The following is a 57,671-nucleotide window of genomic DNA, read 5'->3' as shown; positions in this document are numbered from 1 at the left end:
GCTCGGCGTGTCGGTGGGGCGCGTGACGAAGCTGCCCTTGCCGTTGACCTTTTCGATCAGCCCGGCATTGTGCAGGCCAGACAAGGCCTGGCGCACAGTGATCCGGCTCACGGCGAATTCCGTCATCAGCTCGGCCTCGGACGGCAGCTTGGCGCCCGGACCCAGCTGGTTGCGGACGATCCGCTCCCGGATCTCGTTCTCGATTTCCTTGAATTTTGGCAGCGCCACGTTGTGTTCCGCCTGGCGGCGGCTCCAATGGGGGGAATCAGGGATTATACCTATCATGACAGGTCAGGTCGCAAACCCGGTTGACCTGTTATAACAGGTCATGGCAGTATCGCATCGCCAGCGCATGCCAGCGCCCCGGTTTTCTCGAACCGATCACGGCCGCCCGTACCGCACGGGAGCACGCACACCTAACAAGCCACCCAAGGAGACAACCCATGCCAGCCACCGCCCTGACCCTCAGCCCGGAGGCCTTCCGCGCGCAAGACCCGGCCTCCTGGCCGTTCACCGTGCGCCGCTGCACGCCCACCATTGGCGCCGAAGTCGAAGGCATCGATTTCCGCGAAACCCTGGATGAAGGCACCTACCTGGCGCTGCGCGCCGCGCTGCTGACGCACAAGGTGCTGTTCTTCCGCAAGCAGGCGATCACGCCGGCGCAGCACGTGGCCGTCGCGCGCCGCTTTGGCGAACTCGAAGTGCATCCGATGTTCACCAACCATCCCGAGCATCCCGAGCTGGTGGTGTTCGGCCGCGATGGTGAAAAGCGCGGTCGCGAGAACCTGTACCACTCCGATGTGTCCTGGCGCGAGATTCCCTCGATGGGCTCGATGCTGCGCTGCATTACCTGCCCCGAGGTGGGCGGCGACACCATCTGGATCAACATGGCCGCGGCTTATGAAAAACTGCCCGAGGACGTGAAGGCGCGCATTGCCAACCTGAAGGCGGTCCATGACGCGATGCCCGCCTTTGGCGCCGCGCTGTCCGACGAAAAGTATGAAGAAATGCGCGCCAAGTACCCGCCGATGGTGCACCCGGTGGTGCGCACCCATCCGGAAACCGGCGAGAAGATTCTCTTCGTCAACGAGGCCTTCACCACGCATTTCGCCAACTTCGTCAAGGAACAGTCCTACCGCATCGGCTCGGACTATCGCCCGGCCGAACTGGACCTGCTGCAATACCTGTACCGCCAGGCGGCGGCGCCCGAATACCAGGTGCGCCTGCGCTGGCAGCCCGACACCATCGCCCTGTGGGACAACCGCTCCACGCAGCACTACGCGGTGCAGGACTACTTCCCTGCCGTGCGCCACATGAACCGCGCCACCATCATCGGCGAGCGTCCGGTATGAGCGGCCCTTCCCCATCGATTTCTCCATCGATCTGCGAGGCAAACCCGATGAAACTCGTCGACAAGTTCTACATCAACGGCCAGTGGGTGCAACCCGCCGCGGGCGCGGCCCAGGCCGATCTCATCGATCCGGCCACCGAGTCGGTGGCGGGCAAGGTCGCCATGGGCACGGCTGCGGACGTGGACCATGCGGTAGCCGCCGCGCGCGCAGCCTTTCCGGCGTGGTCGGCGTCCACCCGCGAGGACCGCATCGCCCTGCTCGAACGCATCATGGCCGCATACAAGGCACGTCTGGGCGACCTGGCGCAGGCGGTGCGGCAGGAGATCGGCGCGCCGATCACCGTTGCCACCAACCTGCAGGCCGCGATCGGCCTGGCGCAATTGCAGGCCACGGTGCAGGCGCTGCGCGAGTTCGAATTCGAAAGCCAGCGCGGCAAGAGCTATCTCCTGCGCGAAGCCATCGGCGTGGCGGCGCTGATCACGCCCTGGAACTGGCCGCTGAACCAGATCGCCGCCAAGGTGGCCCCGGCGCTGGCGGCGGGCTGCACCGTGGTGCTCAAGCCATCGGAAATCGCGCCGCTCGACGCAAGGATCTTTGCCGAGATCATGGATGCCGCCGGCACGCCGCCGGGTGTATTCAACATGGTCTTCGGCGAAGGCCGCGTGGTCGGCACGGCGCTGTCGTCGCACCGCGATGTCGACATGGTCTCGATCACCGGCTCGACCCGCGCCGGCGTCGAGGTGGCGGTCAGCGCCGCGCCGACGGTCAAGCGCGTGACGCAGGAACTTGGCGGCAAGTCGCCGCTGGTGATCCTGGATGACGCCGACCTGCAGGCCGCCGTGACCAGCGGCGTCGCCCAGGTGATGCTGAACTCCGGGCAGACCTGCATCGCACCGACCCGCATGCTGGTGCCGCGCGCGCAGTATGAACAGGCGGTGCGGATCGCCGCCGCGGCGGCCAACGCGGTCACGGTCGGCGACCCCGCCGATGCGCAGACCAGGATGGGGCCGATCTCGAACCGCGCGCAGTACGAGAAGGTGCAGCGGCTGATCGGCATCGGCATCGAGGAAGGGGCGCGCGTGGCCGCCGGCGGCCCGGGCCGTCCCGACGGGATCGCGCAAGGTTTCTATGCCCGTCCGACCATCTTTGCCGACGTGCGCAACGACATGACCATTGCGCGCGAGGAGATCTTCGGGCCGGTCCTCTGCATACTGCCTTACGACACGGAAGACGACGCCGTGGCCATCGCCAACGATACGGAATTCGGCCTGGCTGCGTATATCGCGTCGTCCAACCCCGAGCGGACCCGCAAGCTGGCCGCGCGTCTGCGCGCCGGCAGCGTGCGTATCAATGGCGCATCCATGGACATCTCGGTGCCGTTCGGCGGCTACAAGGCCTCGGGCAACGGTCGCGAGTTCGGCCCGGAAGGCATCGCCGAGTATCTCGAAACCAAGACCGTCACCGGCTGACCGCCGTTAAAGCCCGGCCAGGTGCGCTCAGGCGGCCTTGCCGGGCGGGGGATGGACGTCCTGCCGCCATTGTCTGACACCAGCAGTCGGCGACGTCCGACAGCCACGCGCCACGGGCCAGCTATCTTTCATAGACAGCGCCAGGCCTTTTGCCGAAGGCGCCTGGATATGGCGACCGTTCCCGACCCCGCTCCCTCCCCGATCCCGCATGCCGAGCCGCCCGCCCCTGCCGAAGTAGACGGGCCGGCAGCGCCGGCCGACGCCCCGATGGTGGCAGTCGCGCCCGCCACAGTGTCCGCGGCGCTGCAGCGTGCCAGCACGGCGCTGGTCGTGCTGGCAGTGCTGTTCTCGCTCTATGCCGTGCATCTCGCCCGCGATTTCCTGGTGCCGGTGGTGATTGCAGTCGTGCTCGCCTACCTGCTCGACCCGGTGGTGTCCGCGCTGCAGCGGCTGGGCGTACCGCGCGTGGCGGCCGGCACTGTAGTGCTGCTGGCGCTGCTGTGCGCGCTGCTCATCGGCGCGTACCTGTTGCAAGGCCAGGTGGAGTCCATCGTCAACAGCCTGCCCGAGGTTGCCAGCAAGCTGTCGCGCTCGGTCGGCGCCCTGCTGAGCGGCGACGATTCGATGTGGCAGAAGGTCCGGCGCGCCGCCACCATGCTCAGCGGCGCCGGGCAGCCGCCGGTGCGCGTACCGCACGTGGTGGTCGACCACTCGGGGGACCAGATCAACAGCATGCTGCTGGCCGGTTCAGTGAGCATCTTCACCATGGCCGGCCAGGCAGTAGTAGTGGTGTTCCTGCTGTACTTCCTGCTGCTGGCGGGCGACACCTTCAAGCGCAAATTCATCAAGATGGTCGGCAATACCATCTCCGAAAAGAAAATCAGCGTGCACATGCTGGACGAGGTCAACCGCTCGATCCAGCGTTACATGGGCATGCTCCTGGCGACCAATGCGGCGCTGGGGGTCTGTACCTGGCTGCTGCTGAAATGGCTGGGAGTCAATAATGCGGGCAGTTGGTCGATCGCCGCGGCGGCGCTGCACCTGGTGCCCTACTTTGGCGCGATGGCGATCGCGGTGTGCCTGGGCATGGTGACGTTCATGCAGTTCGGCACGCTGGGGATGGCTGCGGCAGCCGCGGGCGGTTCGCTGCTGATCGCCACGCTGATCGGCTCGCTCGTCACCACCTGGATGACCGGGCGCATGGCCAGGATGAATGCCGTCGCGGTGTTCGTCGCGCTGCTGCTCTTCACTTGGCTGTGGGGCGTGTGGGGCATGCTGCTGGCGATCCCGTTGATCACCATCGCCAAGGTCGTGGCAGATCATATCGAAGGCCTGGAAGTGGTGGCGGAGTTCCTTGGCGAATAGTCGGTTCGCTTGCCCACGCGCCGGCGCAACGCCGGCCCGGACCCGCGCCCCGTCCGCGCAGCTATACTCGATCCACGGATGCTGCACCACAGCATTTTCCTGGCGGAATTCGTGCTGGAGGAACCAACATGCCTTTGTGCGACCTTTGCCTGTCGCAGCTGGACCGGCCGGGCCATTTCCCGCCCCATGCGGGCCTGCTGAAGTCTGCGACGCTGCGCACCGCCAGCGGCCAGAACGCCTTCGTGTACCGCTGTAGCGATTGCGGCGAAAGCCTGCTGCTGGCCTCTGCCGACGGCGAGGCACCGGACCGGTGGACACGGCTGGACGCCGATGGCTGGCGCTGAGGCTGGAACTGGCGCAATCGGCAAGTCAGCGCTGCGCTTCGGCCCGCCTTGATCCTGGGCAAATCTGCATTGCATGGGGAGCCGGATAATCTGGCTCAAGCGGGCCATTTCCCCCGCCAACCACGCCATGGCCAAGAAATTTCCATTGCACCCAAGCCATCCCGAGCGCGTCTGCTGGGGTTGCGACAAATATTGCCCGACCGACGCCATGGGATGCGGCAACGGCTCCAGCCGGACGCAGCATCCCATCGAACTGCTTGGCGACGACTGGCTCGACTACGGCGACTGGGGCATTGAAGCCCCAGACGCCTCCGCGCACGGACCCGCCCCGGCCTGACCGGCCTGAGCGGCCCCCATCCCCCCCTTCACGCACCCGTCCTGCTTCTCGCGGGACGCCTGGTGCATGCCGGGTCTTTCTCAGGCATCGCGCGATGGCCGGCACGCGCGGCAGGCTCCATACGGCTTTCACGCGTTCACGCGTTCACGCGGCGGCTGCGAGAACCACGACGCGGGCGGGATTACAATCGCCTTCAGGGGCTATACAGCCCTTCCCCTACCGCCCCCACAGCCTCCCTCCGGAACCATCATGCTGAACCTCCAGGATTCCTCGCTGCTGCGGCAGCAGTGCTATATTGACGGCCGCTGGATCGACGGCGAACGCCGCATTGATGTCACCAACCCCGCCACCGGCGAACGCGTCGCCCAGGTGCCGCAACTGGGCGCCGACGAGGCCCGTCAGGCCATCGAAGCCGCCAACCGCGCGCTGCCCGCCTGGCGCGCGCGCACCGCCAAGGAGCGCTCGGCGCTGCTGCGCAAGTGGTTCGAGCTGATCCTCGCCAGCCAGGAGGACCTTGCGCGCATCATGACCGCCGAACAGGGCAAGCCCATCGCCGAGGCACGCGGCGAGATCGCCTATGCGGCCTCGTTTATCGAATGGTTCGCCGAAGAAGGCAAGCGGGTCTATGGCGACACCATTCCCGCACCGGCCACCAACCAGCGCATCGTCGTCACCAAGGAGCCCGTTGGCGTGTGCGCGGCGATCACGCCGTGGAACTTCCCCGCGGCGATGATCACGCGCAAGGCCGGCCCTGCGCTGGCGGTCGGCTGCACCATGGTGCTCAAGCCCGCCTCGCAGACGCCGCTGACTGCGCTGGCGCTGGTTGCGCTGGCCGAGCGTGCCGGCATCCCGGCCGGCGTGCTGTCGGTGGTGACGGGGTCGGCCAGCGCCATCGGCGGCGAGATGAGCAGCAACCCGCTGGTGCGCAAGCTGACCTTCACCGGCTCGACCGAGGTGGGCCGCGTGCTGATGGCGCAGACCGCATCGACCATCAAGAAGGTGTCGATGGAACTGGGCGGCAACGCGCCCTTCATCGTCTTCGACGATGCCGACCTCGACGCCGCGGTGGAAGGCGCGATCGTGTCGAAGTACCGCAACGCCGGCCAGACCTGCGTCTGCGCCAACCGCATCTATGTGCAGTCGGGCGTGTATGACGCCTTTGCGCAGAAGCTGGTGGCCGCGGTGGCCGCGCTCAAGGTCGGCAACGGCATGGACGACGGCGTGCGCATCGGCCCGCTGATCGACGACAAGGCCGTGGCCAAGGTGGAGGAGCATATCGCTGACGCGCTCGGCAAGGGCGCGCGCGTGCTGCACGGCGGCCAGCGCCACGCGCTCGGCCATTCGTTCTTCCAGCCGACCGTGCTGGCCGATGTCGCGCCCGGCATGCAGGTCGCGCGCGAGGAAACCTTCGGGCCGCTGGCGCCGCTGTTCCGCTTCGACACCGAGGACGAGGTCGTGGCGATGGCCAACGATACCGAGTTCGGCCTGGCCAGCTACTTCTATGCGCGCGATCTGGGCCGCGTCTGGCGCGTGTCCGAACGGCTGGAGTACGGCATGGTGGGCGTCAATACCGGGCTGATCTCGAACGAGGTGGCGCCGTTCGGCGGCGTCAAGCAGTCGGGCGTCGGCCGCGAGGGGTCGCACTACGGCATCGAGGACTACCTGGTGATCAAGTACACCTGCATGGCCGGGATCTGAAGCCGCGGCGGCGCGACCAGCGCGAACACAGGGGGGGTTATTCCAGCGAGCAGGCCGAGCGGAAGCGCTCGATCTGGTCGCGGAAGCGCTGCATCTGCTCGAGCTGGTAGCGCGCATGGTCGGCCCCGTACGGCTTGCCTAGCTCATGCAGCGCACCGTCGGCGGCCCGCGACAGCCCTTCGAGCGCCTGCGCCAGCGCCCGCCCTTCCACGCTGCGATGCCGGCGCAGGCGCCACGACAGCGCTTCCTGGCCCTGGCCTAACAGGCTCTGGTCGAGATGGCCGAGCCGGTCGGCAGTGGCCTGCGCGTCATGGAGCGCAGCCAGATAGGCGCACACCGCCGACAGCCGCTGGTTCATCTCGCCACCGCGGCACAGCAGGTCGCCAGCGCACCTGCGCAAGCGCTCCGCCGCGCCGTGCTCGCCCGCCGGCGGGCAGTCGGGCACATAGGTGCCGAGCGGTCGCACCGACAGCGTCAGCCCCGGTGGCAGTACGCTGGTGCACAGGCTGGCCAGCTGGCGCTGCAATGCGCCATCGAGCTCGCAGCAGGCCACCACGTCGGCCTCGACGTAGAAGTCCAGCGACGCCTGCCGGCCCTGCCCGCTGCACACCACCGTGCGCACCGGCTGGTGCCCCGCCTGCACCAGCACGCGAAGCGCCGCTTCGATGCAGCGCTGCGCGATGCCGTCGCCCGACAGCGCACGGACCAGGGCATGCGCGTGCGGCATGCCGGTGATTTCAGTTCGGGTCGGCAGGAACGCGCCCGGCTGGCCCGGGTTGCCGGACAGTCTCAGGCTGGTCTCGACATAGCTCGGGGCTGTACCCGTCATCAATGACTCCGTGTTTTGGTTGCTATGGCCTTGCGGCCGGTGGCGGGGCGCAAAAAGAGGAAGGGCTGGCATCAGCGCGTCCCGCCAGCGGGCTGCGAGGCCATCACGATCGCCGCATGCATGCCGCCCAGCGGGTGCCGCGCCTCGGCTGCCGTCAGCGATGCCAGCACCTTGCAGTCGTCCAGCCGGAAGCGGCACAGCAGCAGGTTCGAGCGTGCCAGGGCCACCATTTGCGCCGGTGATAATTCGGCCAGCGCGCGCCCCAGCTCCTGCCGCATGCCAAGCCGGAACAGCGCCTCGGCTTCGTGCTGGCGCAGCAGGCGCTGCGCCAGCATCAGGTATGACAGGTTCAGCTGCTGGACGTCGCGCAGGATGTCAGCCCCGGCATTGTTGCGGTCCGCCGCGACGGGCGCCGTGCCCGCGCCCGCGTCCGTGACGTCGGCGTGCTCTGGTTTGCGCTTCATTGGATGGATGCTGTGGTCCCCGCGGCAAGGTCCGCGGCAGTGGCCGGCACGTTGTGCGCCGAGATCGTCGGGCGTTCGGCGATGGCGCGCAGCGCGGGCTTGTCGAGCAGCTCGACGCTACGGTGCCGTACGCGGATCAGCCCGATCTCGGCCAGCCGCGAGAACTGGCGGCTGACCGTCTCCAGCGTCAGGCCCACATAGCTGCCGATTTCCTCGCGGCTCATGCGCAAGACGAAGGCCGACGATGAAAAGCCGCGCGCCGCGAAGCCGTCGGCCATCCACAGCAGGAACGTCACCAGCCGCTCCTCGGCGGTCATGAGTGCCAGCATGGTCTGCATCGCCCGCGCGCGCCGCGCCTGGTAGTCGAGCGCCAGGAACAGCTGGCTGGCCAAGGCAGGCGCTGCGGCTGTGGCGGCACTGCCCGGGTCGAGCGCGATCACGCACAGCCTGGTGTCTTCCAGCGCCGTGGCATACGACACGTAGCAACTGCGCGCGAGGCTGTCGAGCCCGACCAGCTCGCCCGGAAAATGGAAGCCAACCACCTGCGTGCGCCCGTCTTCGGTGGTGACATGGGTCTTGACCGTGCCGAAGCGGATCGCATAGAGCGCGGTGACCGGATCGCCGATCAGGTACAGCGGCTGGCCCTTGCGCAGCCGGATGCTGCGCAGCGGCTGCGGACCCGCCGCGGGATGCGCACGCAGTACCAGGCCGGCCGCGTGGCAGCCACGCGCCTGGGGGCAACTGTCGCAGCAAGGCAGGGCGTCAGGCGGCGCGGACTGGCCTTTGGTCGGTGGCAATTGCATCGTTCCGTGACAAAGATTGACGGCGTAGAAAAGCTGTGACCATTCTATGAATTGCACACCGCGTAACAATCTGTACATTCCGAATCACCATCGCGAAGCTTCCGACCGCTCAGGCGCCGCGGCTCGCCTGCTTCGGCGCGGGGCGCGGTATGCTTACGTAACGCGCAGCGCCGCGGCGCGTGCTTTACGGACAGCGCCGGCAAGCCGGCAGCAGCGAACCCAGATTTCGCCATGAAGAAAGCCCCCGCCGGTGCCGACGGCCCGGCCGCACACGCGTCACCCCGCGAAGCGCAAGCCAACACGGCCAGCGACGCGCCCTACCGGACGCTGGTCGAGTCCGTGCAGGACTATGCCATCTTCACGCTCGACGTGACCGGGCACGTGTCGAGCTGGAACAAGGGCGCGGCGCGCATCAAGGGCTATACCCGCGAAGAGATCCTGGGCAAGCACTTCTCGACCTTCTACACGCCCGACGCCGTGGCACGACGCTGGCCGGATGCCGAACTCAAAGCCGCCGCCGAGTTCGGGCGCTTCGAGGACGAAGGCTGGCGCGTGCGCAAGGATGGCAGCCGCTTCTGGGCCAATGTGGTGATCACGGCGCTCAAGGAGCCCGACGGCAAGCTGATCGGCTTCGGCAAGGTGACGCGCGACATGACCGCGCAGCGCCGCACCGCCGAAGCGCTGCGCCAGAGCGAGGAAACGCTGCGGCTGCTGGTGGAAGGCGTGAAGGACTACGCGGTCTTCATGCTCGATCCCGCCGGCAATATCGTCAGCTGGAATTCCGGCGCCTCATACATCAAGGGCTACCGCCGCGACGAGATCCTGGGCCGGCATTTCTCGGTGTTCTACTCCCCCGACGACATTGCCGCCGGCAAGCCGGCGCGGCTGCTCGAACAGGCCCGGCGCGCCGGCCGCGTCGAGGACCAGGGCTGGCGCGTGCGCAAGAACGGTTCGCTGTTCTGGGCCCACGTCATGCTGACCGCCGTCTATGACGAATCGCGCGCGCTGCGGGGCTTTGCCAAGGTCACCCGCGACATGAGCGAGCGCCGTCGCCACGAGGAGCTGGAGCGCTCCAGCCAGCGCATGAGCGAATTCCTGGCCACGCTGTCGCACGAGTTGCGCAATCCGCTGGCGCCGGTGCACAGTGCGCTGGCGGCGATACGGCTGGCGCCCGGCGACGCGGCGCTGGCCGACAGGAGCCTGAGCCTGATCGAACGCCAGGTCACGCACCTGAGCCGGCTGGTCGATGACCTGCTCGACATCGGCCGCATCAACTCCGGGCGCATCGAGCTGCGCACCGGGCCGCTGGAGTTCAACGAAGTGATCGCGCTCGCCGCCGAGGCCGCACGGCCGTCGCTCGACGCCAAGTCGCAGCACGTCGCGGTGCAGACCCACGCCGCGTCGATCCCGATGCACGCCGACAAGACCCGGCTGGTGCAGGTGATGCAGAACCTGATCCTGAATGCGTCGAAATTCTCGCCGGCGCGGACGACCGTCAGCATCGTCACCGCCGTACAAAAACGTACCCTTCTGGTACAGGTGATCGACCAGGGCCGCGGCATCGCGCCGCAATCGCTGGAAGACATCTTCAACATGTTCGTGCAGGAAAGCCGCCCCGGCACCGATGCGCATGGCGGGCTCGGCATCGGCCTGTCGCTGTGCCGCGCGCTGGTGGAGCTGCATGGCGGCACCATTGCCGCGGACAGCGGCGGGCCGGGCATGGGCAGCACCTTCACGCTGCGCCTGCCGCTGCCGGTCGCGCAGGAGACCGCCACGATGCAGCCCCCGGGGCACGCCGCGGCCGGCGGCCATGCCACCATCGTGCAACAGGCAAAGCGCATCCTGCTGGTCGACGACAACCGCGACGCCGCCGACAGCCTGGCGATGCTGCTGGAAATGTGCGGCCACGACGTGACCATAGCCTACGATGGCGTCGAAGCGCTGCACGTGGCGCCGCGCTGCCGCCCGCATATCGCGCTGATCGACCTGGCCATGCCGGGCATGGACGGCTTCGAGGTGGTGCGCGCCATGCGCGGCGTGGCCGGCACCGGACAGACCCACTACGTCGCGCTGACCGGCTTCGGCCAGCCCGCCGACCGCGAGCAGAGCGAGCGCGCGGGGTTCGATGCGCACCTGGTCAAGCCGGTGGAACTGGAAACGCTGTTCGGCACCATCGCCCGACTGCAGCAGTCCGAATAACTTGCGCCGCGAGCGCCCGCTGCACGCCGTGCGCGCGGCGGAAGGCCACCTTCGCCAAAGCCAAACCCGCGCCCGCTTGCGCTGCGACACACTGAGGCCCGTTCCATCGCCAGAAAACACATGGAGGAGACAGCGATGCAGGGTTGGATCAGGCGTGCAGCCAGCGGGCTGCTGTTGGCATTCGCCGCCACGGCGGCAGGCACGGCAATGGCGGACTACCCGGACAAGCCGGTCCGGCTGGTGGTTCCCTTCCCGCCCGGCGGCGCAACCGACCTGCTGGCGCGCGAGATCGGCAATGCCCTGTCGGCGCGCCTGCAACAGCCGGTGGTGATCGACAACCGTCCCGGCGCCGGCGGCAACCTGGCTGCCGTCGCCGTGGCGCGGGCACCGGCCGACGGCTACACCCTGCTGTTCGGCACCTTCGGCTCCCTGGCAGTCAACAAGAGCCTGTACGCCAGGCCCGGCTACGACCCGCTCAAGGATTTCGCCCCGGTAGCATCCGTGGCCTACCTGCCCAATGTGCTGGTGGTCCATCCGTCGGTGCCGGCGCGCACCGTTCAGGAACTGCTGGCGCTGGCGCGCAAGGAGCCGGGCAAGCTGACCTACGGCTCGTTTGGCAACGGCTCGTCGTCGCACCTGGCGGGTGAGCTGTTCACGCACCTCGCCGGTGTCAATATCGCGCACATTCCGTACAAGGGCAGCGCCGCATCGATGACCGACCTGATCGGCGGCCGCATCACGATGATGTTCGACAGCGTCTCCACCGCCCTGCCGTATATCCGCGACAATCGCGTGCGCGCGCTGGCGGTGACCACGCAGAAGCCCTCGGAACAGCTGCCGGGCGTGCCAACGCTGGCTGCCGCGGGCGTGCCCAACTATGAACTGACGGCGTGGTTCGGCGTGGCGGCGCCTGCCGGCACGCCCAAGGCCGTGATCGACAGGCTGAACGGCGAGATCGTTGCCGCACTGAAGCAGCCGGAGCTGTCGGCAAAGCTGGCGGGCCAGGGCACGGTGCCGTTCCCGGCCACGCCCGCGCAGTTCGGCAGCTATATTCGTGCGCAGTACGAGAAGTGGGACGGCCTGATCAAGTCCGCCAATATCCGGCTGGACCAGTAACCGGCCGGGTCAGCCGGCGGCGCCGGGCAGCGCGCCAAAGCGCCAGGACAGCCGCCGCGCCGCCTGCCGCACCAGCGCGGCGGGCGCGCCTTGCGTGCCGCTGTCGAAGCTGCCGCTCGACCCCATCACCGCGATCACCAGTGCCAGGCTGCCGGTATGGTCGAACACCGGCGCCGCCAGCGTATCGATGCCCGGCACCGGGTGGCTCAGCGCGTTGTCGATCTGCGCCGCGCGCACCTGTGCCAGGCGGGCGGCGTAGTCGGCCGTAAGCTTTCCGTCTTCCCCCAGCACCTGCCCGACGGCAGCGCCGGCCATGCGCAGGTAATCGGTTTGCAGCAGCCCGGCCAGCACGTTGCCGGGCAGGTGCGCGGCCACGGTGCGGCCGATCGCGGTATTGACCAGCGACAGCACCGTGCCGACGCGCAAGCTGACATGCTGCGGCCGCGCCGATTCCTCCAGCCTCACCACGGTTGGACCCATCGGGCCCAGCACGGCCATGGCCACGCTCAGGCCGGTGGTGCCGGCGAGCTCGATCACTTCGGGCTCGGCCTCGCGCGTCGGCGACAGCCGCTGCAGCGCGACCAGGCCGAGCTCCAGGCCCAGAGGGCCGCACCGGTAGTTGCCCGCGGCATCGCGCGCGAGCAACCCGGTCTTCTGCAGGCTGACCAGGTGCGGGAATGCCTTGGCGGCGGGCATGCCGGCAGCCAGCGCCAGGTCGCGCAAGGCCAGCGGACGGCCCGCGGCGACCAGCGCGCCCAGCAGCTGGCCGGTGCTGTCGAGGGACTGGATACCGCGCTGCGGCTTGCCGCCTTCGGCGTCGGCTTCCGGGCTGGTGATGGCGTCCTGGTCGGGTATGCGGGTCGGGGTCATGCCGGGCTTTCCTCTTCCGTACCTTCCCCACCTTCCGCGCGCAGGGTCGCGGCGATATCGGCCGCCGCCGCCAGCAGCGCCCGTGCGGCGGTGCCATTCCAGTCGACGTCGATGGCGCCGGTCGAGCCAACCAGCGTGAGCACCAGCCGCAGCGCCCCGGCAGCGTCCAGCACCGGCACGCTGAGACTGCTGACCGCGGGGCTGGGCGTGTCGATGCTGCGCTCGATGCCGCGTTCGCGGATGGCCTGCAGCGTGGCGCCGAAGTCAGCCAACTGCGCCACCAACTGCGCGTCCGTGGCTTCCGGCTGCTGCGCGCGCCACAGCGGTTGCCACTGCGCCGGCGGCCGGAACGCGCAGTAGACGCGGCCGGTAGCGGTGGCCGCCAGTGCCATCACCGTGCCCACGTGCAGGTTCACATGCAGCGGCGCGCTGGCGGGCACGTAGCGCACGATCGTCGGCCCCTGCGGCGCCGCGATGCTGATGGCCACGCTGAAGCCCGACGACTGCGCGAGCGCGTCGACGCGCGGCAGCGCGGCGCGGTAGGCCGGATCCTGCTCCAGGCGCAGCATGCCGAGCTGCAGCGATAGCGGTCCGGGCTCGTAGCGGCCGGAGACATGGTCGCGCTTGAGCAGGCCCAGGCGCGTCAGGCTGACGAGGTAGGCGTGCGCCTGCGCGGGCGCCAGCTGCGCCGCCTCGGCCAGTGCGGCCAGCGGCATCGGTACGCGTGCCGCCGCCAGCGCGGCCAGCAGCCGGCCTCCGACTTCCACGCTCTGGATGCCGCGCTGGGCCTTGTCCGCCTTTTCCGGCTTGCCTTCCATTTCAGCGTTGCCGGCCGCGCCGGTTGCCTTGCCCCTGGCCATCGCCACCTTGTGTGATCGGAAACCCCGGATATTAATCGAACGCCATCCACGCGCCCTCCAACCAGGGTAAACCCGCAATCGATCGGCACCTGATCTGGTGATCCAGATGGCCGCAAATAAATTTGCCATAGGCTAATGCTTTAGCTATTGATTAATTAAACGACGTTTCCTAAGATTGCACTACCCCGTCGCAACACGCAGGCACCACCGCGTGGAAGACCCATAGAAACGGGGCGAGACAGCCCGTGCCGCCAGCCCAGTCTGCGGCACCAGCGCCGTGCGCACGTGCCGTCTTGCCTCCCACACAAAGGAAAGACGCCATGTCCAAGGCATTCGCATCCCAGGCCGACCTCGAAGCCAAGCAAGTCACCTTTACCCAGCTGTCCGAGAACACCTGGGCCTACACCGCCGAGGGCGATCCCAATTCCGGCGTGGTGATCGGCGACGACGGCGTGCTGATCGTCGACACCACCGCCACCCCGGCGATGGCGCAGGACCTGATCGCGCGCATCCGCACCATCACCGACAAGCCCATCAAGTACGTGGTGCTGTCGCACTACCACGCGGTGCGCGTGCTGGGCGCATCGGCCTACTTCGCCGAAGGCGCGCAGCAGATCATCGCCAGCCGCGGCACGTGGGAAATGATCGTCGAGCGCGGCGAGGCCGACATGAAGTCCGAGATCGAGCGCTTCCCTCGCCTGTTCGCCGGCGTCGAAACCGTGCCCGGCCTGACCTGGCCGACGCTGGTGTTCGACAAGGAAATCACGCTGTTCCTCGGCAAGCTGGAAGTCCGCATCGCCCACTTGGGCTCGGGCCACACGAAGGGCGACACCGTGGTCTGGCTGCCGCAGCAGAAGGTGCTGTTCTCCGGTGACCTGGTCGAGTACGACGCCGCCTGCTATTGCGGCGACGCCCAGCTGGAAGAATGGCCCGCCACGCTCGATGCGCTGCAGGCGCTCAACCCCGAAAAGCTGGTTCCCGGCCGCGGTCCCGCGCTGACCACGCCGGACGAGGTGAAGAAGGGCCTTGCCTACACCAAGGACTTCGTCACCACGCTGTTCCAGTCGGGCAAGGAAGCCGTGGCCGAGAAGCTCGACCTGAAGGCCGCGATGGCGCATACGCGCCAGGCCATGGATCCCAAGTTCGGCCATGTCTTCATCTACGAGCACTGCCTGCCGTTCGATGTCTCGCGCGCTTATGACGAAGCCAGCGGCATCCGCCACCCGCGCATCTGGACCGCGCAGCGCGACAAGGAAATGTGGGCCGCGCTGCAGGACTGAGCGACAGAAGAACCCACGACAAGTCGGGCAACGAAGCATCAAGAGTTGGATGGAGAGACAGGCAATGAGCAACATCGACTACCAGCGGTTGTCGTTTGAGTACCAGCCCTGCGCGGAACAGCGCGGCGCGCAGGCGGATGGCCCGGTCCATCCTGTCGTGGTGGTGGGCGCCGGCCCGATCGGACTGGCTACCGCCATCGACCTGGCCCAGCGCGGCGTGCGCGTGGTGCTGGTCGACGACGACTGCACGCTGTCCACCGGTTCGCGCGCCATCTGCTTCGCCAAGCGCACGCTGGACATTTTCGACCGGCTGGGCTGTGGCGAGCGCATGGTGGACAAGGGCGTGAGCTGGAACGTCGGCAAGGTGTTCCTGCGCGACCAGCAGGTCTACAGCTTCGACCTGCTGCCGGAAAGCGGCCACCGTCGCCCGGCCTTTATCAACCTGCAGCAGTACTACGTCGAAGGCTTCCTGCTGGAGCGCGCGCAGGCGCTGGCCAATATCGAGATCCGCTGGCACAACAAGGTGGTCGGGCTGGAGCAGCGCGTGGATGGCGCGGTGCTGACCATCGAGACGCCCGAAGGCTGCTATCCGCTGGCCGCGCGCTACGTGGTGGCCGCCGATGGCTCGCGCAGCCCGATGCGCAGGCTGCTCGGCCTGGACAGCAAGGGCCGCACCTTCCGCGACCGCTTCCTGATCGCCGACGTGAAGATGGAGGCCGACTTCCCCAGCGAGCGCTGGTTCTGGTTCGACCCGCCCTTCCACCCCAACCAGTCGGTGCTGCTGCACCGCCAGCCGGACAGTGTCTGGCGCATCGACTTCCAGCTCGGCTGGGATGCCGATCCGGTGCTGGAAAAAACGCCCGAGCGCGTGATCCCGCGCGTGCAGGCGCTGCTCGGCAAGGACGTGAAGTTCGAGCTGGAATGGGTCAGCGTGTACACCTTCTCGTGCCTGCGCATGGACAGCTTCCGCCACGGCAATATCCTGTTCGCCGGCGACTCGGCGCACGGCGTGTCGCCGTTCGGGGCGCGCGGCGCCAACAGCGGCGTGCAGGATGCCGAGAACCTGGCATGGAAGCTGGCCTACGTGCTGCAGGGCCACGCCGCCGACAGCCTGCTCGACACCTATGCCAGCGAGCGCGAATACGCCGCCGACGAGAACCTGCTGAACTCGACCCGCGCCACCGATTTCATCACGCCCAAGAGCGCCGTCAGCCGCGTGTTCCGCGACGCGGTGCTGACCTTGTCGAAGCGGCACGCCTTTGCCCGCGGCCTGGTCAACAGCGGCCGCCTGTCGGTGCCGGCCGTGCTGCACGGCTCGCCGCTGAACACCGCCGACGCCGATGAAGGCTATGCCGGCGGCATGGTGCCGGGAGCGGTCTGCGCCGACGCGCCGGTGTCCGGGCCGCAAGGTGCCGGCTGGCTGCTGTCGCACCTGGGGCAGGATTTCACCGTGCTGCTGTTCGGCAATCACGATGCCATCGACGCCGCCACGCTGGCGGACCTGTCCGCGCTCAGGCAAGGCACCGTACCGCTGCGGCTGGTCTACGTCACGGACGCGGCGCAGCCGGCGATGACCTGTTCCAGCGCCACGGTGCTGCGCGACGACCAGGGCCTGGCCGCGGCCCGCTACGGCGCCGCGCCCGGCACCTGCTACCTGGTGCGCCCCGACCAGCATGTGTGCGCGCGCTGGCGCCGCGCCGACCCCGCCGCGATCCGCGCCGCGCTGGCGCGCGCCACCGGAGCCGGCCTGGCCGCGCCGGCCCCGGACCGGATCGCCGCCTGAATCACGCCGGACAGCACGCCGGACAGCACGAAAACAGGAGACGACAACATGCCCGCCACCCTCAACACCCAACCCAACCTGGCCCGGCCCGACGATTTCTACGAAGCGTTGATCGAGATGCACCGCGACCTCGACGACGCCCAGAGCCAGGCCGCCAACGCGCAGCTGATCCTGCTGCTGGCCAACCATATCGGCGACCACGACGTGTTGCTGGCCGCACTGCAGGCGGCTCGCGAAGGCGTGGCCGACATGCCGGGCGCGGCAGCGCCGGCAGCCTGACCCGGCACGGGCGCGGCCAGGCCGCGCCCCACACCGCTCTTTCGCTGGCCCGACCCAGGTCCGCCAGCTAGCGCGCAGCAGACGCGCCCGGCAGCGCCATCCCTGGCTGCAACCACCCCGCCGCAACCCGCGCAGCCACCACCGCAGCTACCAACAATATGGAGACAAACACCATGAGCCATCCGGTCTCAGGGGATCTTGCGTCCCTGCACCTGACGCCCACCACTTCCACCACTGCCCCGCCCACGCTGGCGGCGTACGAGGAAGACGCGCTCTACCGCAAGGTATGGCTGCGCATCATCCCCTTCCTGTTCGTCTGCTACGTGGTCTCGTTCCTGGACCGCATCAACATCGGTTTCGCCCAGTTGCAGATGAAGCAGGACCTCGGCTTCAGCGACGCCATGTACGGGCTGGGCGCCGCGATCTTCTACGTCGGCTACGTGCTGTGCGAGGTGCCCAGCAACATGCTGCTGGCGCGCTTCGGCGCGCGCCGCACCTTCACGCGCATCATGGTGCTGTGGGGCCTGGCATCGGTGGGCATGATGGCCGTGTCGACGCCGGCGCAGTTCTACACGCTGCGCTTCCTGCTGGGCGTGTTCGAGGCTGGTTTTTTCCCCGGCATCGTGCTCTACCTGACCTACTGGTTCCCCGCGCGGCGCCGCGCCGCGGTCATGGCCATCTTCTTTGCCGGCGTGGCGGTGGCGGGCGTGCTCGGCGGCCTGGTCTCCGGCTGGATCATGCGCGACATGGCCGGCGTGCTTGGCCTGCAGGGCTGGAAATGGATGTTCGCGATCGAAGGCGCGCCCGCGGTCTTCCTGGGGTTGATTGCCGCACGCTGCCTGGTGGACGGTCCGGAACACGCCCGCTGGCTCAGCGCCGGCGAGCGCGCTTACCTGATCCGCGCCGCGGCCGGCGAGGCGGCCAACGCCGCCGATGCAGGCAAAGGCGGCCATTCGCTGCAGGCGCTGCGCCAGGTGCTGCGCAGCCCGCGCGTGTACCTGTTCGCCTTTATCTATTTTTCGCTGACGTGCGGCTCGCTCGCGCTGAGCTTCTGGATGCCGCTGATCATCCGCGACTTCGGCATCACCGATGTGATGTCGGTCAGCCTGTATTCGGTGGTGCCCAATGCCGTCGGCGCGGTCGGGCTGATCCTGATCGCGCGCCACTCCGACCGCACCGGCGAGCGCCACCGGCACTTCCTGCTGTGCACCGCCGGCGGCGCGCTGGCGCTGGCCGCGCTCACGCTGCATCCGACCAGCCTGGCCATGATGCTGGCGATCCTCTCGGTTGCCGCCGTGCTGATCTTTGCCGCGCTGCCGGTGTTCTGGTCGCTGCCGCCCAGCTACCTGCCGGGCGCAGGGGCAGCGGCCGGCATTGCGATGATCAGCAGCGTCGGCATCACCAGCGGCATCGTCAGCCCATGGGTGATCGGGCAGATCAAGACCCGCACCGGCAGCCTCGACCATGCGCTGTTGCTGCTGGCCGCGCTGTTGCTCGCCAGCGGGCTCGCGATGTGGCTGGGCGTACCGCGCCAGGCCACGCAAGGATCCCGCCAGGCCCGGCAGGATTGACCTGCAGGAAAGGCCTGCAACGGGTTTCGTCAAACCGGAATGTCCGCACCCGCGCGGGTGCGGCGTTCAGTGGGACCGGCCGCAGGGAATGACCTGCGCGATCTCCTCGCGCATCACCTCGACCACATCATCGATCTCCAGCCCTTCGGCCGTCACCAGCACGTCCTGTCCGCGGCCGATCGCGTAGACCACGCCGCGCCAGCGGCCGGGCTCGACGGCCTCGCACAGGCGGATATTGAACTCGGTGTCCTGGTCCTGGCTGTACACCGTCACCAGGTCACCAATCTGGGGTGCCCGGACCGATTCTCCGTCGAACGCCCGGGCCACCACGGTCACCGGCGACTGCGTCAGTCCCCTGGCAAATCTTGCACGCATGGTCCGCTCCTCTAATGCGATCCAAGTCCAGCTTACAAGAGGGGCGCCAAATAACCAGAAATTTCAACGAGAAAGTCGGGCTTGCTGCCCTCCGCGCGCACTCTGGGCTGTCAGACAGCGCCGGATAGACAGCCGCCGTACATTGCCCACAATAAAGGCATCGACAGTCAAGGAGACAGCAAAATGGGCACCAGCATACACGTCGTGCCGCATCGGGATGGCTGGGATGTCATCCATGAAGGCGCTCGCTACGCCGAATCCCACCACGCCACCCAGGAAGAAGCCATCGCCGTCGCGACCACGCAGGCGCAACGCGAGCATGTTGAACTGCTGGTCCACGGCCGCGATGGCCAGATCCGCTCGCGCAACAGCTTCGGCCACGATCCGCGCACCATACCGGGCTAAACCGCGTCTCGCCGGATAACGCTTCCGGCGTCCAACCCTGCGCAGGCACATCGATGCCAACGCACCGGGACGACCACAATGACCTGAAGTCAGCTGCCGCCATCGCAGCCGCGGCCGTGCCGCTGCCTCGGGTCGACGACCCGCGCAGAGCCCCTTCTCCTCCCCCTTCGCCAATGCACTCGCGGTGCAGGCCGAAGCGCTTGCCACGCACCGGGTGGTACTGCTGGGCGAAAGCACGCACGGTACCGCGGAGTTCTACCATGCACCCGGCCCGACAGCTACGAACACCTGTTCCGCCAGGCCGCACGCGCAATGCTGGCTCGACTTGCGGGGCGCGCGCGGCGGCGCGCTCGACGACGCCCGCAACGCGTTGCGGCCGCCGCGGCAGGAGCGCTTCATCGGGGTCATCTACCGGCCCGAAACGGAATTGCCGAGCCACTAGGCGCGCGCGACACTGCCGCGGCAGTTCGACGCGCTGCTGTGGTTCGACCGCTCGCGTGCGGTCCCGGCGTTTCCGGCCAGTCCGGCTCCGGGCGCGCCGGAAACGTGGCCGACCGGACTATAGAGCAGAGGCTATTTGCGGGATTTTGGAGCCTTCGGCTCCGACGCCGGATAGTCATACCGCTGCGCAGACTGCGGCCCCTCGTTCACCGCTGGCGACGCCGGCATGGCGGGCGTGGCCGGTGTTGCGCGGCCGCCGCTGGTGGAAGGCGAAGCAGGGGAAGCAGGCGTAGCCGGCGTGGCGCGGCGCGTATCGCCCTGCCCCGGAATGACATCGGACGCAGCCATCCCCGGCGCACGGGTGTCGGCGCCCGGCCGCGTGGTCTGCGCCCAGGCCGGAACACTCAGCAGCACGGCCAGTGCAAAGCTTGCAAGGTGCTTCATGGCAGTAACTCCTTGTTTCTCCTTGTTGCCGTGGATAGCCGGCCAACACCTTGGCAGCCGGCCGCGAAGCCTTGGCCGATGCGAAAGTCGTGCCATGCGGCGCTCCCCTGCGCCTCACCCGCCGGTACGGTCCGGCGCCACGCTGACGTGGTTGACGACCTCTCGCGCGCCGCCGGCCGCGCGGATGCACGCCTCGATCGCCGCACGAGCCGCCTGCGTGCCGACCGCGCCTTCGATGGTGACGCGCCCGTCTGTGACGTTCAGCGCGATCTCGCTGACATCGAGGCCGCTGTCCCACAGCCGCGCGCACAGCGCGGCCTGCAGTTCGACGTCAGCGGCGGTGACAGCAGTGCCGCGCGGATTGGCTGGCGGCGTATTGGAAGAATCCTGCATGCGTGGCCCCCGGCGTCAGTACATGCGCATGCCATGGCCCGGATGCGCAGCCGTAGTCTCGCCCCGCGCCACGCGCAGGTGGTTCACCACCTCCGTGACGCCGTAGATCTCGTCCGCGATATCTTCGATCCGGTACTTCTGCTGGCGATGGGGCACGCAGCCCTCCAGCGTGACCACGCCTTGCTCCACCCGCACCTCGACGTCTTCCACCTCAAGCCGGGCGTTGCGCGCGAGCTGCTCGCACAGGTCCTCGAGGATGCGCGCATCGCTGCGCTGGTAGTTGCGCGGACCTACCGGACGTACCGGGCGCGGGCCGCCGCGATACAGGTCCATGCGCTCGTTGTAGCCGGTGAATTGGCGGTAAGGATCACGCCCGCGCGGCGCTTGCCCGGCGCGTGCGTCTGACGCGCTGCCGGGCTGCCGGCCGTGCGTGCCGCCGAATTCGCCGGGCTTCACCGGCTTGTCATAGTCATAGACGCCATAGGCGCCTACGTAATGGCTGCGCATGTCGGTTTCGGGCACGGCGCTTTCGTGCCACGGTTGTCCGCGCCAGTTGTCTCTACGGTCCATTGTCGTCTCCGCTTGCGGTGCCGGTATCTGCAGCGCCGCTATCTGCAGTAGCGCTGTCTGCCGTACTGCTATCTCCCGTACCGCTATTTCTGCCGCGGCGGCACCAGGCCGCGGTCGGGCTGGCTGAGCTTGCCGGCGCGCAACTGCCGCACCGCGCATGCCAGCGCACGCGCCACGTTATCCACCTCGCCAAGCACGCCTTCATCCTCGTCCAATTCCACATGGCTGGTGGCATATGGCTTGTAGTAGCCGATAAACCGATCCAGCCGCGCCTGCGGGCCGGCATCGACCAGGCCCATCCAGTCGAGCCAGTCGGACAGCGCGCGGCGCACGCCTTCGATGCCGGCCACGTCGCCGTGGACCACCAGCCCATAGGTACGGCCTGCCAGATGCTTGGGATAGTCCCACCCCGCCAGTTCGATCGACTTGGCTCGCACCACGTCCTTGCCCTGCGTGCTGGTCGGATCCGGGTTGCCGCCATCGGCACAGACCAGCCTGTCCATCATCAGCTTCAGCGGGCTGCTGGCCTGGTACCAGTAGACCGGCGTGACGATCAGCACGCCATGGCAGCCGGCCCAGCGCGGATAGATGTCGTTCATCCAGTCGTTGATCTGGCCGAGCGCATGGTTGGGGTAGCAGCTGCAGGGCCAGTGGCATAGCGGCATCGACGTCGAGACGCAGCCCTTGCACGGATGGATGCGCAAGTCGGCATCGGACGCAAGCAGGCTCAGGTCGAGCATATCGGCTTCCATGCCCTCCGCTTCCAGCGTTGCACGCGCACGCTGCGAGAGTCGCCAGGACTTGGACATCTCGCCGGGGCAGGTGTAGTCGTTGCGCGCCGCGGCACAGACCAGCAGCACCCGCGAGGGTGTGGCAGGGTCGGCCTGCCGCTGCTGCGCCACGCGCACCGCCTCGCTGGCCGCGCGCCATTCGTCGGACAGCTCATAGTCCGGATCGGCGTAGCCGGGCCCGGCCCTGTGCTTGAGCGGCGCCTTGCGGCCCTCCTGGTAGGCCTCCCACGCAATGCGCTCGAGCCGCGCCAGGGCTTCATCCTCGTCACGGTAGGCAGGGTCGGTGAAGCGCGCCATGAAGCGCCGCCGGAAGGTTTCGCGCGGCAGCGGCACGCTCACCTGTCCCTTGCGAACATCGGCGGGATCGCCGGGATAGCGCGGCTTGCGGGGTGCATCCGGCGCCGGCTGGTTCGGCTTGTGCGTCGGGTCTGGCATAGGTATCTCCATGCGACTCTTGACTCTGGTGTGGGTGCCGATGCAGGACATGCAAGATAAACGCCACCATCCGCCCGCCAAGTGCAGCGGGTGCGGCCACGCAGCTTTTACAAGGCCGCCGCCGGCGCTGCATGTACATTTTTCCTCGCTTGAGGCGCCTGCGCGACGCTGCGACGACCGCTGGCCGGCGCGGCGCCGGTGCGGCGGCACTGGCACGGAAACTGCCGCCGCTGCCATCAATTCCACTCCGGATGCCGTCATGGATGTGATGGAAATTCTGGTCGATGTGATGCGCGAGGACGACGCGCTGAAGAAGAATCCCGCCGTACCGTGCCGGAGTGCCCGGCAATGACCCAACGCGACGCAAGCGCCGGCTCGGGCGATAACCGCAGCATCGCCCGCTACCTCAGGCGCCACGGCATCCAGGTGGTGACTGCGGAATCGTGTACCGCTGGCCTCATTGCATCGCGCATCGCCGAAGTGCCGGGCTGCGGCGACGTCCTGTATTGCTCGATCGTCGCGTATTCGCCATCGGCGAAGGAGCAGTTGCTGCGCGTGCCGTCGGAAACCATCCGCCGGTACGGGCTGACCAGCGAAGAAGTGTCGCTGGCGATGGCACTGGGCGCGATGCAGCTCACCGGCGCCGACCTGGCGCTGGCGAACACCGGCGTGGCCGACGACGGCGGCGACGGTGACACCCCGGCCGGCACGCAATGCTTTGCCTGGGTCTTCCGCCGACCCGGCCATGCCGGCCATGTGGACGGCGAAGTGCTGGCCGCGCCGGCGGGCGTGGCGGTGTTCACGGAAACCCGGCGCTTCCCCGGCGAACGCAATGCCGTGCGGGAAGCCGCGGCGGACTGGGCGCTGGCCCGGATCTGCCATTACCACGAACTGGCGCGCCGCGGCGAAGGCACCCGCACCGCGGCGCGCGGCTGAATTGCCGGACACGCCCTCGGGCGAAACGGCATAACCCAGGGCCCTGGGCCCGACCGACGTAGTCTTGCAATGGAGACCATCATGAAACGCACCCTCGCTACCACGGCACTGGTCGTCGGCACCGCGCTCTGCCTGCCGGCCTTCGCCCAACAGGCGCCGGCCTCGCCTACCGCGCCGAATCCAAGCGCGCCACCGATCGAAGGCGCCGGCGCCTCGCGCAACCAGCCGGCCGCCACCGACATGACCACGGCGCCGACCGACACGACCAAGGACACCGCCAAGAAGTCCAAGTCGACCGGCAAGCAGGCCAACACCGCCCGCAGCAAGAAGCCTCGTGAGCAGGGCGCGCCGGCCGCACCGACCGCCGATGCGCCGAGCGGCCCGAAGGGCGACTCGCCGGACCCGGCGACCAAGCAGTAGCGCATTGCCGTTGCGCATGCGTTGAGCGCAATCGTAGCGGGGCTTCTGCGGACGGGCTCCCGCCCGATGGGCGCTGCTCAGGTATCCCCGCGCAGCGCCCGGGTCGCCTGCGCCAGCGCGGCTTCCCGCTCGCGCTTGCGCCAGCGGTGGCAGCGCCACAGTTCTTCCAGGTATGGCAGTCCGGCGAGCAAGGCGACTGCGATAAGCAGTCCGCCCAGATAGCCTGGCGGCAGCGGCGTGGGCTTCCACACCAGCGCCAGGCGCGCCGGTTCGCTGCCCGCGCCGAACAGCGCCAGGAACTGGCCCCAGTGCATCACCATCACGTATGAGGCCGCAGCCATCGGCAGGACTTCGAGCAGGCTGTGCATATGCTGCTCGACCGGTGCGATATGGCGGCGCTTGCTCGCGTACTGCACGTCCCACCACGCCGTGGCCTCGTGGAGCACCAGCGCCGCCAGCACGACGGCGATCACCAGCGCATTGACTTCCAGGAACAGCACCATCAGCAGCGGCAGGCCGACCTCGGCCAGCATCAGCATGTGCAGCAACGATTCGCGCACGCCGGCGTTGCGCTCGATGTGCGTAAGCCGGTGGCACAGCCAGTCCCCTGCGCCGGCGAGCAGCCACAGCGGCACGAGGCCGTACATCAACACCAGGCGCGCGGCGTGTTCGAAAGCTTGCAGGTCGGCAGAAGCTGCAGTGGGCATGGTGGGGGGATCCCGACAGTGTCCCGATAGCGTCCCGGCAGTAACCGGCTACGGACGCGCCGGCTGCGAACGGTATTGTTCGCGCAGCACCCGGAACAGCTCATGGTTGACCTGCACGCCGCGATACTGGCGCCGCACTACCGCCCGCACGCGCGAGCCCAATGCGAGCGCCCGCAGCGCGCGCGCATAGCGCCGCTGCACCGCCAGCTCGCCCTTGCTGACCGCATGCAGGATGGCGCGGTCCGAGCGGTGCTTGCCAGCACCGCCCCGGCATGCTTCGGCCGGCATCGCCTCTGGCAACTGCCCGAGCTCCAGCAGGCACGCCTGCAGTTCCTGCGCAGCCAGCGCAAAGGCATTGGCGCGGCTGGTCAGCAGCGACTTGAGATGCGGATTGGCGGCGGCGCGAGCCGCGCGCCGGCAATCGTGCTCGCCCTCGCGCGAGACCGCGATCAGCGCGTTGAGCACCAGGATCTTCTTCTTTGCCATCGCACACCTGCCTGGTCCGCGGTCGGACCCGTGAAGTCATCGATCGGGGCCGGCCGAGGCCGGCGGTTGCTGGCGGGCGCCCTGGACATGGCGCATGTCGGCGCGGGACAAGGATAGTGGCTCGGCGTCTGCGCTGCCAGTGCTGTCGCGGGCCGTGCCAAAGGCCCGGCGCGATGCCGCTTGCCAGGCCACGCGTGTTTCGCGCATGCCGCGCAGGTTCATACCGATCAGCGCCAGCTGCAGCACGATCAGCGCATAGGCATCGCCGTGCCACCCCCACGCGATCCATAGCACGTTGCTGGCCAGGAACACCCAGAACCCGGCGCGGCGCCGTCCGATGGAGCGCGATCCAACCAGCCATGTGGCCAGCACCGTCACCACCATCGCCGGCCATTGCGCAGCCTCCAGCCACCAGTCCATGCGCGCTCCCCGTTTTGTCCCTCGTGACATAGGTGACAGAGGGCAAGAAGCGTACCGGGCATTGTGAGTGCGCGCCGCGTGCCAGGCCCGCGGCCGCTTCTTGCCATGGGGCATGGCGTACCCGGTACTTTTTACAAGCGATAGCGTTTGACGCACATTGCCTTTCGCCGGAAATCCTTTGGCACGACGGGGCTCCGCCGCATATCTTCTATCGAGCGGGCGCGCTGGCACGCACTTCGCATGAATGTGCCATCCCCGCCGGCTGGCCATGTGGCGCCGGGGGTCTTTGTTGCACCGCCGGAGCCAAACAGCGGGAGGATTTTGTGCGGATCTGCCAGATCGACCTGACCGGAACCCCGGACGCCGACGAACACGCCTTGCAACGCGTGGCGGCACTGGGCTTCGACCACGTACTGATCGGCGGCTGGCCGCACCTGGCGGGGGCTGACACGCTGGCGGCGTGCGCCCGGCACGGGCTGGCGCCGCTGCTCGACATCTCACTGGACCGCTACAGCGCCGATGGGGAGCGCGCTGCCGATCCCGGCTGGATAGACGCCGCCGCCCCCGCCTTCGCCCCCCACGAAACCGACAACCATATTCCCGGCGCACGCCTGCGCTGGCATGACCAGCAGGTGGCCGTGGCATTGGTGCAATGGTGGGCCGCGCGGCTGCGCCGGGCATGGGGCTCGGGCGTGGCCGGCTTCTGCTGCCGCGCGCCGGCACGCGTGCCCGGCCGGCATTGGGCGGCGCTGGCAGAAGCGCTGCGCAACGACGCCGCGCCCCCCGAGGCGCGCGGCACGCCGCGCCTGCTGGCGTGGACGCCCGGCCTGACCCCCGCACAGCTGGACGACCTTGCCCCTGCCGGCTTTGATGGCGCCTTCTGCTCGCTGCCGTGGTGGGACTTCCGCAGCGCCTGGCTGACCGAAGAAATCGCACGGCTGCGCCGCTTCGGCCACGTGCTGGCGGCCCCGGCGCTGACGCCTGCCAGCCAGGATGCGGTGAGCGCACGCCGCGCGCTGTGGACCGCTGCCGCGATCGGCGACGGCATCCTGGTGCCGGCCGGCTTCGAGACCGGCGGGGCGCTGGCGCGCGACCCGCTCGCACCGGCTGGCGCAGGCCAGGAAGGGGCACCTTACGACATCACGCACGAACTGCTCGAGGCGACCACGTGGCTCGCCTCGCGCGACCCCGCGCCGGCGCTGGAGGTGCGGCTGCTGAGCGGGCCGGGGGCACCGCTGACGGCGCTGGCGCGCCTGCCCGCACCGAACAGCCTGTGCGCGGATCCCGCCGCAGGCAACGGCTTTGCCGAGCCCGATGGCGCCCCGGCGTTGACGGTGGTGGTCAATCCCGACCCGATGGCGCCCGGCACGCTCGGTGCCGACCGTGTGCTGAGCGCGCTGCCGCATGCCAGCGCCCATCTCGAAGCCACGCCGGGCGGACCCGGCGGCACGCTCGACGCCTACCACCGGCTCGACGCGTTGGGCTCGATCACGCTGGCACCCGCCGACATCCGCCTGTTTGAAGCGCCGCCGGTGCCGCTGACCCGGCCCGGCATGCCGCGCGCCGATGCCAGCGCGCCGCACGGACACGAAACCCTTTCCGCGACCGGGCTGGGCAGCGTGGTCGCCGCCATGGAAGCCCCGCGCATCGCCATCGAGCGGGTCGAGCCCGCCTGCGACGACGGCCGCTTCGCGGTGCGGCGCGTGGTGGGCGAACGCGTGGAAGTCAGCGCCGATATCTGGATGGACGGGCACGACAAGCTTGCCGCCGCGGTGCTGTGGCGCGCCCCCGGCGAGACCGACTGGCACGAAGCGCCGCTGCGCCCCGTGGTCAACGACCGCTGGCAAGGCAGCTTCCCGCTGGTGGCGCTGGGTCGGCATGAGTTCACGGTCGAAGCGTGGCGCGATGCCTATGCCAGCTGGCTCGACGAAATCGGCAAGAAGCGCGCCGCCGGCCTCAACGTCAGCCTCGAAATCGAGGAAGGCGCCCGGCTGATTGCCGACGCCCTGCTGCCGCCCGCCGCCAGGCATGGCAACAACGCAAGGAAAGGCAATGGCAGGAAAAGCGTCCATGAGCCCGCCTCGGACAGCGAACTGTCGGCCATCGTCGATGAACTGACCGCTGCCGCGCGCGACGACGAGCAACGCCTGGAGATCCTGCTGTCGCCACGCACCGCCGCCGCCATGCAGGCCCACATGGCCACGCCGGCCGGCCGCCAGTTCGTCTCGCGCCACCCGGTGGCGCTGCCGGTGGAAGCCGACCGCCTCGCCGCCCGCTACGCCAGCTGGTACGAGCTGTTCCCGCGCTCGCAAAGCAACGACGAGCAGCGCCACGGCACCTTCGACGATGTCATCGCGCGGCTGCCTGCCATCCGCGCGATGGGCTTCGACGTGCTCTACTTCACGCCTATCCACCCGATCGGCCGCACCCACCGCAAGGGCCGCAACAACAGCCTGCGCGCCGAGCCCGGCGAACCGGGCAGCCCCTATGCCATCGGCGGCGAGGAAGGCGGGCACGATGCCTTGCACCCCGAGCTGGGCACGTTCGACGACTTCCGCCGGCTGTGCGGCGCCGCGGCCGCGCACGGGCTCGAGATCGCGCTCGACTTCGCGATCCAGTGTTCGCCCGACCACCCGTGGCTGAAAGACCATCCCGAATGGTTCGCGCACCGCCCCGACGGCTCGCTGCGCTACGCCGAGAACCCGCCGAAGAAGTACGAGGACATCGTCAACGTCGACTTCTACGCCGTGCCACCCGCCGGCGCCGCGCTGTGGCAGGCCCTGCGCGACGTAGTGATGTTCTGGGCGGATCACGGCGTGCGCATCTTCCGCGTCGACAACCCGCATACCAAGCCGCTGCCGTTCTGGGAATGGATGATCGCCGACGTGCGCGCGCGCCACCCGGACACCATCTTCCTGGCCGAGGCCTTCACGCGGCCGAAGATGATGGCACGGCTCGCCAAGCTGGGATTCAGCCAGTCATACACCTACTTCACCTGGCGCAATACCAAGTGGGAGCTGACCGAGTACCTGACCGAGCTGACGCAGGGCCCGCTGCGCGAATTCTTCCGCCCGCACTTCTTCGTCAATACGCCGGACATCAACCCCTACTTCCTGCACCACGGCGGCCGCCCCGCATTCCTGATCCGCGCCGCGCTGGCCACGCTGCTGTCGGGCCTGTGGGGCATGTACAACGGCTTCGAGCTGTGCGAGAGCGCGCCCTTTGTGCTCGACGGCAAAGTGCGCGAGGAATACCTCGACTCCGAGAAATACCAGTTGCGCGCCCGTGACTGGCACCAGAGCGGCAACATCGTCGCCGAGATCTCGCGCCTGAACGAAATCCGCGCCGGCCACCCCGCGCTGCAGAGCCACCTGGGACTGCGCTTCTACCACGCCGGCAGCAATGCCGTGCTGTGGTTCGCGCGCTTCATCCCGGGCAGCGACTACCTGTTCGGCGACGACGTACTGCTGGCCGCGATCAACCTGGACCCGCACAATGCGCACGAGGCCGATATCGAACTGCCGCTATGGGAATGGGGCCTGTCCGACCATGCGCGCGTGGCCGTGCACGACCTGATGCGCGGCCAGCGTTTCGAGCTGCAGGGCAAGCACCAGCGCATCCGCCTCGACCCCGCGCAACTGCCCTTCGCGGTGTGGCACGTGCGCCCGCTGGACCGGCCGGCGCCGCGCCCCGCCGCCGCCCCGGCATCGGCCGACCCGCATGGCGCCTGACCGGCATACGTGGAGACACGATGAAACGCCTCACCGAAACCGCCAGCGCCGCGCTGCTCAATGCCGACCCGCTCTGGTACAAGGACGCGGTCATCTACCAGCTGCACATCAAGTCGTTCTTCGATGCCAACGGCGACGGCGTGGGCGATTTCGCCGGGTTGCTGGCCAAGCTCGACTACCTGGTGAACCTTGGCGTCGACACCATCTGGCTGCTGCCGTTCTACCCGTCGCCGCGCCGCGACGACGGCTACGACATCGCCGACTACCGCAACGTCCATCCCGACTACGGCACGCTGGCCGAGGCGCGCCGCTTTATCGCCGCGGCGCATGCGCGCGGGCTGCGCGTGATCACCGAGCTGGTGATCAACCACACTTCGGACCAGCACCCGTGGTTCCAGCGCGCGCGGAAGGCCAAGCCAGGCTCCGCCGCGCGCCGCTACTACGTCTGGTCTGACCACGACCAGGCCTATGCCGGCACGCGCATCATCTTCTGCGATACCGAGAAATCCAACTGGAGCTGGGACCCGGTCGCCGGCGCCTACTTCTGGCACCGCTTCTACTCGCACCAGCCCGACCTGAACTTCGATAACCCGCAGGTGCTCAACGAGGTGCTGTCGGTCATGCGCTTCTGGCTGGACATGGGCATCGACGGGCTGCGGCTGGACGCGGTGCCGTACCTGGTCGAGCGCGAGGGCACCAGCAACGAGAACCTGCCCGAGACCCACGCGGTCATTCGCAATATCCGCGCCTACCTCGACCAGCACTTCCGCGGGCGCATGCTGCTGGCCGAAGCCAACATGTGGCCGGAAGACGCGCAGCAGTACTTCGGCCTGACCGGCCCCGAGCCCGAAGGCGACGAATGCCACATGGCCTTCCACTTCCCGCTGATGCCGCGCATGTACATGGCGATCGCGCGCGAAGACCGCTTCCCGATCACCGACATCATGCGCCAGACGCCGGAGGTGCCGCCCAACTGCCAGTGGGCGATCTTCCTGCGCAACCATGACGAGCTGACATTGGAAATGGTGACCAGCAGCGAGCGCGACTACCTGTGGGAGGTCTATGCGTCCGACCGGCGCGCGCGCATCAACCTCGGCATCCGCCGCCGGCTGGCGCCGCTGATGGAGCGCGACCGGCGCCGCATCGAGCTGATGAACAGCCTGCTGTTCTCGATGCCGGGCACGCCGGTGATCTACTACGGCGACGAGATCGGGATGGGCGACAACATCCACCTGGGCGACCGCGACGGCGTGCGCACGCCGATGCAGTGGTCGCCCGACCGCAACGGCGGTTTCTCGCACGCCGACCCCGAGCGGCTGGTCCTGCCGCCGCTGCAGGGACCGCTGTACGGCTATGAGGCCGTCAACGTCGAGGCGCAGACGCGCGACCCGCATTCGCAGCTCAACTGGATGCGACGCATGCTGGCGCTGCGGCGCAAGCACCGCGCCTTCGGCCGCGGCACGCTGCGCTTCCTGTTCCCCGGCAACCGCAAGATCCTGGCGTACCTGCGCGAGCACGAGGGCGAGCACATCCTGTGCGTGGCCAACCTGTCGCGCGCCCCGCAGGCCGTCGAGCTGGATCTGTCCGCGTTCAACGGCCGAGTGCCGGTCGAAATGATGGGCGCCACGCCTTTCCCCGCGATCGGCACGCTGACCTACCTGCTGACACTGCCGCCCTATGGCTTCTACTGGTTCGTACTGAGCGAGGAGGCACAGCCGCCGTCATGGCATGTGGAAGCGCCTGAGCAGATGCCAGACCAGATCACCCTTGTGATGCAGAACATCGGCCGCCCCGAACTGACCGATGCGTCGCGCCGTGCCCTGGCCACCGAGGTGCTGCCCCACTACATCAGCCGCCGCCGCTGGTTCGGCAGCAAGCACGAGCGTATCGAGCGCGTCGGCATGGCGTACCTGCTGCCGTTCACGCGCGGCAGCAGCGGCGAGGATGTCTACCTTGGCGAAGTCGAGGTGGCGTTGTCCGGCCGCACCGAGCGTTACCAGTTGCCGGTCGGCATCCTGTGGGACCGCGAAAGCGCCGACAGCGTGTCGCAGCTGGCGCACGGGCTGTCGATGGCGCGTGTGCGCCAGGGCAGCCGCGTGGGGCTGGCCACCGACGGCTTCGTGGTCGAGCCGTTCGCGCGCGAGGTGGTGCAGGCGCTGCGCCGGGGCGCGGAGCTGCAGGCCGGACCGGACCGGATCCGTTTCCGCGCCGAGCCGGGACTGGCAGCGCTGGAGCTGGAGCGCGACCCGATCGAGTGGATGTCGGCCGAGCAGTCGAACAGTTCGCTGTCGTACAACAACACCGCGGTGCTCAAGCTGGTGCGGCGGCTATCCGGCGGCATCCATCCCGAGGCCGAGATGACGCGCTATCTGACCGCGCGGGGCTATGCGCACTCGGCCCCGCTGCTGGGCGAGGTCGTACGCACCGGCGCCGACGGCGTGCCGCATACGCTGATGCTGCTGCAGGGCTATATCCTGAACCAGGGCAACGGCTGGGACTGGACCCTGGACTACCTGGGCCGCGCCATCGACGATGCGCTGCCGGCGCAGGAAAGCGAGGCCGAGTTCGCCGAGGCCATGACCGGCTACGCGGCGCTGGCGGGCACGCTGGGGCGGCGCCTAGCCGAGCTGCATGCGGTGCTGGCGCGCCCGACCGACGACGAGGCTTTTGCGCCGGTGCCCGCCACCGAGGCCGATGCGCGCGACTGGGCGGCGCAGGCGCTGCAGGCGCTGCACCGCGCGCTGGCGCTGGTCGGCAAGCGCGCCGACAGCGTCCAGGGCTCGGTGCAGCCGGCGTTCGAAGCCGACGCGCAGACACTGTTGGCTGCGCACGGCGCACTGCCCGCGCTGGTCGAACAACTGGCCATGGCCGCGCCCGGCAGCCTGCGGACCCGCTTCCACGGCGACTTCCACCTTGGCCAGGTGCTGATCGCGCAAAACGACACCTACCTGGTCGATTTCGAGGGCGAGCCGGGCATGCCGCTGGACTGGCGCCGGCGCAAGACCTCGCCGCTGCGCGACGTGGCCGGATTGCTGCGCTCGCTGGATTATGCCGCCGCCACGGTCGGCACCGACCGCCAGGAGCGCACCCACACCGAGCTGCCGCCGCAGCTGGCGGAACGCCGCGCGCTGCTGCTCGAGCGCTTCCGCGCCACCGCCAACGAGGCCTTCCTGAATTGCTACCGCCAGCATATGGAGGCATCGCCCGCTGCCTGGGTCGACCCGGGCCAGTTGCAGCCGCTGCTGGACCTGTTCCTGCTTGAACGCGCCGCCTACGAGGTCGACTACGAAGCCGCCAACCGGGTGGCGTGGATCGACCTGCCGGTCAGCGGGCTGGCACGCCTGCTGCGCAAGCTGCTGGCGCGGCCGGGAGGCCAGCCATGAGCCCCCCGACCGCGGCAACGCGCGGCGCGCCGGGCACCGGCATGCTGCCGGGCCACGAACTCGACGCGCTGCTGGGCGCGCGCCACCACGACCCGTTCGCGGTGCTGGGCCCCCACTCCGACGGCGACGGGCTGCTGGTGCGCGCCTGCCTGCCCGGCGCCGTGGCGGCGCAGTTGGCCTCTGCCGATGGCGCCACGCTGGCCGAGATGGAACGGCTGCACCCCGGCGGCATCTTCGCTGCGCGCCTGCCCGGCAACGAGGGCCGCGCCACGGCGTCGGACTATCGCATCCGCGTGACCTGGCCGGACGGCACCGAGCAGTGCAGCGCCGACCCGTATGCCTTCAACCTGCTGCTGGGCGAACTGGATCTGCACCTGATTGCCGAGGGCCGCCACTTCGAGCTGGGCGAGTGCCTGGGCGCGCAATGGCAGCGTGTGGACGGCATCGACGGCGTGCGCTTCGCGGTGTGGGCGCCGAACGCGCGGCGCGTGTCCGTGATCGGCGAATTCAACGGCTGGCACCAGGCGCGCCATCCGATGCGGCTGCGCCATCCCAGCGGCATCTGGGAGCTGTTCGTGCCGGCCGCACTGGGCGCCGAGCCCGGCAGCCGCTACAAGTACGACCTGCTCGACCCGGACGGCACCGAGCTGCCCGACAAGGCCGACCCGCTCGCGCTCGCCACCGAAGCGCCGCCGGAGACCGCCTCGGTCGTCACCGCGCCGGGCAAGGGCGCGCCGCCGTTCGAATGGCACGACGACGACTGGATGGCGCGCCGCAGGGCCGCCGATCCTTACGCCCTGCCGATGTCGGTCTACGAAGTCCATGTCGGCTCCTGGCTGCGCGCCGCCAACGACAGCCGCCACGGCTGGGACATCCTGGCCGAGCGGCTGGTGCCATACGTGCAGGAGCTCGGCTTCACGCATATCGAACTGCTGCCCATTACCGAACACCCCTTTGGCGGCTCGTGGGGCTACCAGCCGCTGTCGCTGTATGCGCCGACCGCGCGGCTGGGGCCGCCCCAGGCCTTCGCCGCCTTCGTCGACCGCTGCCACCAGGCCGGCATCGGCGTGATCCTGGACTGGGTGCCGGCGCATTTCCCGACCGACCCGCACGGGCTCGCGCGCTTCGACGGCACCGCGCTCTACGAGCACATGGATCCGCGCGAAGGCTTCCACCAGGACTGGAACACGCTGATCTACAACCTCGGCCGCAACGAGGTGCGCGGCTTCCTGCTGGCCGGCGCGCTGCACTGGCTGGAGCATTTCCATGCCGACGGGCTGCGCGTCGACGCGGTCGCTTCCATGCTCTACCGCGACTACAGCCGCGAGCCGGGGCAATGGGTACCGAACCGCTACGGCGGCCGCGAGAACCTGGAGGCGGTCGCGTTCCTGCGCGAACTCAACAGCGTGGTCCATGAACGCTGCCCCGGCACGCTCACCATCGCCGAGGAATCCACCGCCTGGCCCGGCGTCACCGCCAGCGTGGCCAGCGGCGGGCTGGGCTTCGACTTCAAGTGGAACATGGGCTGGATGCACGACACGCTGCGCTACCTTGGGCATGAGCCGGTACACCGCGCCTGGCACCACCAGGACATGACCTTCGGGCTGGTCTATGCGTGGTCCGAGGCCTTCGTGCTGCCGCTGTCGCACGACGAGGTCGTGCACGGCAAGGGCTCGATGCTCGGCAAGGTGCCCGGCGACAACTGGCAGCGCTTTGCCGGCCTGCGCGCCTACTACGGCTTCATGTGGAGCCATCCCGGCAAGAAGCTGCTGTTCATGGGCGGCGAGCTGGCGCAGTGGCAGGAATGGAACCACGACGCCGAGCTCGACTGGGCGCTGCTGGACCACCCCATGCACCGCGGCATGCATGCGCTGGTGCGCGACCTGAACCGGCTCTACCGCGAGCTGCCGGCGCTGCACGCGCTCGACCACAGCCCCGAGGGCTTCCAGTGGGTGGTCGGCGACGACAACCACAACAGCGTGTTTGCGTGGCTGCGGCGCGCCGCGCCGGGCAGCCGCGAAGTCGTGCTGGTGGTGGTCAACATGACGCCGGTGCCGCGCCGGGGCTACCGGGTCGGCGTGCCCTTTGCCGGCACCTGGCGGGAATGCCTGAACACCGATGCCGAGTGTTATGGCGGCAGCAATGTCGGCAACGGCGGCACGGTGACGGCGGTGGACGTGCCCTCGCACGGGCAGCCGGCCTCGCTCGCGCTGACACTGCCGCCGCTGGCCACGCTGGTGCTGCGGCTCGAGCATGCCGAGGGTGAATAAGGCGCAACGACATGACCCGACCCTTCGCGGACCGGCTGCTGCCGGGCAAGCCCTACCCCATGGGCGCCCACTGGGACGGGCTGGGGGTCAACTTCGCGGTGTTCTCGGCGCATGCTTCGCGCATCGACCTGTGCCTGTTCTCCGAGAGCGGCCGCAAGGAACTGGCACGCCTGCCGCTGCCGGAATGCACCGACGAGATCTGGCACGGCTACCTGCCCAACGCCGCGCTCGGCACGCTGTACGGCTACCGCGCGCACGGCCCCTACGATCCCGCGCACGGGCACCGTTTCAATCCGCACAAGCTGCTGCTGGATCCGTACGCGCGCCAGTTGAGCGGGCCGGTGCGCTGGGCCGACGCGCTGTTCGGCTACCGCCTGCAGAGCGCGCGCGGGGACCTGACACCGGACCGCCGCGACAGCGCCCAGAGCATGCCCAAGGCCGTGGTGATCGACGAAAGCTTCCACTGGGGCGACGACCGTCCGCCCGCGGTGCCGTGGCCTGCCACCGTCATCTATGAAGCCCATGTGCGTGGCCTGTCGATGCTGCGCGACGACCTGCTGCCCAACCTGCGCGGCTCTTTCGCCTCGCTGTGCGACCCGCGCTTTATCGACCACCTGGTGCAGATGGGCATCACCACCGTCGAGCTGCTGCCCGTGCATGCCATCCTGCAGGACCGCTTCCTGCTGGAGCGCGGGCTGCGCAATTACTGGGGCTACAACACCATGGCCTACTTCGCCCCGGAACCGGCCTACCTGGGCACCGGGCAGCTGCAGGAATGCAAGGTGGCCATGCGGCGCCTGCATGCGGCCGGCATCGAAGTGATCCTGGACGTGGTCTACAACCACACCTGCGAGGGCAACGAGCTGGGGCCGACGGTATCGTGGCGCGGCCTGGACAACGCCAGCTACTACCGCCTGATGCCGCACGACGGGCGCCACTACATCAACGACACTGGCTGCGGCAACACGCTCAACCTGTCGCACCCGCGCGTGCTGCAGATGGTGATGGACTCGCTGCGCTACTGGGTGGAGTGCTACCACGTCGATGGCTTCCGTTTCGACCTGGGCAGCACGCTGGGGCGCGAGGGCAACGGCTTCGACCAGGGCTCGGGCTTCTTCGATGCGCTGATGCAGGACCCGGTGCTGAGCCGCGTCAAGCTGATCTCGGAACCGTGGGACCTGGGCCCCGGCGGCTACCAGCTCGGCAACCACCCGCCCGGCTTTGCCGAGTGGAACGACAAGTTCCGCGACGCCGTGCGCCGGTTCTGGCGCGGCGATGCCGGCAAGCGCGGCGAACTGGCCGCGCGGCTGGCAGCCTCGGCCGACCTGTTCGACAGGCGCCACAGGCGCCCGTGGGCCAGCGTCAACTTCATCACCGCGCACGACGGCTTTACGCTGGCCGACCTGGCCAGCTACAGCACCAAGCACAACGAGGCGAACGGCGAGGACAACCGCGACGGCACCGATGACAACGCCAGCGCCAACTGGAGCCCGGACGGCAGCATTGAAGGCCCGACCGACGATCCGGAAATCCTGGAGCGCCGCAGCCGCGTGGCGCAGGCCCTGATGGCCACGCTGCTGCTCGCGCAAGGCACGCCGATGCTGACCGCCGGCGACGAATGGGGCCGCACCCAGCATGGCAACAACAACGCCTACTGCCAGGACAACGAGATCTCGTGGCTGGACTGGAAGCAGGCCCAGACGCCTGGTGCGCAGCCGCTGCAGCACATGGTCCGGCGCCTGCTTGCGCTGCGCCGGCGGCTGCACGCGCTCACCGGCGACCGCTTTGCCCATGGGCGGCACGAGCCGGCGCGCGGCATCGCCGATATTGCCTGGTTCGATACCGACGGCAATCCGCCCACGCCCGAGGAATGGGCCGACCCCGAAATCCGCACGCTGGCGCTGCGCCGCGCTGCCCCGCCGCCGCAACCCGAGCGCCCGCAACTGGGCTCGCTGCCGGAAGAAGAGGCGGAGGGGGACGATGCGCGCACCGTGCAAGTGACGCTGCTGCTGCTCAACGCCGGCGAGGCCGACGCGTCGTTCCTGCTGCCGGAGCCCAGGCTGGCCTGGACCCTGCTGTTCGACAGCAGCCGGCCCGAAGCCACCGAATCCGAGCTTGCCGGCGAAACGGTGGGCGAAAGCCAAATGGTGCCGGGGCATTCGCTGGTGCTGCTGGCTGCCCCCGCGCGCAGCCGCGAGAGCCCGCACCAGGAAAGCCCGCCGCTGGGGGCGCCGCAGGAGACACAGGAATGACCCGACGCATGCACGGCAGCGCCGCGCCGCCTCCAACGCCACTGCAGAAGCTGGCGCTGCGCGCTGACCTGCAGCCGCATTGGACGGATGCCTGGGACCAGCCCCGGACCGTGTCCGACGACGCGCTGCGGCGCGTGCTGGACGGCCTTGGCCTGCCCTGCTCCACCGCCGGCCAGTGCGAGGCCTCACACGCCTGGCTCGCGGCCGATGATGCCGCCCACGCGCTGCCGCCGCTGGTCACCGCCGAACGCGGCCAGCCCGTGGCGGTGCCGTGGCCGCACACGCTGCCGCAGCGCGCGTACCGGCTGACGCTCGAAGACGGCGCCATCGTGACCGGCACCGCGGTGCGCGCGCCACACGCGGGCGGCGATCCGGCCGGCGCCATGCTGCTGCCCCCGGTCGACGTCTGCGGCTACCACCGGCTTGAACTGGGCGATGCGCAAACGGTGCTGTCGGTGGCACCTGCGCGCTGCTACGGCGTAGCGGACGCGCTGCGTCATGCCGGCCGCACTGCCGCCGGCGCCGGCGCACGCCCATGGGGCCTGGCGGTGCAGCTCTACAGCCTGCGCCGCGGCGCCGACTGCGGCATGGGTGACCTGACCGCGCTGGCCCAGTGCTGCACCAGCGCCGCCGCCCTGCACGCCGACGCGGTCGCGATCAATCCGCTGCACGCCGGCTTTGCAGCGCTGCCGCAGCGCTACAGCCCGTACGCGCCCTCCAGCCGGCTGTTCCTGAACCCGCTGTACGCCGATCCCGCCGCGATGTTCGGCCAGCAGGCGCTGGACTCTGCCATCGCGGCGCTCGGCATCGGCGAGCAGCTGGCGGCGCTCGAAGCGCTCACTGAGATCGACTGGCTCACGCTGGCGCCATTGCGCTACGCCGTGCTGCACTGGCTCTGGCAGCGGCGCGAGACCCTGCTGCCGCGCACGGCGCTGGACGACTGCGCCGCCTTCCGTGCCCGCGGCGGCACGGCACTGCATGCGCATGCCTGCTATGAAGCGATCCAGGCGCAGCGGCTCGCCACGGCCAGCAACGGCATGAACCACGCCGCGGCGCCGGACTGGCGCTGCTGGCCGGTCACGCTGCGCTCGCCCGCCGATGCCGTGGTGGCGGCCTTCGCCCGCGACCACGCCGACGACGTGGCCTTTCACGCCTTCCTGCAATGGCTCGCCGCCGATGGCATGGCACGTGCGCAGCGCGCCGCGCGCGACGCCGGGATGGCGGTGGGCGTGGTCTGCGACCTGGCCGTCGGCGCCGACCCGGGCGGCAGCCAGGCGTGGACACGACAGCAGGAAATCCTGGCCGGCTTCCATGCCGGCGCGCCGCCGGACGTGTACAACCCGCTTGGCCAGGACTGGGGCGTGGCGGTGTTCTCGCCGCGCGGCCTGCGCCGGCAAGGCTATGCCGCCTTCCTGGAGATGCTGCGCGCCAACCTTTCCCATTGCGGCGGGCTGCGCATCGACCACGTCCTGGGGCTGGCACGTATGTGGCTGGTGCCCGCGGGCGCGTCCGCCAGCGACGGCGCCTACCTGCGCTACCCGCTCAAAGACCTGCTGCGGCTGGTGGCGCTGGAATCCTGGCGGCACCGCGCCATCATCATCGGCGAGAACCTTGGCACGGTTCCCCCCGAGCTGAACGCGGCGCTGGCCGCGCGCGGCGTGCTCGGCATCGACGTGCTGTGGTTCCAGCGCGAGGAAGTGAAGGCGGCCGCAGGGGCGGCCGATCCGGCCATCGAGGCCGATCCGGCGCCGTTCCAGCCGCCCGCGCAGTGGCCGCCCGAAGCCATCGCCACCACTTCCACGCACGACCTGCCCACCGTTGCCGGCTGGTGGGCCGGGCGCGACCTCGACTGGCGCGACCGGCTGAAGCTGCTCGCGCCCGGCGAAACCCTGGCGCAGGCGCAGGCAGGCCGCGCCCGCGAGCGCGGCGCGCTGTGGCAGGCGCTGAACCAGGCCGGGCTGTGCCACGGCCCCGAACCCGACTCCGCGCACGCGCCGCTGGATGCCGTGCTGGCCTGGCTGGGCACCGCCCGCACCGCCATGCGCGTGGTGCCGCTGGAAGACCTGCTGGGCGAGTTCGAGCAGCCCAACCTGCCCGGCACCACCAGCGTCCATCCCAACTGGCAGCGCCGGCTCGACCCCGACGTGCGCACGCTGGCCGACGCGCCGGCGCTGCGCGACCGGGCGCATTCGATCTGGCAAGCCGTCCGCAGTGGCGGCCACGGCACCCGGCATCCGCCGCCGCGCGGCTAGCCGCCGGTGCCGCCTGCCAGGGTGGCGCCGAACCCACCCGCGCCGCGATCCGGGCGCGCACTTGTCCCCCATCCGCTAAGCTTGACCCACCAGCATGCGCAGGAGGTTCCGCCATGAAGGAAGTGATCCGGCCCGAGCACGCCGACGATACCCGTACCGCCCTGTCCGGCGCCAGCCTGCGCCGCGCGTTCCTCGACCACGTGTTCCATACCCAGGGCAAGCTGCCCGGCCACGCCAGCCAGAACGACCTCTACCAGGCTGCGGCGCATACCGTGCGCGACCGCCTGGTGCAGCGCTGGATCAGCACCGCGGAAGCCTACCTGGGCCAGCCTTCGCGCACCGTGGCCTACCTGTCGGCCGAATTCCTGATGGGGCCGCACCTGGGCAACAACCTGGTCAACCTCGGCATCTTCGACGAAGTCAACGAGGCCATGGCGGCGGCAGGACTCGACCTCGAGCGCATCCTGGAGCAGGAAGTCGAGCCGGGGCTCGGCAACGGCGGCCTGGGCCGGCTGGCGGCGTGCTTCATGGATTCCCTGGCGACGCTGGAGATCCCGGCGCTCGGCTACGGCATCCGTTACGAGTACGGCATCTTCCAGCAGACCATCATGGATGGCATGCAGGTGGAGAAGACCGATACCTGGCTGCGCAACGGCAACCCGTGGGAGATCCAGCGCTCCGAATGGGCGGTGCAGGTGCGCCTGGGCGGCCACACCGAGCACTACACCGACGACCGCGGCCACTACCGCGTGCGCTGGGTGCCGGCCAAGACCGTGGCCGGCGTGCCCTTCGACTCGCCGATCCTGGGCTACCGCGTCAACACCGTGAACACGCTGCGGCTGTGGCGCGCCGATGCGACCGAAGCCTTCGACTTCCATACCTTCAACCGCGGCGACTACCTCGGCGCCGTGAGCAAGAAGGTGACGTCGGAAAACCTGACCAAGGTGCTCTACCCCAACGACGAGACCACCCAGGGCAAGGAGCTGCGGCTGGAACAGCAGTACTTCTTCGTCGCCTGCTCGCTGCAGGACATGCTGCGGCTGCTGGCCGTCGACGGCATCCCGGTGACGCGCTTCCACGAGAAGTTCGCGGTCCAGCTGAACGACACGCACCCGGCGGTAGGCATCGCCGAACTGATGCGGCTGCTGGTCGACGAAAACGACCTGCCATGGAACCAGGCCTGGGATATCACCTGTCGTGCCTTCGCCTACACCAACCACACGCTGCTGCCCGAGGCGCTCGAGCGCTGGCCGCTGCCGCTGTTCCGCCGCGTGCTGCCGCGTCACCTGGAGATCATCCTGGAGATCAACGCGCGCTTCCTCGACGAGGTGCGCATCCGCTTCTACGGGGACGAATCGCGGCTGTCGCGGCTGTCGCTGATCGACGAGCACGGCGAGCGCCATGTGCGCATGGCCAACCTGGCCTGCGTCGGCAGCCATGCCATCAACGGCGTGGCCGAACTGCACTCGCAGCTGATGCGCGAAGATGTGCTTAAAGACTTCTACGCCATGTGGCCCGAGAAATTCACCAGCATCACCAACGGCGTCACGCCGCGGCGCTGGCTGGCGCTGTCCAACCCGAGGCTGACGCGGCTGGTGACGGATGCGATCGGCGATGGCTGGATCTCCGACCTGGAGCGGATCCGCGTGCTCGAGCCCTATGCCGACGATGCCGGCTTCCGCCAGCAATGGCAGGCGATGCGGCGCGCCAACAAGGAAGACCTGGCGCAGCTGATCCGCGACATCACCGGCGTGGTGGTGGACCCGACCTCGATGTTCGATGTGATGGTCAAGCGCATCCACGAATACAAGCGCCAGCACCTGGCGGTGCTGCACGTGATCGCGCTGTACCACCGCATCAAGTCCGACGCGCACGCCGAGATCCATCCGCGCACCTTCCTGTTCGGCGGCAAGGCCGCGCCGGGCTACGAATACGCCAAGCTGATGATCCGCTTCATCACCTCGGTCGCCGACGTGATCAACCGTGACCCGCAGGTGCGCGACCGGCTCAAGGTGGTGTTCCTGCCCAACTTCAATGTCACCTACGGCCAGCGCATCTATCCGGCGGCGGACCTGTCCGAGCAGATCTCGCTGGCGGGCAAGGAAGCCTCCGGCACCGGCAACATGAAGTTCGCGATGAACGGCGTGCTCAACATCGGCACCATGGATGGCGCCAATATCGAGCTGCGCGAGGCCGTCGGCAACGACAACTTCTTCCCGTTCGGGCTGACCGCGCCCGAGGTCTACGCACTGCGCGCGAGCGGCTATGACCCGGCCGCCTACTACCACAGCAACCCGCAACTGCGCGCGGTGATCGACCTGGTGCAGCAGGGGTTTTTCTCGCGCGGCGATCCGGCGCTGTTCCGGCCGCTGTTCGATCCCCAGGCGGGGCATGATCCCTACCTGCTGCTGGCGGACTTCGCTTCCTATGCCGAATGCCAGCAGATCGTCTCCGACGCCTATGCCGACCCGGATCGCTGGCAGCGCATGTCGGTGTTGTCGTGTGCGCGTTCCGGCCGTTTTTCATCGGACCGAGCCATCCGCGAGTACTGCGAGCGCATCTGGAACGTCGAGGCGGTGCCGGTGCGGCTGCTGCACCGCGCCAGCGGCGCGCCGTGGCAGGTCGACCCGGGCGCCCGCGGGCCGCGCGCGGCATAGCCATGCACGCGCAGGACGCGCGCGTAGTGTGCGGTATCGCATGCGCGGGGCGCCGCATGCCGGGCAGTACTTTCTACAATCGCCCTTGTAACAAGGCTTCGGCACGGCCGCTCCCCTGCCCGCGCGCCGCGCCGCAAAAGCGCCGTTCTGCTGGCATGGAGTTCGCATCGCGCCAGGGGGCCGCCGCAAGGCAACTTGAGTCCGCCTACCCGGACGCCAACCGATGGCAGGAGCCGAATTTGAACGCAAACCCGTTTCTACTCGCCCCGGGTGCCAGGTCCGCCCTGCCCAGCCTGGCCCCGTTCGACTGCTTTGCCGCGCCCTCTTCGCGGGCCTTCTCCTCCAATGACGAACATGCGCAGGACTACCTGTTCGGGCCGGCCTGGTTGCCCGATGGGCGCGTGCGCTTCCGCCTGTGGGCGCCCGATGCGGCGGAGCAGGGCCATGCCGTGCGGCTGGAGATCGCGGGCCTTGGGCCGGTCCATATGGCGGCGGGACCCAACGGCTGGTTCGAAGCGATCGTGCCGTGCTGCGAGGGCGCGCGCTACTGGTTCCGGCTCGATGACGGCACCACGGTGCCAGACCCGGCCTCGCGCTGGCAGGCCGACGACGTGCACGGCCCGAGCATCGTGCCGGCGCGCGATGCCGGTGCCTCGTACGCCTGGACCTGCCCCGACTGGCGCGGCCGGCCGTGGCATGAAGCCATCGTCTATGAAATGCACGTCGGCCTGTGCGGCGGCTTTGCGGGCGCCGCGCAGCAATTGCCGCGGCTGGCCGCGCTGGGCTTCACCGCCATCGAACTGATGCCGCTGGCGGAGTTTCCCGGCGGACGCAACTGGGGTTATGACGGCGTATTGCCGTTCGCGCCGGAGTCCAGTTACGGCACGCCGGACGAGCTGCGCGCGCTGGTCGACCGTGCGCACGCGCTCGGCCTGATGGTGCTGCTGGATGTGGTCTACAACCACTTCGGGCCGGAGGGCAACTACCTGCACCGCTATGCCAGCGCCTTCTTCCGCGCCGACCGGCGGACCCCGTGGGGCCCGGCCATCGATTTCCGGCGCCCGCAGGTACGTCGCTTCTTCACCGAGAATGCGCGCTACTGGCTGGACCAGTTCCGCTTTGACGGACTGCGGCTCGACGCGGTCCACGCCATCGAGGACGAAGGCTGGCTGGCCGCGCTGCCTGGCGAACTGCGCCCCATGCTGGCCGATGGCGCTGGCGGCAACCGCCACCTGCACCTGGTGCTGGAGAACGACGAAAACGACGCCGCGCTGCTGGCGCAGGGCTTCGATGCGCAATGGAACGATGACGCCCACCATGCGCTGCATGTGCTGCTGACCGGCGAGGACGATAGCTACTATCGCGACTACGCCAGGCCCGCCGGCGCTGTCGCCGCCGTCGATGCAGGGGAGCGTGGCCAACACGCGCTGCGCCATCTCGCACGCGTGCTGGCGGAAGGCTTCGCCTACCAGGGCGAGCCGTCGCTGCACCGTTCCGGCGGCGCCACCGCCACCGCCACCGCCACCGCCACGGCCGCCGTGTGCCGCGGCCAGCCCAGCGCGCATCTGCCGCCTACCGCCTTCGTCACCTTCCTGCAGAACCACGACCAGGCCGGCAACCGCGCCTTCGGCGAACGGCTGGCCAGCCTGGCCGACCCCCGTGCGCTGCGTGCCGCGGTGGCGCTGCAGTTGCTGTGCCCGCAGGTGCCGTTGGTGTTCATGGGCGAAGAAACCGGCGCGCGGCAGCCATTCCTCTACTTCACCAGCCATTCGCCGGAACTGGCCAAAGCGGTGCGCGACGGCCGCCGCCGCGAATTCGCCGCCAGCGCGGCCTTCGGCGACGATGCGCGCGCCGCGGCCATCCCCGATCCCAACGACCCGGCAACGTTCGAAGCGTCGCGGCCTGCGCTGGCGGACGACGCCGACTGGGCCCCCTACTACCGCGAGCTGCTGTCGATCCGGCGGCGCGAGCTGCTGCACCGGCTGCCGGGCAGCCAGTCCGCCGGCGTCGACATCCTTGGCCCCGCGGCGCTGTGCGCGCGCTGGCATCTGGTGGACGGCGTGGAGCTGAGCCTGTGGCTGAACCTGGGCGACGAAGCGGTGCCCGCCACCCACTCCTGCCGCGACCAACGCACTGCGCTGCACGAGAGCGCGCCGGGCGCTGCTGCGGAGCTTTTCGCCGGCATGCTGCCGCCGCTGGCCTGCGTCGCCACCCTGTGCGAGCCCGCCGCGGCGCGCCCCAGGTAATGCCGGCCAAGGCAGCCACCGCGCCGGCAACAGCGCGCGGCCTGCCGCGCGCCACCGCCCGGCTGCAGCTGCACCCTGCCTTCACCTTTGCCGATGCCGCCGGCGTGGTCGACTACTACGCCGCGCTTGGGGTCAGCCACCTGTACCTGTCGCCGGTCTGCGAGGCCAGGCCAGGCTCCACGCACGGCTACGACGTCACCGACTTCACCCGCGTGCGCGAGGAACTGGGCGGCGAGACGGGCCTGAAGGCGCTGGCTGCGCGCGCACGCAGCGCCGGCCTCGGGCTGATCGCCGATATCGTGCCCAACCACATGGCGGCTGACTGCACCCACAACGGCTGGTGGCGCGACGTGCTGGCGCGTGGACGCGCCAGTCCCCATGCCGGCTGCTTCGATATCGACTGGACGCCGTGCGACCCGGCGCTGCATGGCAAGGTCCTGTTGCCGATCCTGGGGCAGCCGTACTGGGACACGGTCGTCGCCGGGGAGCTGCAGTGGGTGCCCGCGAGCGGCGAGCAGCCGGCCCACGTACGGTACTTCGACCATGTGCTGCCGCTGGCGCCGGACAGCCCTGAAGCGGAGGCCACCGCCGACCCCGGCTGGTACGACACCACGCAGCACGCCGGACGCACCCGGCTGCATGCGCTGCTGGAGCGTCAGCACTACCGGCTGGCCTGGTGGCGCACCGCTGCCGCCTCGCTGAACTGGCGCCGCTTTTTCGAGATCAGCGACCTGGTCGGCGTGCGCGAGGAAGACCAGCAGGTCTTCGACGCGGTCCATGCGCTCGTCTTCCGCCTGCTGCGCGAAGGCTGGATCGACGGCGTGCGCGTGGACCATGTCGACGGCCTCGCCGATCCCGCCGGCTACTGCCGCCGCCTGCGCGCCGGACTCGACCGGCACGCCGCCGCGCGGCCGCCGCCGCTGCAGCTGGAGCGCCCTTGGCTGGTGGTCGAAAAAATCCTCGGCAGCAGCGAACGGCTGCCGCCGGACTGGCAGGTCGATGGCACCACCGGCTACGACTTCATGGATGACGTGGCCGCAGTGCTGCACGACCAGGCCGGCGAAGCTGCGCTGACGGCGCTGTGGGCCATCACCAGCGGCGACGCGCGCCCGTATGCCGAGCACGTGCGCGCGGCCCGCTGCCTTGTGCTGCGGCGGCACCTCGTTACCGAATGCGAGGGCCTGACCGCCCGCCTGCACGCCAGCGCGCAGCAGGAGCCCGGCACGCGCGACCTCACGCCGGCCGCGCTGCGGCACGCGCTGATGGCGCTGATGGCGGCCGTGCCGGTCTACCGCAGCTACTACGACGCGCAGCCGTCGGCACGCGACGCGGCCGCGGCACATGCCGATGACGCCATGGTCGATCAGGCCCTGCAGTCTGCGCGCAGCGGCCTGGCGCCGGACGAGGCCGTGGCGCTGGCATTCATCGCCGGCTGCCTGCGCACGCAGGCAGCGCCTGACAGCGACACCGGCGTGCTGCGCCGCCGCCTGCAGCAGCTGATGCCGGCGCTCGCGGCCAAGGCCGGCGAGGACACCGCCTTCTACCGCTATGGGCGGTTGCTGTCGCGCAACGAGGTTGGCAGCGACCCGGCGCGGCTGGCCATGCCGCCGGCGCAGTTCCACGCCCGCATGGCCGCGCGCCGGCTGGCCGTCCCGCATGCGATGCTGGCCACTGCCACGCACGACCACAAGCGCGGCGAGGACACGCGCATGCGGCTGGCCGTGCTGAGCGAACTGCCGGGCACCTTCGCCGACGCGGTCGCCGCGTGGGAGCGCGACTGCGCGCCGCTGCTCGCCACGCTGCCGCGCGCGCCCGACGCGGCCGACCGGCTGATGCTGTACCAGGCGCTGGTAGGGACCTGGCCAATGGAGCATGCCGGCGACGCCGAGCCTGTACCTGACGCACTGCTGGCGCGGATTTCCGCGTGGCAGGTCAAGGCCATCCGCGAAGCCAAGCGCCATGGCAACTGGACCTGCCCCGATACCGAGTACGAAGCGGCATGCGAGGCCTTCCTGCGCGGCATCGCGGCCGCGTGGCCACAGGGCGTGCTGGCGCAGATCGGCCGCTTCTCGCAGCGCATCGCCACCGCCGGTGCCCTCAACAGCCTGGCGCAGGTAATGGTGGAACTGACCGCCCCCGGCATTCCCGACCGTTACCAGGGCACCGAGGGTTGGGACCTGAGCCTGGTCGATCCGGACAACCGCCGCGCGCCGGACTTCGGGCGGCTGCAGGCACGGCTGGCGTGCGGCGCGGGCTGGGCGCACTGGCTGGCGCACTGGCGCGACGGCCGGCTCAAGCAGCAGCTGGTGCGCCATGTGCTCGCGGCGCGTGGCGCCGACCCCGCGCTGTTTGCCGATGGCCAGTACAGCATGCTGGCCGCGCAGGGCACGCTGGCGCAGCAGGTGCTGGCATTTGCGCGCAGCACCGCTGCGCGCCAGGCCGTCACCGTGGTCACGCGGCTGTCAGCGGCGCTGGTCGACCCGGCCGTGCCGCGCATTCCGCCGGCATGCTGGGGCGACACCACGCTGAACCTTGGCGCGCCGCAGCCAGGCCGCTGGATCGACGCGCTGACGGGGCACCCGCTCGACGCGCCGGCGGGGCGCCTGCGCCTGCGCGACGTACTGGGCGGGCTGCCGGTGGCACTGCTGCTGCGCGAGCCATGAAGCGCTCGTCACAGGCTGGACAACCGGGAGATCGTGGCTTGCGAAATGATCGGGGTCAGCGGCGGCCGCGGGGCGCTCGGCGCTGCATAGGGTCCAGGCACTCCATGCGGACCATTCAGCCCATGCGGGTCGTGGGGGACCGCCTGGCCATGGTGGAATGGGCGGGCTCCGGCGGGCGGCTCGCGCAGCGCCTGGCTGGGCGAGGCGCCGCGGTCCTGCGGCAGGTAGGGCCGGATCACGACGGCGACGTAGTCGTCTTCCTTCGGCGTCACCACGATATAGGCAAGCCCGGACATGACCAGCCCCACTTCGCCCAGTTCGGTGGCGATGCGCGCCACGATAAAGCGCTGCAGCAGCAGCGGGTTGACACTGTCGTCGATCGCAAGCGCGGCGGTGCAGATGGTCAGGAAGCAGCGCTCGACTTCGCGGCAGACCACCACCACTTCATCGAGCGCGTAACCGGAACGGCTGGCACGCACCAGGACCGAGACGCCGGAACTCGGCGCGGCGCGATGCCAGCCGGGCTTGATCTTGAAACTGGGCAGCGTCAACCCCGAGCCCGTGTCCTGCGCGACCGTGTTAAAGCGCTGGGCGAAATCCAGGGGGGTGATCGCGAGCAGCTGGCGTTCGACCGGCGCCGAGGAAACCGACACTGACGAGGCCAGGATGACGGTGGACAGGATGCTGGCGAAATTCATTTCTACCCTCGCAACAGGATGTGCCGCTCCCCCGGGCCGGCTGCCCTGATAGGCCCCGCCAGCACGCGGCCAACGGAGCCGCCGCGGCGTGGGGCCGGCGTGGCGGGTTGTGCTCGGCGGCACATGCCGTACGCCAGTTCTGGCCAGCATTGCTTTCACTATAGACAGGGCGGCACGCAAGCACACGCTACGCAAGCGGCGCGCCACCTGTTGCAGTGCGCACCGCCGCGGGCGGCCCCGACGGCACCATTCACGCTGTCCGCGGGACGCGTGCACTTTCTGCTGCTACTGTAAAAAGTACGGCGCCGGCCGACTGTGAAGCGCCTCCGCATGGCCTGCTACGCTGCGGCGCAAGGCGCACAACCCGCCCTCACGGCCGGCGGGAACGGAGCTTGCAGGTCTGGGGCAGGTGCGGGCAACGTTGCGCAGCCCGCCGCTCACGCAGTACGGTATGCCGTACAGGAGGATCGCCATGAGATGTCGTGCTCGCTCCCGCATTCGCCGCCTGGCGCTGCCGCTGGCGGTACTGGTCATGGCAGCTGCGCCGGCGGTGCCCGCGGCGCCCACCGACGCCCCCGCGGCCCCCTCCTCCACGGGCCGCACCGCCGCGCCGCGCGACACCGAAATTGCCAGCGACCGCGCCATCACCTCCGAAGTCCGTGCGCGCCTGGCAAGCGCAGGCACGCTGGATCCGGCGAAGATCCGCGTGTCGACCATGGACGGCGTCGTCAAGCTTGAAGGCTCGGTGCGCGACGACAAGCAGCGCGCCCTGGCCATGGAGCTGGCGCGCTCGGTACGCGGCGTGACCGCGGTATCCGACGAACTTCGTGCCGGTACGGATTAACGATGCCGACACCCGCACGAATATCTGCCCTGGAGACACCATGAGCACCCATCGCCAACCCGACCATGACACCACCCGGCGCCGCAGCGAGCCGAGGCCGGATCCGCACAAGGGCGGGCCTGACACCGAACATGAACGCGGCAAGCCGGGACGCGACCGCCGCCACGATGTCGAGCGCGAGCACGATATTCCCGACGAGAACGGCGAGCCGCCCTCGGTGCGGCGCCGCGGCGGCAATCCGGAGGAAAGCGAACCTCCGGTGGAAAACACCTGACCGCTGCCACGATGCCACACCGCACCGCACAGGACAGACCCACAGGAGAGACCATGAGCAAGACCGTACGCACCGGCGCCCAGGCTTCCGCCGGCGGCGGCCGCCCGCGTGACAAGACCGCGACGGGCGCCGCGCGGGCGCAGGCCGGCAAGATCCCCAGCACGCTGGATCCGGATCTCGAGCAAGAGATCAATGACATCGAGAGCGAGATCGAGATCGAGCAGCGCGACGAAGACTCGCACCTGCCGCCGGAAGACGAAATCCCGGAAGAAGAGATTGCCGACGAGGTGGTGCGCGCGGCCGAAGGGTTGCCGGCCGAGGTGCCGGTCGACAAGGCCGACCGTACCGATGAGCGCGAAGAGCAGCCGCCCCATCCGCCGCGGACCAGCGAGGACTGACGCACTGGTCAAAGCGAAGGGCGGCGGCTCAGTGAACCTGCGCCGCCGCCCTCGCCGTTCTCCGGCCCCTCATTCGGAAGCCAGCAACCCGTAGCGCTGCACGCGGATGTGGTTGATCACGTCCTGCACGCCGAATACGTGCTCCGCGATATCCTCGATATCGTACTTGGTGCGGCGGTCGTTGACCTTGCCCTCCAGCATCACCACCCCTTCCTGCACTCGGACTTCGACGTCGCTGACATCGAGCTCGTCATCGCGCGCCAGCCGGTTGCAGACCTCATCGTGGATGCGGTCGTCGTCGCGCCGGTAGTTGCGCGGGCCGGCGGGACGTCGCTGCGAGGGGGTGTCCCACTCGTCGCCAATGCCGCCATAGCCGCGTGCCTCGCGCTCATAACGCTCGTCCTGCCAGCGCCGATAGCCATAGCGCTCAGGCTCGCCATAGCCTCCATCTCGCTCATGGCGCTCATGGCGCTCATTGCGCTCGTAGGGGCCGCGGCCCGCGCCCGCCGGACTGCGCTGCGACCATTCATCCTCGTAGCGCGCATCGTCACGTCCACTGGCGCCATAAGGGGGACGCTCGCTCGGCCAGCGCCATTCCTCGACGTACAGCCCATACCACTCTTCGTCGCCGGGCGTCACGTCCTGGGTCTGGTCGCGCGGCAGGCGCTCGGCGGTGTTGCCGTAGCGGCCACCGCTGAGCCCGCGCTGGCGCCGGTTGCGCGACTGGGCCGGGATACCGCTGTAGCCCTGGTCATTGCTGCCGTACTGCTGGTCGGCGCGCCTGCGCAGGTAGTTGTCGTCGCTCTGTCTCATCGTCGTGCTCCTATGTTTGCCCGGTGTTTGCCTATGCTTCGGGACCCATCTCCGCGCCCGCGGCGGCCGAAGACGATTGCGCCAGCGGCACCTCGAAGCAGGCCAGCAGCGGCAGGTGGTCGGAGGCGACCCGCGCCAGCGGCGAGCGGTGGCTGGCCACCGAGACCAGGTGTGCGCGCGGCGAGACCCAGATCCGGTCCAGCGCGAATATCGGCATGCGCGAGGGAAATGTCGCCGTGTGCGGGGTCTGTTCGAAATATGCGTGCAGCCAGCGCAGCGGACGTCCCCACAAGAACCACTCGTTGACGTCGCCCAGCAGGATGGTGGGCAACGGCGGCGCCGCGGCCACGTAGTTCAGCAGTCGCTGCACCTGGTGGCGCCGCTCGCCGGGGCGCAGCCCCAGGTGCGTGGCAATGACGCGCAGCGCGCTGGCGTGCCCCGATGCGGTACAGGCGAGCGTGACGTCGATCGCGCCGCGCGCCTCGCAGCCTTTCACCGTGAGATCGATCTGGTTGACCGCCTGCGGCGCGAAGCGCGTCAGCAGGGCATTGCCATAATCCGCATTGCCGCGCACGCGGGTAAAGCCCGACACCACGTGCATGCCGGTGTGCCCGGCCAGGTATTCCAGCGTGTGGTCGTTGCTGCTGCCCGACTCGACTTCCTGCAGCGCGACGATATCGGCGCCGAGTTCTTCCAGCACCGCAGCGATCCGGTCGGGCCGGTAGCGGCGGTCGGTGCCGACCCCGCGATGGATGTTGTAGCTGACCACCGTCATGCGCGCGAGCCCTACGGACGGCAGGGGGCCGCAGCGCAGCGCCTGGCTGGCATCCGGCACGCCGAACTGGTCATTGGCCGCTTGCGCAGGATTTACAAGAGGCGGTAAGTCCGGTTGCATTCGCATTTTTTCGCGCCTTCGCGACTGGAAAGGCTGGAAAGGCCGTTGCCCGCGTGGCGGCATGATGCCGCGCACGCGGCAGGCGGCCGTTGCGAAAATTGGCCTGTCAGGTGCTCAGGATCAGGCACCATCCAGGAACTGGCTGCGCGGGCCAACGCGGCGGCCGAGTTCCGGACTGACCCAGCGCGTTCCTTCCATGTACGGGTCAGCCGTGCGCTGCGCGGGCGGGCTGGTCATGCCGGGCTGCGCCGGCACGGTAGAAGGCTGGGCCTCGGGCGCCGGCCCGAGGTCCTGGCGCGTGGAAGTGTTGGCACCCTGCGTGTACGGGTCGAACTTGTCGGTGCTGCGCGCACCCTGCGAATAAGGATCATAGCTGCCGCGCGGCGTGCCAGGCGTCATCTGGGCCATGGCGGGAATCGCAGCGGCGGCGAACGCGACAGCGGCGAGAAATCGGCTGGGTCGGATATGCTTCATGGTTACCTCCGTTCATGGCGCGATGTGCGCGCCAGCAACCATGAGCAAGCGAAAGGCGTGCCTGTGGCGTGTGGCCCTGGCTACGCCCCCTCGCTTGCGGCAAGCGGCTCACGCCACGCCGGCTTTGGCCCGCGCACCGTCCCGCTCCGTCCCGGCCTTGCCGCGCGCCAGCACCGGCACCAGCGCCGCGCCGGTATGGCTTGCCGGGATCCGCGCCAGCGATTCCGGATCGGCTGCGCCGACGATGGTGCCGCCGCCCGCGCCGCCTTCCGGCCCCAGGTCGATGATCCAGTCGGCCTCGGCGATCACGTCGAGGTCATGCTCGATCACCACCACGCTGTGGCCACCGTCGGCCAGGCGGTGCAGCACGCGGATCAGGCGCGCCACGTCGGCCATGTGCAGGCCGACGGTCGGCTCGTCCAGCACGTACAGCGTATGCGGCGCCTTCTGGCCGCGGCGCGTGATGTCGTCGCGCACCTTGCTCAGCTCGGTGACCAGCTTGATGCGCTGCGCCTCGCCGCCGGACAGCGTCGGCGACGGCTGGCCCAGCGTCAGGTACCCCAGCCCCACGTCCTTCATCAGCTGCAGCGGGTGCGCAATATTGGACATCGATGCAAAAAATTCCACCGCTTCGTCGATCTCCATGGTCAGCACGTCGCCGATGTTCTTGCCGCGCCAGGTGACGGCGAGTGTCTCGGGATTGAAGCGCTGCCCGTGGCAGACGTCGCATGGCACTTTCACGTCCGGCAAGAAGCTCATGCCGATGGTGCGCACGCCCTGCCCTTCGCACGCGGGGCAGCGGCCATCGCCGGTGTTGAATGAAAAGCGCGACGCGGTATAGCCGCGCGCACGCGCCTCAAGCGTATCGGCAAAAAGCCGGCGGATGGTGTCCCATACGCCGATATAGGTGGCCGGGCACGAACGCGGCGTCTTCCCGATCGGGGTCTGGTCGACTTCGAGCACGCGGTCGATCGATTCCCAGCCGGTGATGGCGTCGCAGCCGTACCAGTCGTGGTCGACCTTGAGCGGCTTCTTCGCCGTCGACTTGCTTGTCTTCGCCTCTTCCCTGGCCGCATTGCGCGCGCGGCGCGTGGCCGGCGACGACAGCACCGAACGGCCCACCGCGTCGAGCAGGTTGGTCATCAGCACGTCGCGCGCCAGCGTCGACTTGCCCGAGCCCGACACGCCGGTGATCGCCACCAGGCGCGACAGCGGGATGCGCGCGTTCACGTTGCGCAGGTTATGCAGTGAAGCGCCGTGCACGGTCAGCCATTCGGCCGGATCGGCCGGCTTGCCAGCCGCGCCCGGCCGTACCGGGCGGCGCGCCTGCAGCGGGTGGATGATCGGCTGCGCCAGGAACTGGCCGGTGGTGGATGCCGGCGCCGCGGCAAGGTCCGCCACGCCGCCCTGCGCCACCAGCGTGCCGCCGCGCTTGCCCGCGCCGGGGCCGATGTCGATGATGTGGTCGGCGCGGCGGATGGTGTCTTCGTCATGCTCGACCACCACCAGCGTGTTGCCCTTGTCGCCCAGCTTGCGCAGCGCATCGAGCAGGATCTGGTTGTCGCGCGGGTGCAGGCCGATGGTGGGCTCGTCCAGCACGTAGCACACGCCCTGCAGGTTGCTGCCGAGCTGCGCCGCGAGGCGGATGCGCTGCGCCTCGCCGCCGGACAGGCTCGGCGCGGCGCGGTCCAGGCTCAGGTAGCCCAGGCCTACTTCTTCCAGGAACTGCAGCCGGCTGCCGATCTCGCTGACCACGTCGCGCGCGATCTCGGCGTCGCGGCCGGCCAGGCGCAGGCCGTCGACCCAGCGGCGGGTATCGGACACGGTCCATTGCGCCACGTCGACGATAGCCTGCGTGTCGAACGTGACCGCGCGCGCCACCGGGTTCAAACGCGTGCCGTGGCAGTCGGGGCATGGTGCTTCGCCCACGCCTTCCGGTTCCAGCTCCTCCGACGGCAGGCTCTGCTCGCGGCCGCGGTTGTCGTCGGCCAGCACGGTATCGTCGAACGCCGCACGCTGCTCGCGCGTCAGCGCCAGGCCGGTGCCGACGCAGCTGCCGCACCAGCCGTGCTTGCTGTTGTACGAGAACATGCGCGGGTCGAGTTCCGGATAGCTGGTGCCGCACTCGGGGCAGGCGCGCTTGGTCGAGAACACCTTGACCTCGCCCACGTGCGCGGTGCCGCCATTGGTCATGGCGTGGTCCAGCCCGTCGAGCGGCGCCAGCAGGTGCATCACGCCCTTGCCCGCTTCCAGGGCCTGCGCCAGCAGTGCGCGCAGTTGCTGTTCGTTCTCCGGCGTGACGACCAGGTCGCCGACCGGCAGCTCGATGGTGTGCTCGCGGAAACGGTCCAGGCGCGGCCATGGATCGACCGGCAGGAACTCGCCATCGACACGCAGGTGCGTATTGCCGCGCGCCTTGGCCCATTTGGCCAGATCGGTATAGACGCCCTTGCGGTTGACCACCAGCGGCGCCAGCAGGCCGACGTGCTGGCCGCGATGGTCGCGCAGCAGTTGGGCGGCGATCGATTCCGGGCTCTGCGACGTCACCGGCGCGCCGTCATGCACGCAGTGCTGGATGCCCAGCTTGACGTACAGCAGGCGCAGGAAGTGCCAGACTTCCGAGGTGGTCGCCACCGTGCTCTTGCGGCCACCGCGCGACAGGCGCTGCTCGATCGCGACAGTGGGCGGGATGCCGTAGACCGCATCGACCTCGGGCCGGCCCGCCGGCTGCACGATCGAGCGCGCATAGGCGTTGAGCGATTCCAGGTAGCGCCGCTGGCCTTCGTGGAACAGGATGTCGAACGCCAGCGTCGACTTGCCCGAGCCGGACACCCCGGTGACCACGTTGAACTTGCCGTGCGGGATATCGACGTTGAGCGACTTCAGGTTGTGCTCGTGCGCGTTGACGATGCGCACCACGTCCTCGCCCTCGACCTCGCGGCGCGCGCGGCGCGCCTGCAAAACCGCCTGCAGCGGCACGCCCTCGGACTCGGCGCCGGCGGCGCGTTCAGCGGCAAGGGTGCCGGCTTCGCCGAGCGCCGCGTCGTAGTGGATCAGCGCCTGGCCGGTATGAGACCCGGCGCAGCCCTTCACGTCCTCGGGCGTTCCGGTGCAGACCACGCGGCCGCCGGCATCGCCGCCTTCAGGACCCAGGTCGATCAGCCAGTCGGCGGCGCGGATCACGTCGAGGTTGTGCTCGATCACGATCAGCGAATGGCCGCTGTCGAGCAGCTTGCCGAAGGCCAGCATCAGCTTGGCGATATCGTCGAAGTGCAAACCCGTGGTCGGCTCGTCGAACATGAACAGGCGGCGCGGCAGCGTGCTGGCGCGGGTGCGCGACGGCGTGGCCTGCGCGGCCTCGGCCAGGAAGCCGGCCAGCTTCAGGCGCTGCGCCTCGCCGCCCGACAGCGTCGGCACGGGCTGGCCCAGCTTCATGTATTCGAGGCCGACATCGACAATGGGCTGCAGCACGCGCAGCACCGCGGCATCGCCGGCGAAATACGACGCCGCTTCACTGACCGTCAGTTCCAGCACGTCGGCAATGCTGAGCGCGCGCGGTGGCTGCCCGGCGATGGCGCGCTCGATCTTCACCTCCAGCACTTCGGGGCGGTAGCGGGTGCCGTCGCAATCCGGGCAGCGCAGGTAGACGTCGCTGAGGAACTGCATTTCGACGTGCTCGAAGCCTGAGCCGCCGCAGGTCGGGCAGCGCCCGTCGCCGGAGTTGAAGCTGAAGGTGCCGGCGGTATAGCTGCGCTGCAGCGCCATCGGCGCCTTGGCGAAGATCTTGCGGATCTCGTCGAACGCGCCGACATAGCTGGCCGGGTTGGAGCGCGCGGTCTTGCCGATCGGCGACTGGTCGACGAAGACAACGTCATCGACGAGGTCCGCGCCGCTCAGCTTGCGGTATGCGCCCGGTGATTCGGTCGCCTTGCCGAAATGCCGCGCCATCGCCGGATGCAGCACGTCCTGCAGCAGCGTGGACTTGCCCGAGCCGGACACGCCGGTCACGCAGACCAGCCGCTGCAGCGGGATCTCGACGGTGACGTCCTGCAGGTTGTGCTCGGTCGCGCCTTCCAGCACGATGCGCGACAGCTTGTCGTCGACGGGGCGGCGTTGCCAGTGCGAGGCATCGGCCACGCGGCGGCGCCCGCCGAGATAAGCACCGGTGAGCGTGTCGGCATTGCGGATATCCGACGGCGTGCCGTCGAAGATGATGTTGCCCCCGCGCTCGCCCGGACCGGGGCCCATGTCGATCAGGCGGTCGGCGGCGAGCATCACCGAAGGATCGTGCTCGACCACCACCAGCGTATTGCCCGCGTCGCGCAGCCGGTGCATGGCCTCGACGATGCGGTTCAGGTCGCGCGGGTGCAGGCCGATGCTGGGCTCGTCCAGCACGAACAGCGTGTTGACCAGCGAGGTGCCTAACGCAGTGGTCAGGTTGATGCGCTGCACTTCGCCGCCGGACAGCGTGCGGCTCTGGCGGTCCAGCGTCAGGTAGCCCAGGCCGACGTCGCACAGGTACTTGAGCCGCGTGCGCACTTCGGCCAGCAGCAGCTTGAGGGCATCGTCCAGCATCGCGCTGGGCAGCGTCAGCGCGTCGAAGAAGCGGCGGATGCGCTCGATCGGCAGCAGCATCAGGTCGTGTACGGTCAGGCCCGGCAACGCTTCGAGCTGGGTGCGGTCCCACTCCACGCCGCGCGGCAGGAAACGGCGTCCGGCTGCCAGCACGGCGTCGGCATTGTCCTTCGAGCCCAGGCGCCACAGCAGCGATTCGGTCTTCAGGCGCGCGCCGCCGCAGGTTTCGCACGGGGTGTAGCTGCGGTACTTGGACAGCAGCACCCGGATGTGCATCTTGTACGCCTTCGACTCCAGATAGCTGAAGAACCGCATCACGCCGTACCACTGCTTGTTCCACTGGCCGTTCCAGTCGGGCGAGCCATGGACGACCCAGTGGCGCTCGGCCTCGGTCATGTCGGCCCAGGGCGTGTCGCGCGGGATGCCGGCCTTGCCGGCGTAGCGCATCAGGTCGTCCTGGCATTCTTTCCAGGCCGGGGTCTGCATCGGCTTGATCGCGCCTTCGCGCAGCGACTTGCGCGCATCGGGAATGACCAGCCCGAGGTCGACCCCGATCACGCGGCCGAAGCCCCGGCAGGTTTCGCAGGCGCCGTAGGCGGAGTTGAACGAGAACAGCGCGGGTTGCGGGTCGGCATAGCGCAGGTCGCTGTCCGGGCTATGCAGGCCGGTGGAGAAGCGCCACACGGGGCCATCGTCGCCATCGGCCAGCACATAAATGTTGACGCGTCCGCCGCCGCGCTTGAGCGAGGCTTCGATCGCCTCCACCACGCGCACCTTCTCGGCAATGCCGATGCGGAAACGATCGGCCACCACGTCCAGCAGCTTGCGCGCCCCGGTCGGCGACTGCACCACGCGCTGCGCCTGCACGCGCGTGTAGCCGCTGACGGAGAGCCACTGTTGTACCTCTTCCTCGGTGGTCGATTCCGGCAGTTCCACCGGGAAGGTCACCACCAGCCGCGCATCGTGGTGCGGCTGCCCTTGCGCCGTGCGCGCCAGCAGCTCGGCGTAGATCGTCTCCGGCGAATCGTGGCGCACCGGCTGCGCGGTCTGCTTGTCGAACAGCTCAGCCGCGCGCGCGTAAAGCAGCTTCAGGTGGTCGTTCAGCTCGGTCATCGTGCCAACCGTCGAGCGCGAGCTGCGCACCGGGTTGGTCTGGTCGATGGCGATCGCCGGTGGCACGCCGTCGACGCGCTCGACCTGCGGGCGATCCATCCGGTCCAGGAACTGGCGCGCGTAGGCGCTGAAGGTCTCGACGTAGCGGCGCTGGCCCTCGGCATAGAGCGTGTCGAACACCAGGCTCGACTTGCCGGAGCCGGACGGCCCGGTCACCACGGTCATCTCGCCGGGGCGCAGGTCGAGGTCGACATCCTTGAGGTTGTGCTGGCGGGCGCCGCGAATGCGAATCAGCTGCTTGCTCGACACGATTTTTTCTTTCGGATCAATGCGTTAAGGGAGGGACAGGCGTGGACGGCGGGTGGCCAGGGGGCCAGGGGGCCAGGGGGCCTGGAGCAAACCACCATAGCACAGGGCCTGGGCAGGTCCGGGAAGGTCTGCCCCAGATACTGTACATCCATACAGTGTAACAGTTTCGAAAAGGATTCGTATCGGTCTGGATGACGCCGTTGTGTAGGAAACCGGAATTAGCCGAACTACGCGCGCTTTCGCTGGCCTAGAAGTCCGGAATTAGTCAGTATGACTCCCCTAGGGTGGGGCAAAAGGCTGGCCTGCCGCGAGGAATCAAACGCGGGTTAGCATGACTGCCAGAGCCGCACGGTGTGGACAGTGCCACACCCAGGCGATTTCC

General features: G+C 69.2%; 47 protein-coding genes (1 of these 47 running past the window's edge). 28 read left to right on the top strand and 19 right to left on the bottom strand.

Annotation, left to right across the window (positions count from 1 at the left end; all coding sequences use genetic code 11):
• Positions 1-228, bottom strand: partial view of a GntR family transcriptional regulator gene (locus J8I34_RS24455; protein WP_209775659.1) — the beginning only. Its footprint begins 483 nt before the window's first position; 228 of the gene's 711 nt are visible here — the first part of the coding sequence; the start codon lies at positions 226-228; its stop codon lies off the left edge, out of view.
• A gap of 215 nt (positions 229-443) precedes the next feature.
• Between J8I34_RS24455 and J8I34_RS24450 the strand changes: the two genes are divergently transcribed.
• The 6 genes from J8I34_RS24450 (at position 444) to gabD (ending at position 6,565) form a co-directional block, all read left to right on the top strand.
• On the top strand, positions 444-1,352 hold the full coding sequence (locus J8I34_RS24450) for a TauD/TfdA dioxygenase family protein (protein WP_209807184.1): 909 nt from the start codon (positions 444-446) through the stop codon (positions 1,350-1,352).
• Positions 1,353-1,399: 47 nt separating this feature from the next.
• Positions 1,400-2,821: an aldehyde dehydrogenase family protein gene (locus J8I34_RS24445; protein ID WP_209775657.1), complete on the top strand. Its 1,422-nt coding sequence runs from the start codon at positions 1,400-1,402 to the stop codon at positions 2,819-2,821.
• Between the two features lie 168 nt (positions 2,822-2,989).
• Positions 2,990-4,186, top strand: coding sequence for an AI-2E family transporter (locus tag J8I34_RS24440; protein WP_029049899.1), 1,197 nt, complete (start codon positions 2,990-2,992; stop codon positions 4,184-4,186).
• A gap of 128 nt (positions 4,187-4,314) precedes the next feature.
• Positions 4,315-4,530, top strand: coding sequence for a hypothetical protein (locus tag J8I34_RS24435; protein ID WP_209775656.1), 216 nt, complete (start codon positions 4,315-4,317; stop codon positions 4,528-4,530).
• A gap of 127 nt (positions 4,531-4,657) precedes the next feature.
• Positions 4,658-4,867, top strand: coding sequence for a DUF3079 domain-containing protein (locus J8I34_RS24430; protein ID WP_084402623.1), 210 nt, complete (start codon positions 4,658-4,660; stop codon positions 4,865-4,867).
• Between the two features lie 249 nt (positions 4,868-5,116).
• A complete protein-coding gene (gene gabD / locus J8I34_RS24425) occupies positions 5,117-6,565 on the top strand; it encodes an NADP-dependent succinate-semialdehyde dehydrogenase (RefSeq protein ID WP_209775655.1) in 1,449 nt (482 codons plus the stop codon).
• A gap of 37 nt (positions 6,566-6,602) precedes the next feature.
• On the opposite strand, the gene J8I34_RS24420 is transcribed toward gabD, so the two are convergent.
• The 3 genes from J8I34_RS24420 to J8I34_RS24410 all read right to left on the bottom strand — a co-directional run bounded on the left by J8I34_RS24420 (position 6,603) and on the right by J8I34_RS24410 (position 8,655).
• The gene (locus J8I34_RS24420; protein WP_209807183.1) at positions 6,603-7,394 is read right to left on the bottom strand and encodes a hypothetical protein; all 792 of its coding nucleotides are present in this window, start codon (positions 7,392-7,394) and stop codon (positions 6,603-6,605) included.
• Between the two features lie 71 nt (positions 7,395-7,465).
• Positions 7,466-7,858 carry a flagellar transcriptional regulator FlhD gene (flhD, locus tag J8I34_RS24415; protein WP_084402550.1) on the bottom strand — a complete coding sequence of 131 codons (393 nt, stop codon included), beginning with the start codon at positions 7,856-7,858 and terminating at the stop codon, positions 7,466-7,468.
• Positions 7,855-8,655 (bottom strand): helix-turn-helix domain-containing protein, encoded by an 801-nt coding sequence (locus tag J8I34_RS24410; RefSeq protein WP_232232491.1) that lies wholly within the window; start codon positions 8,653-8,655, stop codon positions 7,855-7,857. Before J8I34_RS24410 ends, flhD begins: the two co-directional genes overlap by 4 nt.
• Positions 8,656-8,892: 237 nt before the next feature.
• Between J8I34_RS24410 and J8I34_RS24405 the strand changes: the two genes are divergently transcribed.
• Both J8I34_RS24405 and J8I34_RS24400 read left to right on the top strand, forming a co-directional pair.
• Positions 8,893-10,860 carry a PAS domain-containing hybrid sensor histidine kinase/response regulator gene (locus J8I34_RS24405; RefSeq protein WP_029049124.1) on the top strand — a complete coding sequence of 656 codons (1,968 nt, stop codon included), beginning with the start codon at positions 8,893-8,895 and terminating at the stop codon, positions 10,858-10,860.
• A 135-nt stretch (positions 10,861-10,995) separates the two neighbouring features.
• Positions 10,996-11,976, top strand: coding sequence for a Bug family tripartite tricarboxylate transporter substrate binding protein (locus J8I34_RS24400; protein WP_029049125.1), 981 nt, complete (start codon positions 10,996-10,998; stop codon positions 11,974-11,976).
• A 9-nt stretch (positions 11,977-11,985) separates the two neighbouring features.
• On the opposite strand, the gene J8I34_RS24395 is transcribed toward J8I34_RS24400, so the two are convergent.
• Together J8I34_RS24395 and J8I34_RS24390 are read right to left on the bottom strand one after the other, a co-directional pair.
• Positions 11,986-12,846: an IclR family transcriptional regulator gene (locus J8I34_RS24395; RefSeq protein ID WP_051320611.1), complete on the bottom strand. Its 861-nt coding sequence runs from the start codon at positions 12,844-12,846 to the stop codon at positions 11,986-11,988.
• Positions 12,843-13,706 (bottom strand): IclR family transcriptional regulator, encoded by an 864-nt coding sequence (locus J8I34_RS24390; protein ID WP_029049127.1) that lies wholly within the window; start codon positions 13,704-13,706, stop codon positions 12,843-12,845. Before J8I34_RS24390 ends, J8I34_RS24395 begins: the two co-directional genes overlap by 4 nt.
• 320 nt (positions 13,707-14,026) lie before the next feature.
• Between J8I34_RS24390 and J8I34_RS24385 the strand changes: the two genes are divergently transcribed.
• From J8I34_RS24385 to J8I34_RS24370, 4 genes are all read left to right on the top strand, one after another.
• Positions 14,027-14,986 carry an MBL fold metallo-hydrolase gene (locus tag J8I34_RS24385; RefSeq protein ID WP_209807182.1) on the top strand — a complete coding sequence of 320 codons (960 nt, stop codon included), beginning with the start codon at positions 14,027-14,029 and terminating at the stop codon, positions 14,984-14,986.
• A gap of 64 nt (positions 14,987-15,050) precedes the next feature.
• The gene (locus tag J8I34_RS24380; protein ID WP_209807181.1) at positions 15,051-16,769 is read left to right on the top strand and encodes an FAD-dependent oxidoreductase; all 1,719 of its coding nucleotides are present in this window, start codon (positions 15,051-15,053) and stop codon (positions 16,767-16,769) included.
• 48 nt (positions 16,770-16,817) lie between these two features.
• Complete coding sequence (locus tag J8I34_RS24375) at positions 16,818-17,048, top strand: DUF2783 domain-containing protein (protein ID WP_029049130.1); 231 nt, start codon at positions 16,818-16,820, stop codon at positions 17,046-17,048.
• Between the two features lie 173 nt (positions 17,049-17,221).
• The gene (locus tag J8I34_RS24370) at positions 17,222-18,619 is read left to right on the top strand and encodes an MFS transporter (RefSeq protein ID WP_209807180.1); all 1,398 of its coding nucleotides are present in this window, start codon (positions 17,222-17,224) and stop codon (positions 18,617-18,619) included.
• Between the two features lie 66 nt (positions 18,620-18,685).
• Here the strand turns inward: J8I34_RS24370 and J8I34_RS24365 are convergent, their stop codons facing one another.
• Positions 18,686-18,994 (bottom strand): hypothetical protein, encoded by a 309-nt coding sequence (locus tag J8I34_RS24365; protein ID WP_029049132.1) that lies wholly within the window; start codon positions 18,992-18,994, stop codon positions 18,686-18,688.
• A 183-nt stretch (positions 18,995-19,177) separates the two neighbouring features.
• Here J8I34_RS24365 and J8I34_RS24360 point away from each other — a divergent pair, with 183 nt between their 5' ends.
• Positions 19,178-19,399 carry a DUF2188 domain-containing protein gene (locus J8I34_RS24360; RefSeq protein ID WP_029049133.1) on the top strand — a complete coding sequence of 74 codons (222 nt, stop codon included), beginning with the start codon at positions 19,178-19,180 and terminating at the stop codon, positions 19,397-19,399.
• A gap of 184 nt (positions 19,400-19,583) precedes the next feature.
• Positions 19,584-19,841, top strand: a complete 258-nt coding sequence (locus J8I34_RS34815) for a hypothetical protein (RefSeq protein ID WP_245176103.1) — start codon at positions 19,584-19,586, stop codon at positions 19,839-19,841.
• A gap of 131 nt (positions 19,842-19,972) precedes the next feature.
• On the opposite strand, the gene J8I34_RS24350 is transcribed toward J8I34_RS34815, so the two are convergent.
• The 4 genes from J8I34_RS24350 to J8I34_RS24335 all read right to left on the bottom strand — a co-directional run bounded on the left by J8I34_RS24350 (position 19,973) and on the right by J8I34_RS24335 (position 22,473).
• Positions 19,973-20,284 carry a hypothetical protein gene (locus tag J8I34_RS24350; RefSeq protein ID WP_029049135.1) on the bottom strand — a complete coding sequence of 104 codons (312 nt, stop codon included), beginning with the start codon at positions 20,282-20,284 and terminating at the stop codon, positions 19,973-19,975.
• Between the two features lie 114 nt (positions 20,285-20,398).
• Positions 20,399-20,677 carry a BON domain-containing protein gene (locus J8I34_RS24345; RefSeq protein ID WP_209807179.1) on the bottom strand — a complete coding sequence of 93 codons (279 nt, stop codon included), beginning with the start codon at positions 20,675-20,677 and terminating at the stop codon, positions 20,399-20,401.
• Between the two features lie 15 nt (positions 20,678-20,692).
• Positions 20,693-21,247, bottom strand: coding sequence for a BON domain-containing protein (locus J8I34_RS24340; protein WP_209807178.1), 555 nt, complete (start codon positions 21,245-21,247; stop codon positions 20,693-20,695).
• 83 nt (positions 21,248-21,330) lie between these two features.
• Complete coding sequence (locus J8I34_RS24335) at positions 21,331-22,473, bottom strand: flavodoxin family protein (protein WP_209807177.1); 1,143 nt, start codon at positions 22,471-22,473, stop codon at positions 21,331-21,333.
• A 49-nt stretch (positions 22,474-22,522) separates the two neighbouring features.
• Here J8I34_RS24335 and J8I34_RS24330 point away from each other — a divergent pair, with 49 nt between their 5' ends.
• The 3 genes from J8I34_RS24330 to J8I34_RS24320 all read left to right on the top strand — a co-directional run bounded on the left by J8I34_RS24330 (position 22,523) and on the right by J8I34_RS24320 (position 23,829).
• A complete protein-coding gene (locus J8I34_RS24330) occupies positions 22,523-22,825 on the top strand; it encodes a hypothetical protein (RefSeq protein WP_209807176.1) in 303 nt (100 codons plus the stop codon).
• Positions 22,822-23,409, top strand: coding sequence for a CinA family protein (locus J8I34_RS24325; protein ID WP_209807175.1), 588 nt, complete (start codon positions 22,822-22,824; stop codon positions 23,407-23,409). Before J8I34_RS24330 ends, J8I34_RS24325 begins: the two co-directional genes overlap by 4 nt.
• An 81-nt stretch (positions 23,410-23,490) precedes the next feature.
• Positions 23,491-23,829, top strand: a complete 339-nt coding sequence (locus J8I34_RS24320; protein ID WP_209807174.1) for a hypothetical protein — start codon at positions 23,491-23,493, stop codon at positions 23,827-23,829.
• A gap of 77 nt (positions 23,830-23,906) precedes the next feature.
• Here the strand turns inward: J8I34_RS24320 and J8I34_RS24315 are convergent, their stop codons facing one another.
• Genes J8I34_RS24315 through J8I34_RS24305 form a run of 3 tightly spaced genes read right to left on the bottom strand, consistent with a single transcriptional unit; the run spans position 23,907 to position 25,442 of the window.
• Positions 23,907-24,536: a hypothetical protein gene (locus J8I34_RS24315; RefSeq protein ID WP_051320612.1), complete on the bottom strand. Its 630-nt coding sequence runs from the start codon at positions 24,534-24,536 to the stop codon at positions 23,907-23,909.
• A gap of 48 nt (positions 24,537-24,584) precedes the next feature.
• Entirely contained in the window at positions 24,585-25,022 is a 438-nt protein-coding gene (locus tag J8I34_RS24310) for a PA2169 family four-helix-bundle protein (RefSeq protein ID WP_209807173.1), read from the bottom strand.
• A gap of 36 nt (positions 25,023-25,058) precedes the next feature.
• Positions 25,059-25,442 carry a hypothetical protein gene (locus tag J8I34_RS24305; protein WP_029049143.1) on the bottom strand — a complete coding sequence of 128 codons (384 nt, stop codon included), beginning with the start codon at positions 25,440-25,442 and terminating at the stop codon, positions 25,059-25,061.
• Positions 25,443-25,765: 323 nt separating this feature from the next.
• Between J8I34_RS24305 and J8I34_RS24300 the strand changes: the two genes are divergently transcribed.
• From J8I34_RS24300 to treY, 8 genes are all read left to right on the top strand, one after another.
• Positions 25,766-29,173, top strand: coding sequence for an alpha-1,4-glucan--maltose-1-phosphate maltosyltransferase (locus J8I34_RS24300; protein WP_209807172.1), 3,408 nt, complete (start codon positions 25,766-25,768; stop codon positions 29,171-29,173).
• A gap of 20 nt (positions 29,174-29,193) precedes the next feature.
• Positions 29,194-32,556, top strand: a complete 3,363-nt coding sequence (gene treS / locus J8I34_RS24295) for a maltose alpha-D-glucosyltransferase (RefSeq protein ID WP_029049145.1) — start codon at positions 29,194-29,196, stop codon at positions 32,554-32,556.
• Positions 32,553-34,826: a 1,4-alpha-glucan branching protein GlgB gene (gene glgB / locus J8I34_RS24290; protein ID WP_209807171.1), complete on the top strand. Its 2,274-nt coding sequence runs from the start codon at positions 32,553-32,555 to the stop codon at positions 34,824-34,826. The genes treS and glgB overlap by 4 nt, the downstream gene beginning before the upstream one ends.
• A gap of 11 nt (positions 34,827-34,837) precedes the next feature.
• Positions 34,838-37,078: a glycogen debranching protein GlgX gene (gene glgX / locus J8I34_RS24285; RefSeq protein WP_029049147.1), complete on the top strand. Its 2,241-nt coding sequence runs from the start codon at positions 34,838-34,840 to the stop codon at positions 37,076-37,078.
• Positions 37,075-39,330, top strand: a complete 2,256-nt coding sequence (gene malQ / locus J8I34_RS24280; RefSeq protein ID WP_209807170.1) for a 4-alpha-glucanotransferase — start codon at positions 37,075-37,077, stop codon at positions 39,328-39,330. The genes glgX and malQ overlap by 4 nt, the downstream gene beginning before the upstream one ends.
• A 113-nt stretch (positions 39,331-39,443) precedes the next feature.
• Complete coding sequence (locus J8I34_RS24275; protein WP_209807169.1) at positions 39,444-41,987, top strand: glycogen/starch/alpha-glucan phosphorylase; 2,544 nt, start codon at positions 39,444-39,446, stop codon at positions 41,985-41,987.
• Positions 41,988-42,226: 239 nt separating this feature from the next.
• On the top strand, positions 42,227-44,233 hold the full coding sequence (gene treZ / locus J8I34_RS24270; RefSeq protein ID WP_209807168.1) for a malto-oligosyltrehalose trehalohydrolase: 2,007 nt from the start codon (positions 42,227-42,229) through the stop codon (positions 44,231-44,233).
• A complete protein-coding gene (treY, locus tag J8I34_RS24265) occupies positions 44,233-46,896 on the top strand; it encodes a malto-oligosyltrehalose synthase (RefSeq protein WP_209807167.1) in 2,664 nt (887 codons plus the stop codon). The genes treZ and treY overlap by 1 nt, the downstream gene beginning before the upstream one ends.
• Positions 46,897-46,904: 8 nt before the next feature.
• Here treY and J8I34_RS24260 read toward each other — a convergent pair whose 3' ends face one another.
• Positions 46,905-47,594: a malto-oligosyltrehalose synthase gene (locus tag J8I34_RS24260; protein WP_245176102.1), complete on the bottom strand. Its 690-nt coding sequence runs from the start codon at positions 47,592-47,594 to the stop codon at positions 46,905-46,907.
• 472 nt (positions 47,595-48,066) lie between these two features.
• Between J8I34_RS24260 and J8I34_RS24255 the strand changes: the two genes are divergently transcribed.
• From J8I34_RS24255 to J8I34_RS24245, 3 genes are read left to right on the top strand one after another with little or no spacing between them, the layout of a single operon-like run.
• Positions 48,067-48,438 carry a BON domain-containing protein gene (locus J8I34_RS24255; protein WP_209807166.1) on the top strand — a complete coding sequence of 124 codons (372 nt, stop codon included), beginning with the start codon at positions 48,067-48,069 and terminating at the stop codon, positions 48,436-48,438.
• A 40-nt stretch (positions 48,439-48,478) separates the two neighbouring features.
• Positions 48,479-48,712: a hypothetical protein gene (locus J8I34_RS24250; RefSeq protein WP_029049949.1), complete on the top strand. Its 234-nt coding sequence runs from the start codon at positions 48,479-48,481 to the stop codon at positions 48,710-48,712.
• Positions 48,713-48,765: 53 nt separating this feature from the next.
• Entirely contained in the window at positions 48,766-49,110 is a 345-nt protein-coding gene (locus J8I34_RS24245) for a hypothetical protein (protein ID WP_051320706.1), read from the top strand.
• Between the two features lie 69 nt (positions 49,111-49,179).
• Here J8I34_RS24245 and J8I34_RS24240 read toward each other — a convergent pair whose 3' ends face one another.
• The 4 genes from J8I34_RS24240 to uvrA all read right to left on the bottom strand — a co-directional run bounded on the left by J8I34_RS24240 (position 49,180) and on the right by uvrA (position 57,289).
• Positions 49,180-49,923, bottom strand: a complete 744-nt coding sequence (locus J8I34_RS24240; RefSeq protein WP_209807165.1) for a BON domain-containing protein — start codon at positions 49,921-49,923, stop codon at positions 49,180-49,182.
• A gap of 31 nt (positions 49,924-49,954) precedes the next feature.
• Positions 49,955-50,824, bottom strand: a complete 870-nt coding sequence (locus J8I34_RS24235) for an endonuclease/exonuclease/phosphatase family protein (protein ID WP_051320705.1) — start codon at positions 50,822-50,824, stop codon at positions 49,955-49,957.
• Between the two features lie 114 nt (positions 50,825-50,938).
• Positions 50,939-51,292, bottom strand: a complete 354-nt coding sequence (locus J8I34_RS24230) for an endonuclease (RefSeq protein WP_209807164.1) — start codon at positions 51,290-51,292, stop codon at positions 50,939-50,941.
• Positions 51,293-51,400: 108 nt separating this feature from the next.
• A complete protein-coding gene (uvrA, locus tag J8I34_RS24225; protein WP_209807163.1) occupies positions 51,401-57,289 on the bottom strand; it encodes an excinuclease ABC subunit UvrA in 5,889 nt (1,962 codons plus the stop codon).
• Positions 57,290-57,671: the final 382 nt, after the last annotated feature.

The organism is Cupriavidus phytohabitans (assembly GCF_017815025.1).
Classification (GTDB): domain Bacteria; phylum Pseudomonadota; class Gammaproteobacteria; order Burkholderiales; family Burkholderiaceae; genus Cupriavidus.
Note: the sequence above shows the minus strand (reverse complement) of the source record. Positions and strands in the feature narration are given on the sequence as shown.

Coding starts and splice junctions, on each gene's coding strand:
- J8I34_RS24450 (WP_209807184.1), top strand. CDS start 444: ATGCCAGCCACCGCCCTGACCCTCAGCCCGGAGGCCTTCCGCGCGCAA.
- J8I34_RS24445 (WP_209775657.1), top strand. CDS start 1,400: ATGAAACTCGTCGACAAGTTCTACATCAACGGCCAGTGGGTGCAACCC.
- J8I34_RS24440 (WP_029049899.1), top strand. CDS start 2,990: ATGGCGACCGTTCCCGACCCCGCTCCCTCCCCGATCCCGCATGCCGAG.
- J8I34_RS24435 (WP_209775656.1), top strand. CDS start 4,315: ATGCCTTTGTGCGACCTTTGCCTGTCGCAGCTGGACCGGCCGGGCCAT.
- J8I34_RS24430 (WP_084402623.1), top strand. CDS start 4,658: ATGGCCAAGAAATTTCCATTGCACCCAAGCCATCCCGAGCGCGTCTGC.
- gabD (WP_209775655.1), top strand. CDS start 5,117: ATGCTGAACCTCCAGGATTCCTCGCTGCTGCGGCAGCAGTGCTATATT.
- J8I34_RS24420 (WP_209807183.1), bottom strand. CDS start 7,394: ATGACGGGTACAGCCCCGAGCTATGTCGAGACCAGCCTGAGACTGTCC.
- flhD (WP_084402550.1), bottom strand. CDS start 7,858: ATGAAGCGCAAACCAGAGCACGCCGACGTCACGGACGCGGGCGCGGGC.
- J8I34_RS24405 (WP_029049124.1), top strand. CDS start 8,893: ATGAAGAAAGCCCCCGCCGGTGCCGACGGCCCGGCCGCACACGCGTCA.
- J8I34_RS24400 (WP_029049125.1), top strand. CDS start 10,996: ATGCAGGGTTGGATCAGGCGTGCAGCCAGCGGGCTGCTGTTGGCATTC.
- J8I34_RS24395 (WP_051320611.1), bottom strand. CDS start 12,846: ATGACCCCGACCCGCATACCCGACCAGGACGCCATCACCAGCCCGGAA.
- J8I34_RS24390 (WP_029049127.1), bottom strand. CDS start 13,706: ATGGCCAGGGGCAAGGCAACCGGCGCGGCCGGCAACGCTGAAATGGAA.
- J8I34_RS24385 (WP_209807182.1), top strand. CDS start 14,027: ATGTCCAAGGCATTCGCATCCCAGGCCGACCTCGAAGCCAAGCAAGTC.
- J8I34_RS24380 (WP_209807181.1), top strand. CDS start 15,051: ATGAGCAACATCGACTACCAGCGGTTGTCGTTTGAGTACCAGCCCTGC.
- J8I34_RS24375 (WP_029049130.1), top strand. CDS start 16,818: ATGCCCGCCACCCTCAACACCCAACCCAACCTGGCCCGGCCCGACGAT.
- J8I34_RS24370 (WP_209807180.1), top strand. CDS start 17,222: ATGAGCCATCCGGTCTCAGGGGATCTTGCGTCCCTGCACCTGACGCCC.
- J8I34_RS24365 (WP_029049132.1), bottom strand. CDS start 18,994: ATGCGTGCAAGATTTGCCAGGGGACTGACGCAGTCGCCGGTGACCGTG.
- J8I34_RS24360 (WP_029049133.1), top strand. CDS start 19,178: ATGGGCACCAGCATACACGTCGTGCCGCATCGGGATGGCTGGGATGTC.
- J8I34_RS24350 (WP_029049135.1), bottom strand. CDS start 20,284: ATGAAGCACCTTGCAAGCTTTGCACTGGCCGTGCTGCTGAGTGTTCCG.
- J8I34_RS24345 (WP_209807179.1), bottom strand. CDS start 20,677: ATGCAGGATTCTTCCAATACGCCGCCAGCCAATCCGCGCGGCACTGCT.
- J8I34_RS24340 (WP_209807178.1), bottom strand. CDS start 21,247: ATGGACCGTAGAGACAACTGGCGCGGACAACCGTGGCACGAAAGCGCC.
- J8I34_RS24335 (WP_209807177.1), bottom strand. CDS start 22,473: ATGCCAGACCCGACGCACAAGCCGAACCAGCCGGCGCCGGATGCACCC.
- J8I34_RS24330 (WP_209807176.1), top strand. CDS start 22,523: ATGCAAGATAAACGCCACCATCCGCCCGCCAAGTGCAGCGGGTGCGGC.
- J8I34_RS24325 (WP_209807175.1), top strand. CDS start 22,822: ATGACCCAACGCGACGCAAGCGCCGGCTCGGGCGATAACCGCAGCATC.
- J8I34_RS24320 (WP_209807174.1), top strand. CDS start 23,491: ATGAAACGCACCCTCGCTACCACGGCACTGGTCGTCGGCACCGCGCTC.
- J8I34_RS24315 (WP_051320612.1), bottom strand. CDS start 24,536: ATGCCCACTGCAGCTTCTGCCGACCTGCAAGCTTTCGAACACGCCGCG.
- J8I34_RS24310 (WP_209807173.1), bottom strand. CDS start 25,022: ATGGCAAAGAAGAAGATCCTGGTGCTCAACGCGCTGATCGCGGTCTCG.
- J8I34_RS24305 (WP_029049143.1), bottom strand. CDS start 25,442: ATGGACTGGTGGCTGGAGGCTGCGCAATGGCCGGCGATGGTGGTGACG.
- treS (WP_029049145.1), top strand. CDS start 29,194: ATGAAACGCCTCACCGAAACCGCCAGCGCCGCGCTGCTCAATGCCGAC.
- glgB (WP_209807171.1), top strand. CDS start 32,553: ATGAGCCCCCCGACCGCGGCAACGCGCGGCGCGCCGGGCACCGGCATG.
- glgX (WP_029049147.1), top strand. CDS start 34,838: ATGACCCGACCCTTCGCGGACCGGCTGCTGCCGGGCAAGCCCTACCCC.
- malQ (WP_209807170.1), top strand. CDS start 37,075: ATGACCCGACGCATGCACGGCAGCGCCGCGCCGCCTCCAACGCCACTG.
- J8I34_RS24275 (WP_209807169.1), top strand. CDS start 39,444: ATGAAGGAAGTGATCCGGCCCGAGCACGCCGACGATACCCGTACCGCC.
- treY (WP_209807167.1), top strand. CDS start 44,233: ATGCCGGCCAAGGCAGCCACCGCGCCGGCAACAGCGCGCGGCCTGCCG.
- J8I34_RS24260 (WP_245176102.1), bottom strand. CDS start 47,594: ATGAATTTCGCCAGCATCCTGTCCACCGTCATCCTGGCCTCGTCAGTG.
- J8I34_RS24255 (WP_209807166.1), top strand. CDS start 48,067: ATGAGATGTCGTGCTCGCTCCCGCATTCGCCGCCTGGCGCTGCCGCTG.
- J8I34_RS24250 (WP_029049949.1), top strand. CDS start 48,479: ATGAGCACCCATCGCCAACCCGACCATGACACCACCCGGCGCCGCAGC.
- J8I34_RS24245 (WP_051320706.1), top strand. CDS start 48,766: ATGAGCAAGACCGTACGCACCGGCGCCCAGGCTTCCGCCGGCGGCGGC.
- J8I34_RS24240 (WP_209807165.1), bottom strand. CDS start 49,923: ATGAGACAGAGCGACGACAACTACCTGCGCAGGCGCGCCGACCAGCAG.
- J8I34_RS24235 (WP_051320705.1), bottom strand. CDS start 50,824: ATGCGAATGCAACCGGACTTACCGCCTCTTGTAAATCCTGCGCAAGCG.
- J8I34_RS24230 (WP_209807164.1), bottom strand. CDS start 51,292: ATGAAGCATATCCGACCCAGCCGATTTCTCGCCGCTGTCGCGTTCGCC.